The organism is Kitasatospora humi, assembly GCF_020907985.1.
GTDB lineage: Bacteria > Actinomycetota > Actinomycetes > Streptomycetales > Streptomycetaceae > Kitasatospora > Kitasatospora humi.
The window spans coordinates 1-55713 of the sequence record NZ_JAJJPA010000013.1 but is presented as its reverse complement, the minus strand read 5'-3'; the positions used below and the strand labels follow the sequence as shown (position 1 = coordinate 55713).

The 55713-nt window shown below is 72.0% G+C and carries 53 protein-coding genes and 3 pseudogenes (1 of these 56 only partly in view); 29 read left to right on the top strand and 27 right to left on the bottom strand.

Annotated features, from left to right (window positions below; translation table 11 throughout):
* Window positions 1-562 carry the 3' portion of a YceI family protein gene (locus tag LN042_RS15130; RefSeq protein WP_230051724.1) on the top strand. Its footprint begins 2 nt before the window's first position, so the window shows 562 of its 564 coding nt (coding positions 3-564); the start codon is cut by the window's left edge — 1 of its three bases falls inside, at window position 1; it ends in the stop codon at window positions 560-562.
* A 39-nt stretch (window positions 563-601) separates the two neighbouring features.
* On the opposite strand, the gene LN042_RS15125 is transcribed toward LN042_RS15130, so the two are convergent.
* Together LN042_RS15125 and LN042_RS15120 are read right to left on the bottom strand one after the other, a co-directional pair.
* Window positions 602-1894: a DUF4190 domain-containing protein gene (locus tag LN042_RS15125; RefSeq protein WP_230051723.1), complete on the bottom strand. Its 1293-nt coding sequence runs from the start codon at window positions 1892-1894 to the stop codon at window positions 602-604.
* 162 nt (window positions 1895-2056) lie between these two features.
* Window positions 2057-2557, bottom strand: a complete 501-nt coding sequence (locus LN042_RS15120; protein WP_230051827.1) for a P-loop nucleotide/nucleoside kinase family protein — start codon at window positions 2555-2557, stop codon at window positions 2057-2059.
* Between the two features lie 229 nt (window positions 2558-2786).
* Here LN042_RS15120 and LN042_RS15115 point away from each other — a divergent pair, with 229 nt between their 5' ends.
* Window positions 2787-3134, top strand: a complete 348-nt coding sequence (locus tag LN042_RS15115) for a PadR family transcriptional regulator (protein ID WP_230051722.1) — start codon at window positions 2787-2789, stop codon at window positions 3132-3134.
* On the top strand, window positions 3131-4147 hold the full coding sequence (locus tag LN042_RS15110) for a hypothetical protein (protein WP_230051721.1): 1017 nt from the start codon (window positions 3131-3133) through the stop codon (window positions 4145-4147). The genes LN042_RS15115 and LN042_RS15110 overlap by 4 nt, the downstream gene beginning before the upstream one ends.
* Before the next feature lie 99 nt (window positions 4148-4246).
* On the opposite strand, the gene LN042_RS15105 is transcribed toward LN042_RS15110, so the two are convergent.
* The 5 genes from LN042_RS15105 to LN042_RS15085 all read right to left on the bottom strand — a co-directional run bounded on the left by LN042_RS15105 (window position 4247) and on the right by LN042_RS15085 (window position 7015).
* The gene (locus LN042_RS15105; RefSeq protein WP_230051720.1) at window positions 4247-4681 is read right to left on the bottom strand and encodes an NUDIX domain-containing protein; all 435 of its coding nucleotides are present in this window, start codon (window positions 4679-4681) and stop codon (window positions 4247-4249) included.
* Complete coding sequence (locus LN042_RS15100; protein WP_230051719.1) at window positions 4678-4836, bottom strand: hypothetical protein; 159 nt, start codon at window positions 4834-4836, stop codon at window positions 4678-4680. The genes LN042_RS15105 and LN042_RS15100 overlap by 4 nt, the downstream gene beginning before the upstream one ends.
* A gap of 144 nt (window positions 4837-4980) precedes the next feature.
* Window positions 4981-5202: a DUF397 domain-containing protein gene (locus LN042_RS15095; protein ID WP_230051718.1), complete on the bottom strand. Its 222-nt coding sequence runs from the start codon at window positions 5200-5202 to the stop codon at window positions 4981-4983.
* On the bottom strand, window positions 5199-6011 hold the full coding sequence (locus LN042_RS15090) for a helix-turn-helix domain-containing protein (RefSeq protein WP_230051717.1): 813 nt from the start codon (window positions 6009-6011) through the stop codon (window positions 5199-5201). Before LN042_RS15090 ends, LN042_RS15095 begins: the two co-directional genes overlap by 4 nt.
* A gap of 101 nt (window positions 6012-6112) precedes the next feature.
* Window positions 6113-7015, bottom strand: coding sequence for a helix-turn-helix domain-containing protein (locus LN042_RS15085; protein WP_230051716.1), 903 nt, complete (start codon window positions 7013-7015; stop codon window positions 6113-6115).
* 217 nt (window positions 7016-7232) lie between these two features.
* Here LN042_RS15085 and LN042_RS15080 point away from each other — a divergent pair, with 217 nt between their 5' ends.
* Window positions 7233-7670 (top strand): ATP-binding protein, encoded by a 438-nt coding sequence (locus LN042_RS15080; protein ID WP_230051715.1) that lies wholly within the window; start codon window positions 7233-7235, stop codon window positions 7668-7670.
* Window positions 7671-7780: 110 nt separating this feature from the next.
* Here the strand turns inward: LN042_RS15080 and LN042_RS15075 are convergent, their stop codons facing one another.
* Entirely contained in the window at window positions 7781-10060 is a 2280-nt protein-coding gene (locus LN042_RS15075) for a M9 family metallopeptidase (protein ID WP_283843744.1), read from the bottom strand.
* 349 nt (window positions 10061-10409) lie between these two features.
* On the opposite strand from LN042_RS15075, the gene LN042_RS15070 reads away from it, so the two are divergent.
* The gene (locus tag LN042_RS15070) at window positions 10410-11477 is read left to right on the top strand and encodes a terpene synthase family protein (protein WP_230051714.1); all 1068 of its coding nucleotides are present in this window, start codon (window positions 10410-10412) and stop codon (window positions 11475-11477) included.
* Window positions 11478-11535: 58 nt separating this feature from the next.
* On the opposite strand, the gene LN042_RS15065 is transcribed toward LN042_RS15070, so the two are convergent.
* A complete protein-coding gene (locus LN042_RS15065) occupies window positions 11536-12216 on the bottom strand; it encodes a GNAT family N-acetyltransferase (protein WP_230051713.1) in 681 nt (226 codons plus the stop codon).
* Between the two features lie 91 nt (window positions 12217-12307).
* Window positions 12308-12664, bottom strand: coding sequence for an ArsR/SmtB family transcription factor (locus tag LN042_RS15060; RefSeq protein ID WP_230051712.1), 357 nt, complete (start codon window positions 12662-12664; stop codon window positions 12308-12310).
* A 300-nt stretch (window positions 12665-12964) separates the two neighbouring features.
* Between LN042_RS15060 and LN042_RS15055 the strand changes: the two genes are divergently transcribed.
* Window positions 12965-14392 carry an MFS transporter gene (locus LN042_RS15055; protein ID WP_230051711.1) on the top strand — a complete coding sequence of 476 codons (1428 nt, stop codon included), beginning with the start codon at window positions 12965-12967 and terminating at the stop codon, window positions 14390-14392.
* Window positions 14393-14596: 204 nt separating this feature from the next.
* Here the strand turns inward: LN042_RS15055 and LN042_RS37295 are convergent, their stop codons facing one another.
* The 3 genes and pseudogenes from LN042_RS37295 to LN042_RS15045 form a co-directional block, all read right to left on the bottom strand.
* Window positions 14597-14731, bottom strand: coding sequence for a hypothetical protein (locus LN042_RS37295; RefSeq protein WP_283843743.1), 135 nt, complete (start codon window positions 14729-14731; stop codon window positions 14597-14599).
* A 500-nt stretch (window positions 14732-15231) separates the two neighbouring features.
* Entirely contained in the window at window positions 15232-15831 is a 600-nt protein-coding gene (locus tag LN042_RS15050) for a hypothetical protein (RefSeq protein WP_230051710.1), read from the bottom strand.
* Window positions 15832-16003: 172 nt separating this feature from the next.
* Window positions 16004-16126, bottom strand: a pseudogene (locus LN042_RS15045) (TetR/AcrR family transcriptional regulator); the annotation flags it as partial.
* 353 nt (window positions 16127-16479) lie between these two features.
* Between LN042_RS15045 and mdlC the strand changes: the two are divergent.
* A complete protein-coding gene (gene mdlC, locus LN042_RS15040) occupies window positions 16480-18090 on the top strand; it encodes a benzoylformate decarboxylase (protein WP_230051709.1) in 1611 nt (536 codons plus the stop codon).
* A gap of 186 nt (window positions 18091-18276) precedes the next feature.
* On the opposite strand, the gene LN042_RS15035 is transcribed toward mdlC, so the two are convergent.
* Window positions 18277-19173, bottom strand: coding sequence for a phytanoyl-CoA dioxygenase family protein (locus LN042_RS15035; protein WP_230051708.1), 897 nt, complete (start codon window positions 19171-19173; stop codon window positions 18277-18279).
* Window positions 19174-19465: 292 nt separating this feature from the next.
* Between LN042_RS15035 and LN042_RS15030 the strand changes: the two genes are divergently transcribed.
* Complete coding sequence (locus LN042_RS15030; protein WP_230051707.1) at window positions 19466-19789, top strand: putative quinol monooxygenase; 324 nt, start codon at window positions 19466-19468, stop codon at window positions 19787-19789.
* Window positions 19790-19826: 37 nt separating this feature from the next.
* On the opposite strand, the gene LN042_RS15025 is transcribed toward LN042_RS15030, so the two are convergent.
* The gene (locus LN042_RS15025; RefSeq protein ID WP_230051706.1) at window positions 19827-20096 is read right to left on the bottom strand and encodes a hypothetical protein; all 270 of its coding nucleotides are present in this window, start codon (window positions 20094-20096) and stop codon (window positions 19827-19829) included.
* Window positions 20097-20329: 233 nt separating this feature from the next.
* On the opposite strand from LN042_RS15025, the gene LN042_RS15020 reads away from it, so the two are divergent.
* Window positions 20330-21418 (top strand): phosphatidylinositol-specific phospholipase C domain-containing protein, encoded by a 1089-nt coding sequence (locus LN042_RS15020; protein ID WP_230051705.1) that lies wholly within the window; start codon window positions 20330-20332, stop codon window positions 21416-21418.
* 240 nt (window positions 21419-21658) lie between these two features.
* The gene (locus LN042_RS15015) at window positions 21659-21955 is read left to right on the top strand and encodes a hypothetical protein (protein ID WP_230051704.1); all 297 of its coding nucleotides are present in this window, start codon (window positions 21659-21661) and stop codon (window positions 21953-21955) included.
* Here LN042_RS15015 and LN042_RS15010 read toward each other — a convergent pair.
* The 5 genes from LN042_RS15010 to LN042_RS14990 all read right to left on the bottom strand — a co-directional run bounded on the left by LN042_RS15010 (window position 21931) and on the right by LN042_RS14990 (window position 27349).
* Window positions 21931-22683, bottom strand: a complete 753-nt coding sequence (locus LN042_RS15010) for a class I SAM-dependent methyltransferase (protein ID WP_230051703.1) — start codon at window positions 22681-22683, stop codon at window positions 21931-21933. The two genes, LN042_RS15015 and LN042_RS15010, sit on opposite strands and share 25 nt — an antisense overlap.
* A gap of 11 nt (window positions 22684-22694) precedes the next feature.
* Window positions 22695-23918, bottom strand: a complete 1224-nt coding sequence (locus tag LN042_RS15005) for a beta-ketoacyl-[acyl-carrier-protein] synthase family protein (protein WP_230051702.1) — start codon at window positions 23916-23918, stop codon at window positions 22695-22697.
* 39 nt (window positions 23919-23957) lie between these two features.
* Window positions 23958-24536, bottom strand: coding sequence for a TetR/AcrR family transcriptional regulator (locus tag LN042_RS15000; protein ID WP_230051701.1), 579 nt, complete (start codon window positions 24534-24536; stop codon window positions 23958-23960).
* A 333-nt stretch (window positions 24537-24869) separates the two neighbouring features.
* The gene (locus tag LN042_RS14995) at window positions 24870-25739 is read right to left on the bottom strand and encodes a diacylglycerol/lipid kinase family protein (protein WP_230051700.1); all 870 of its coding nucleotides are present in this window, start codon (window positions 25737-25739) and stop codon (window positions 24870-24872) included.
* Between the two features lie 5 nt (window positions 25740-25744).
* Complete coding sequence (locus tag LN042_RS14990) at window positions 25745-27349, bottom strand: FAD-binding oxidoreductase (protein ID WP_230051699.1); 1605 nt, start codon at window positions 27347-27349, stop codon at window positions 25745-25747.
* 41 nt (window positions 27350-27390) lie between these two features.
* On the opposite strand from LN042_RS14990, the gene LN042_RS14985 reads away from it, so the two are divergent.
* The 3 genes from LN042_RS14985 to LN042_RS14975 all read left to right on the top strand — a co-directional run bounded on the left by LN042_RS14985 (window position 27391) and on the right by LN042_RS14975 (window position 31394).
* Window positions 27391-27996 (top strand): TetR/AcrR family transcriptional regulator, encoded by a 606-nt coding sequence (locus LN042_RS14985; protein WP_230051698.1) that lies wholly within the window; start codon window positions 27391-27393, stop codon window positions 27994-27996.
* Window positions 27993-29510: a glycerol-3-phosphate dehydrogenase/oxidase gene (locus LN042_RS14980; RefSeq protein WP_230051697.1), complete on the top strand. Its 1518-nt coding sequence runs from the start codon at window positions 27993-27995 to the stop codon at window positions 29508-29510. Before LN042_RS14985 ends, LN042_RS14980 begins: the two co-directional genes overlap by 4 nt.
* Before the next feature lie 228 nt (window positions 29511-29738).
* Entirely contained in the window at window positions 29739-31394 is a 1656-nt protein-coding gene (locus LN042_RS14975) for a phospholipase D-like domain-containing protein (protein ID WP_230051696.1), read from the top strand.
* A gap of 307 nt (window positions 31395-31701) precedes the next feature.
* On the opposite strand, the gene LN042_RS14970 is transcribed toward LN042_RS14975, so the two are convergent.
* A complete protein-coding gene (locus LN042_RS14970; RefSeq protein WP_230051695.1) occupies window positions 31702-32208 on the bottom strand; it encodes a carboxymuconolactone decarboxylase family protein in 507 nt (168 codons plus the stop codon).
* Window positions 32209-32304: 96 nt separating this feature from the next.
* Between LN042_RS14970 and LN042_RS14965 the strand changes: the two genes are divergently transcribed.
* Entirely contained in the window at window positions 32305-33273 is a 969-nt protein-coding gene (locus LN042_RS14965) for a pirin family protein (protein WP_372495743.1), read from the top strand.
* Between the two features lie 284 nt (window positions 33274-33557).
* Here the strand turns inward: LN042_RS14965 and LN042_RS14960 are convergent, their stop codons facing one another.
* Together LN042_RS14960 and LN042_RS14955 are read right to left on the bottom strand one after the other, a co-directional pair.
* Window positions 33558-34316, bottom strand: coding sequence for an SDR family NAD(P)-dependent oxidoreductase (locus LN042_RS14960; protein ID WP_230051694.1), 759 nt, complete (start codon window positions 34314-34316; stop codon window positions 33558-33560).
* Window positions 34317-34460: 144 nt separating this feature from the next.
* Window positions 34461-34787: an ATP-binding cassette domain-containing protein gene (locus LN042_RS14955; protein WP_230051693.1), complete on the bottom strand. Its 327-nt coding sequence runs from the start codon at window positions 34785-34787 to the stop codon at window positions 34461-34463.
* A gap of 93 nt (window positions 34788-34880) precedes the next feature.
* Here LN042_RS14955 and LN042_RS14950 point away from each other — a divergent pair, with 93 nt between their 5' ends.
* Entirely contained in the window at window positions 34881-35351 is a 471-nt protein-coding gene (locus tag LN042_RS14950) for a MarR family winged helix-turn-helix transcriptional regulator (RefSeq protein ID WP_230051692.1), read from the top strand.
* A gap of 401 nt (window positions 35352-35752) precedes the next feature.
* Here the strand turns inward: LN042_RS14950 and LN042_RS14945 are convergent, their stop codons facing one another.
* Window positions 35753-36346, bottom strand: a complete 594-nt coding sequence (locus LN042_RS14945; RefSeq protein ID WP_230051691.1) for a TetR/AcrR family transcriptional regulator — start codon at window positions 36344-36346, stop codon at window positions 35753-35755.
* A 123-nt stretch (window positions 36347-36469) separates the two neighbouring features.
* Here LN042_RS14945 and LN042_RS14940 point away from each other — a divergent pair, with 123 nt between their 5' ends.
* A complete protein-coding gene (locus LN042_RS14940; protein WP_230051690.1) occupies window positions 36470-37579 on the top strand; it encodes an FAD-dependent oxidoreductase in 1110 nt (369 codons plus the stop codon).
* A 75-nt stretch (window positions 37580-37654) separates the two neighbouring features.
* On the top strand, window positions 37655-37897 hold the full coding sequence (locus tag LN042_RS14935) for a transposase (RefSeq protein WP_372495742.1): 243 nt from the start codon (window positions 37655-37657) through the stop codon (window positions 37895-37897).
* 205 nt (window positions 37898-38102) lie between these two features.
* Here LN042_RS14935 and LN042_RS14930 read toward each other — a convergent pair whose 3' ends face one another.
* Window positions 38103-39191, bottom strand: a complete 1089-nt coding sequence (locus LN042_RS14930) for an MGDG synthase family glycosyltransferase (RefSeq protein ID WP_249801070.1) — start codon at window positions 39189-39191, stop codon at window positions 38103-38105.
* A 145-nt stretch (window positions 39192-39336) separates the two neighbouring features.
* Here LN042_RS14930 and LN042_RS14925 point away from each other — a divergent pair, with 145 nt between their 5' ends.
* The 9 genes and pseudogenes from LN042_RS14925 to LN042_RS14890 form a co-directional block, all read left to right on the top strand.
* Window positions 39337-40143 carry an SDR family NAD(P)-dependent oxidoreductase gene (locus LN042_RS14925; protein ID WP_372495741.1) on the top strand — a complete coding sequence of 269 codons (807 nt, stop codon included), beginning with the start codon at window positions 39337-39339 and terminating at the stop codon, window positions 40141-40143.
* Between the two features lie 105 nt (window positions 40144-40248).
* Window positions 40249-41238 carry a DMT family transporter gene (locus tag LN042_RS14920; protein WP_230051687.1) on the top strand — a complete coding sequence of 330 codons (990 nt, stop codon included), beginning with the start codon at window positions 40249-40251 and terminating at the stop codon, window positions 41236-41238.
* Between the two features lie 241 nt (window positions 41239-41479).
* Window positions 41480-43285, top strand: coding sequence for a thiamine pyrophosphate-requiring protein (locus LN042_RS14915; RefSeq protein WP_230051686.1), 1806 nt, complete (start codon window positions 41480-41482; stop codon window positions 43283-43285).
* A 184-nt stretch (window positions 43286-43469) separates the two neighbouring features.
* Window positions 43470-44255 (top strand): annotated as a pseudogene (locus LN042_RS38010) (sigma-70 family RNA polymerase sigma factor); the annotation flags it as partial.
* 692 nt (window positions 44256-44947) lie between these two features.
* On the top strand, window positions 44948-45103 hold the full coding sequence (locus LN042_RS14910; protein ID WP_230051685.1) for a hypothetical protein: 156 nt from the start codon (window positions 44948-44950) through the stop codon (window positions 45101-45103).
* Window positions 45100-46248 (top strand): enolase C-terminal domain-like protein, encoded by a 1149-nt coding sequence (locus LN042_RS14905; protein WP_230051684.1) that lies wholly within the window; start codon window positions 45100-45102, stop codon window positions 46246-46248. The genes LN042_RS14910 and LN042_RS14905 overlap by 4 nt, the downstream gene beginning before the upstream one ends.
* 28 nt (window positions 46249-46276) lie before the next feature.
* On the top strand, window positions 46277-49429 hold the full coding sequence (locus LN042_RS14900; RefSeq protein WP_230051683.1) for an FAD-binding and (Fe-S)-binding domain-containing protein: 3153 nt from the start codon (window positions 46277-46279) through the stop codon (window positions 49427-49429).
* Window positions 49430-49605: 176 nt separating this feature from the next.
* Window positions 49606-50148: a hypothetical protein gene (locus LN042_RS14895; protein ID WP_230051682.1), complete on the top strand. Its 543-nt coding sequence runs from the start codon at window positions 49606-49608 to the stop codon at window positions 50146-50148.
* Window positions 50149-50150: 2 nt separating this feature from the next.
* A pseudogene (locus tag LN042_RS14890) lies at window positions 50151-50531 on the top strand (formate dehydrogenase); the annotation flags it as partial.
* A 53-nt stretch (window positions 50532-50584) separates the two neighbouring features.
* Here the strand turns inward: LN042_RS14890 and LN042_RS14885 are convergent.
* A complete protein-coding gene (locus LN042_RS14885; RefSeq protein ID WP_372495740.1) occupies window positions 50585-51298 on the bottom strand; it encodes a YoaK family protein in 714 nt (237 codons plus the stop codon).
* Window positions 51299-51326: 28 nt separating this feature from the next.
* The gene (locus LN042_RS14880) at window positions 51327-53204 is read right to left on the bottom strand and encodes an amidohydrolase (protein WP_230051823.1); all 1878 of its coding nucleotides are present in this window, start codon (window positions 53202-53204) and stop codon (window positions 51327-51329) included.
* Between the two features lie 331 nt (window positions 53205-53535).
* Between LN042_RS14880 and LN042_RS14875 the strand changes: the two genes are divergently transcribed.
* The 3 genes from LN042_RS14875 to LN042_RS14865 all read left to right on the top strand — a co-directional run.
* The gene (locus LN042_RS14875) at window positions 53536-54198 is read left to right on the top strand and encodes a hydrolase (protein WP_230051681.1); all 663 of its coding nucleotides are present in this window, start codon (window positions 53536-53538) and stop codon (window positions 54196-54198) included.
* A gap of 32 nt (window positions 54199-54230) precedes the next feature.
* Entirely contained in the window at window positions 54231-54713 is a 483-nt protein-coding gene (locus LN042_RS14870) for a DoxX family protein (RefSeq protein WP_230051680.1), read from the top strand.
* 208 nt (window positions 54714-54921) lie between these two features.
* The coding region (locus tag LN042_RS14865) for an alpha/beta fold hydrolase (RefSeq protein WP_230051679.1) at window positions 54922-55713 on the top strand (792 nt) is incomplete at its 3' end.

The following is a 55713-nucleotide window of genomic DNA, read 5'->3' as shown; positions in this document are numbered from 1 at the left end:
GACCCCGGTTCCCACGACCGTCGAGATCCCCGGCTACCTGGTCGGCACGTGGAAGGCCGACCCGGTGCACTCCGAGATCGCCTTCTCCGTCCGGCACCTCATGCTCACCAAGACGCGCGGCCGGTTCACCGGCTACGACGTCACGATCGTCACCGGCGAGGACCCACTGGCCTCGTCGGTCGCCGTGACGATCGACCTCGCGTCCATCGACACCGGCAACGAGGTGCGTGACAACCACCTTCGCGCCGCCGACTACCTGAAGACCGAGAACTACCCGACGATGGGCTACCGCTCGACCGGCATCCGCCCTCGAGGCGACGGCTGGGTCGTCGACGGTGAGCTGACCTTGCACGGCGTCACCCGGCGGGTTCCGCTGGCCCTCGAGGTGAACGGGTTCGGCTCGGACCCGTGGGGCGGACAGCGGGCCGGCTTCTCGGCGAGCGCCGAGATCAACCGGCGCGACTTCGGCATCGACATCAGCCTCCCGCTGGACGCCGGTGGCGTCGCGGTCGGCGACAAGGTGGCGATCAGCCTCGAGATCCAGGCCGTCCTCCAGGAGTGACCCGGACGGACTGCCCGCTCCGCCACCGGCCTTGACGGATCAGACCGAGTCCGTCCCACCGCTGCCGCCCGACTGCGGGCTGTCCGACGGCGCACCACCGCTCGGGCCGCCGTCGTCCGGCTGGATCCGGGAGTCATGGTCGATGAGGGAGAAGGCGCGTCGAGCGGTGACTTCGGCGACCAGGGGATTGTCGTCCCGCAGGGCCCGCTGGTAGGCGCCGAGCGGATCGGAGGTGTCCGCGCCGGCCGCCTGCCACGCGGCCTGGTCGGTCCGCAGGCTGTTCACCAGGGCGGCCACCGGGCCCTTCGCCGCGTCCGACCACTGGCTGGTGTCGATCAACTGCAGGGCTTGCTGGATGGCCTGCCCGGTCTTCGCTGCCGCGGAGGTGGCCGCTGCCGGGTCGGTCACCGGCGCTGCCAGTGCGTCCTCCCGGGCATCCAACAAGGTGAGGGCCTGGAGGAGGTACCGCTGGTCCTGCGTGAGGTTGGTGGTGTCCAGCCGCAGCGAACCGGTGCTGTTGCCGGCGGTGTCGTGCAGGAAGCAGATCGCCGTGTGGCCGCTGCGTGCCCACTGGGTGGCGTTCTGCGGGTAGAGGTAGCGGACGGTGGACGTGCTGGGCACCGCCCACGGGTCGTACAGGTACACCTCCAGGCCGCTCCGGCAGAGCCTGCCGGCCTGCTGCTTGATCGCATCGACCCCGGGGTAGCTGCTGCCGGCCAGTGACGTGCGGAAGAAGACCTCACCGTAGTGCGGCTTGGAGCAATCCGTCAGCTCCCGTTCGGCTCGGCTTCCCGCCTGCAGCTCGGTGAAGCAGTCGCCGGCCTTCCAGGCGAACTCACCACTCGGGCCCGGACGCTCGGCCGGGCCGCCGGGCTGCGTCGAGACCGGCCCGGCGCCGGACATGGATACGTGCGCGTGGATCGCGCCGGCCAGCACCCCGCCCACCGCGGCGGTCAACCCGAGCAGACCGAGCACCGTACCCGCGACGGCCAGCCCGCGGCCGCGCTGCCGCCGCCGCCTGAGCTGGACCAGCGCGCCGATCCCGAGGCCGAGCGCGACCGGCCAGAGGCAGAAGGTGACGCCGGTGACCAGCGAGGCGATGGCCAAGCCGTTGCTGCCCGGCACCACCGGGCGGTTGTCGAACGGAGGGGGCGCCGGAAAGGACGGGTACGGACGGGGAGTGCCGGTTGGTGCCCCGCCCGCGGGAACGGTGTCGGCCGGCGGCGCCCAGGGATCGGTCGGCCTGGCGGCCGCCTCCCCATGGGTGGGCTCCGCCTCCGGCTGCTGCTCCGCCCCGGCGCCGTCCCGTCCCGCCGTGTCGGCGTCCGTCATGCCCACTCCCCCAAGCCCGAAACCTCCGCAGCCGATCGTGCGTGGCCTGACTCTAACGGACCGCCGAAGGCAGCAGGACGCCGGACCTGCCCGCTGGCCGGGCCCGGCCGCCCGGCGCCGGCCCTCCCCGTCCCACGGCTTCAGGTGCTCAACTCCACGTCCTCAACTCGAGGACTGCACGAAGACCTGCTCGCCCTCCCCGACCGGCTCTTCGAAGTCGGCCAGGTAGCGAGCGAGCAGTTCCCCGCCCACCGTGACGGAGTTGGCGCCCACTTCGCCGTTCCGAACCGCGAGGCGGCGCTCCAGCGTCGTCCGGTCGGCCTTGAGGTGGACCAGTTCCCAACGGCAACCGTGGCTCTCGACCAGTGCCTTGTAGTCGTCGCGGGCGGCGCGACTCCAGAAGCTGTAGTCCACCACGACGTCCCGCCCGGCCAACATCAGCTCGACCAGTTCCTGCCGCTGCTCGCGGCGGACCTCCTCCTTCAGCTGGTCGTACGCCTCCGCCGCCAGCACCAGGCCGGCGTCGCGCTGCCCGAGCCGTTGCCAGACCGTCTCGTCGATCGAGAGCCGAACGTGACCGCGTCGCACCAACTCCATCGCGTAGGTGGTCTTTCCCGCTCCTGGAAGCCCACACATCAGCACCACCGTGCTCATCCGCTCCATCACGGTGCCAGGTTAGCGCCGCGGGCGCACCAACTCCCTTGGTGGCAAGAGCACCTGTGGCGCGAGAGCCGCGCTCCGCACTCTGCACTACGGACGACGAGCCGACGGGCGGAAGAGCCGGTCCGGGCCATCCGGAGGGTGCCCGAGGGGGCGATCGCCGAACGACTTGACGGGCAATCATGAAGCTACCCCTGGACGGTATATACCGATGAGCGATATATATCGTCACATGACAGGACGCTCCCTGCAGGAGCCGACGCTGCTTCTGCTCACCGCACTGGCCGACGCCCCTCGGCACGGCTACGCCCTGATCCAGGAAATCGCCGTGATCTCGGACGGCCGGGTCAGGATGCGGGCCGGCACGCTCTACAGCGCACTGGACCGCCTCCTCCAGCAAGGACTGATCCAGGTCGACCGGGACGAGGTGATCGACGGCCGCGCCCGCCGGACGTACGCCCTCGCTGACGCCGGGCGGGCCGTCCTCGCCGCCGAAGCCGACCGGCTCCGCGCGATAGCGGCCGAGGCGACCCGCCGGCTGAACACCATCCGCCCGACGGCCAGGGGGGTCCTCGCATGAACACCCGCCCCACCGGCAGCACTTCGCTGGGACTGCGACTGGCCCTGCGGATCTACCCCGCCGGCTACCGCGCCGAGCGCGGCGAGGAGATCGCCACCGTCCATGCGGACGTCACCGCGGGCGCCGGCCGGCTGGCCACCGCCCGTGAGACCGCCGGCGTCGCCGCGTACGGCCTGCGGGTGCGCACCGGCCTCACGGCGAGCGGCACCGCCGGGCGCCTGCTCGCCACCACCGCGCCGCCGGCCGCCGCCATGGCGCTCGGCCAGCAGCTGCCCGTGCTGTGGCAGCTCCCCCACTACTGGCGACAGACCGCGGCCGACTCCTCCCCCGACTGGCACCCCGTACTGATCGCCTCGGCCTTCCCGGGTGCGCTCTGGCTGCTGGTCGTGGCGGCCGCCCTGCTCCGCACCTGGACCGCTGCCCGGATCCTGGCCGCCCTGGCCGGAGTTGCCGCCATCGTCCGCTGCCTGGTCTTCACCCAGACGCTGCAGACGTTCGTGCCGGGTGCGGCGCCGGACTACGTCGCCCTGATCCAGACGGCCGGAGCGGGCGTGCTGTGGTCCCTGCTGGTCTTCGCAGCCCCCGGCGACCTGCTCGGCAGCACGGTCGTCCGCCAGCCGCTCGCCGCCGTCCCGCCCGCCCTGCTGCTGGCCGCGGGCACCTTCCTGGGCAGCCTCAACCCGTTCACCGGGCCGGGCCGGACGGAAGCGATGCTGAGCGGGGTCTGCCTCCCGCTGGGCCTGCTCCCGCTCGCCTTCCTGGCCCGGGGCCGACTGCTGCCCGCCGCAATCGGCCTGGCCGTCCTCCCGCTGGCCCTCACCCTCACCGTCACCAACTACCGGCTCTTCACCTGGCAGGCCGGCGAGTTCGGCAACCTCGGCGTCGTCGCCTGCTATCTGCTCGGAGTCTCCCTGCTGACCCTGGCAACAGCAGCAGCCGTACGCGTCTCCCGTGCGGCCCCGGCGAACCCGAAGTCCCTCGGCAAACCCGGCACCCGTCCTTCGGCACCGTGAGCGTCCCTGGCGGGTCGACCTGTTTGAAGCGATGAGCGCCGTACGGCCCCGTTGTCGATGGCTGCGACATGGCGAGGCCGTACCGGTTGGATCAGGCGGTCAGTGTCCGATCAGGTCGCGGACCGCGTCGCTGACCGGGGGCAGGTCGGTGGGATGCGCCCACTGGTGGGCGTCGTGTTCGGTGAGGACGACCGGTTCGGTCTTCTCGACCGCGACGGTGAAGTTGAACTGCCGGGTGGTACCGCCGCGGCTGTTGGGGTAGTCGAAATGGCCGACGTAGCCGTTCACCTTCTCGATGATCAGGCCGGTCTCCTCGGCGGTCTCGCGGTGGAGGGCCTCCAGGATGCTCTCCCCGTCCTCGACCTTGCCGGAGGGGATCTCCCACATCCCGCCCATGAAGTCGTCCGGCTTGCGCCGCACCAGCAGGATGCGATCGGCATCGGTGACGACGGCGGCGGCCACGAAGCCGGTGACACCGTCGGCTTCGGCGTCACTGACCAGGCTGGCCAGGAAGTCAGGAGAGGTAACGGTCATGCCAGGAGCTCCTTGTGGTGGTCACTCACCTTGGTCGCCGCGCGGATGTACTGCTCGGCCAGCGCGAGATCCTGTTCACGATGCCAGACCGGGAGCTTGATCGTGTGCTGGTAGGCGTGCTCCGCGACCGCCGGCCTCGTACCCGGCTCCGGCAAACCGATGTCCCTCGGCGCGGAGTAACCAACGCCTCAGCTCCTCGAGTCTCCTGGCTCTCTCGGCGATCGCCGCGCACGACCTCCCCGGTCGGCGCGGCCTTCGGCGCTGTCAAGCCTTCGCCTCCAGGTGCGCCGAACACCGGGTCACGCCAAGGGGGAGGCCTGATTGGCGGCAAGGCGGACGAACGATGCCCAGGCGGCGGGGTCGACCGTCAGGCGAGGGCCGACGGGGTCCTTGGAGTCGCGGATGTGGACGGTCGCATTGCTGGTCGCCACCTCAACGCACTCGCCGCCTGCGCCACTGCTGTAGCTGCTCTTGGACCAAGTCATCTCAGGCGAGGCCCACCCGAACTCGTCGATGCTCATGTCTCCCCCAGCAGCTTCTCAACGAAGGCCAACGATTCACGCGGAGACAGTGCCTGCGCCCGGAGAATCCCGTATTGCTCTTCGAGATCCCGGACTGCCTTCCGCTCCGTGTGCAGGCGACTGTCCTGCTGCACCTCCACGTAGGCCATCCTGCGCCCTTCTCTTGTCTCGATCAAGGTGAAAGGTCCGCCGAGGCCCGGATGTTCCTGACGGTCCGTCGGCATTACCTGGATCTCAACGTTGCGCCGCTGGCCGTACAGCAGCGTTTGCTCCAACTCCCCGCGCAGAACGGCATAACCACCGAGGGGACGGCGTAGTGCCGCCTCCTCGACGACGAAGCTGATGGTGGGGAGCGGCGTGCGCGAGAAGATGTCCTGACGCGCCAGCCGGGCGGCTACTCGGCGAGCGATGGTGTCTTCGTTCAAGAGCGGTCGCCACATCCCGAACACCGCCCGCGCGTAGTCCTCAGACTGCAGCAAGCCGGGCATGGCCTGGGTCGCATATACGTGCAGCTCAACTGCTTCCGCCTCCAGGCGCGCCGCGTCGCGGAAGAATGCGGGGTACCTTGCCCGGGCGACCTCCTCCTTCATCGCGATCAGCAGCCCGCCCGCGTTGAGCACCTCGTCCGCCTTGTCGATCAGCTCGGGCTTCGGGATGCGGCGGCCCTGCTCCACGGACGCGATCAGATCCTCGCTGTACCCCACCTTGGCCCCCAGCTCGGCCCGGCTCAACCCGGCGCGCTCGCGCAGGAGTTTCAGCTGGCGGCCGAAGGCCCGCAGGAGGCCCGCGCCCTCGTCCTGGTCTGCCATGTCGGCCACCCTTCGCCACGCATGCACACGATCGGCTACCAGAACGATACGGACAGCCATGGCAGCGCATGGCCGAAAACCGGCGAAATCCCTCGAACGGACTACGCCGCTACCGCGCCCCGAAGCAGGCTGCGCGCCAACGCCGCACCGCGACGGTTGCGTTCGACGGCGGCCGGATCCAGGACAGCGGGCACCGCCGCCTCAACTCCCGCGCAGCGGCGGCAGATCGTGCCTGCCTCCGGCACCGGATCGGCGCACTGGGCGCACTCCCCCATCGCCACCGCAGGCGCCGCAGGCACCGCCGTCCCGCACTCCGCCGTCTCGCGCTCCGCCGGCATCTTGCGCCGCAACCGCGAGCGCAGCAGGCCCAGCGGCGACGCGATCCCCGGCGGCAGGTCCGAGAGCAGCGCCACGCGCAGGCGCCGCTCGTCGGGATCCCGGGCGAGCCACTCGGCCACCAGAGGGGCCAGCTCCAGGGCTTCCACCACGCCGAGGTGCAGCTGTCTTTGCGTTGACGTCAACCGCGTCAGGAGCTTGGCTGCGGCGGCCCTGCGCTCGTCGTCGGGAGGGTCCGTCGCCTCGATGGGTGGGGAGGTCTTCTCCTCGCTCTTCAAAACCAGGGGGGAAGTACCGACGTCCCGACTCACCCGTTCACCGAGTGCCGGGTTCTGGCCGACGCTGCGCCAAGCGGCTTCGACTTCCTGATGGTCCCTCAACGGCACGCTGCTGACGAGGACTCGGGTGCTCCAGGTGCCCTCAAGGGGATCCTGTACGCGCCGGACGTGGAGGTAGCCCTCCTCGATCAGCTGGGCGCGGGCCCGGGACACGGCCGTGCGCCCCTCGGGCATGCGCTTGCCGATGGTGAGGATGGTGTCGCGGCTGCCGGGCGGGAGCGAGAGGGCCCACAGCAGCAGGGTCTTCGCGGTGGCCCGCAGGCGCGGGTGGCGGATGATGTCGTGTGACGCCCGGACATAGCGGTCGGGCGCGATAAAGTGAACGTGCATGAGGAGGTCGTTCTCCCGTGCCGGACCCCGGGGTGTTGGTAGCACCGCCGGGGTCAACTCTGATACGTAGCCGCACGGTAGCACGGGGTGACGGGCCGGTGCCTTCGAACGGGCGGACAGGGCACTCGCGTACGCCAGCCCCGCGGTGACGTACAGCCCCCCGAGGTACGGGCGTCGCTGCTGGTCAGAGCCTCACCGGGACGCCAAGCTGCTCCGCATGGAATCCCTCGGAACCTCCCTCCACGCCGCTCCCGAACGGGAGTTCGCCATGCAGTTCAGCTCCACGCCGCGCGGTGCCCGACTGGCCCGGCGGCTGGTCTCGCACTACCTGGAGAGCTGGGGCCACGGCTGTGACTCGCCGCTCAACGAGAAGTTGACCCTGATCACCGCCGAGCTCGCCGCCAACGCCGTGCGCCACGGGCACGTGCCGGAGCGGGAGTTCAAGGTGCGCCTGACGCTGACCCGGGCGACGGGCCGGGTGGAGGTGAGCGACACCCGCACCGAGCGCCGGCCTCCGTCGACCGCGCAGGAGCCGCATCCCGACGCCGAGTCGGGTCGCGGTCTCCTCCTCGTGGCCGCGCTGGCCGAGCGCTGGGGCACGGTGCCGCGCCGCGCAGCGCCCGGCAAGACGGTCTGGGCCGAGTGCACCTGCTGAGCCGGCCGGAGCGGTGTCCGCCCGGCGCGACCCGAGGTGGCCGAACGCATGAGCCGGGCGGTGCGGGCCACCCGGCTCGTGCCACCCGGCTCGTGCGACGAGCGAACGGGTCAGTACTGCGTGGTGATGGTGACCCCGCTGAAGTCGGTCTGGGCGTAGAGGCTGATGTAGCGGTAGCCCGCCGTGGCGTTGGTGACGGTCAGGCTCTGGCTGGTGCCGCTGTTGAACGACCCGTTGGTGTAAGCGCTGGGCGTGGCCCAGGTGTTGGGGTTGTAGAGCAGGTACGCGGTGCCGTTGCCGCCGCCCGCGGTGATTTTGAGCGTGGTGGTCCCGGCCGGCAGGTAGATGTAGTAGTAGTCCAGGTTGCCGGCGGTGGCCGACTGGCCGGTGCGGTAGCAGTTCTGGTCCAGCACCCGGGTGTCGGCCGCCGTGCAGGCCGTGGTGCCGGGAATGGTGCCGGTGCCGGCCGTACAGGCGCCGGCGGCGCAGGCGTCCAGCCAGGAGTTGAAGTCGGCGTCGTACGCGGTGCCGATGGAGTTGTAGACCGCGTAGCCGCCGGTGTAGTCGCCGGTGCGGAAGTGGCTCAGCATGTTGGCGATGACGTCCGGGTGCCGCTCGACCATGTAGCGCACGGCCAGGTAGCCCCACGGGTAGGTGCGGGTCTGGTCGCTGTTGCTGTAGGTGTTCTGGAACAGCGTGCTGAGCGCGTAGGTGTGCTTGGGGGCCTCGGCCACCGCACCGGTGTCGGTCACGTTCCGGTAGGTGTACGAGACGTACTCGGCCACGCCTTCGATCCACCAGACGTCCGGCACGACGGTCTGCTGGGTGAAGTTGCCCTTCATGTCGTAGCGGCCGTCCAGGGCGTGGGTGTACTCGTGGTTGAGGTTCCAGACGCCCGCGGTGAAGCCGTCGTCGCCGTTCTGGTAGGTGAGGGAGATCGGCTGGTTGCCGGGGTTGGTCGGGTCACCGACCAGGGTGATGCCGCCGTTGTTGGTGCTCACCCCGTAGATCCCGCCGGCGTAGGTCTGGTAGTCCTGCGGGCTGGCGAAGACCACCATCTGCAGCGAGTTCTCGTACTGGCCGGGGATCGGGCCGTTGTCCTTGACCAGGTTGTGGAAGAACGAGTCCTGGTTCTCCAGGCTGCTGCAGACGGCGGACAGGTCGGCGGCGGTGAGGCTCTGCGCCAGGATGCTGTGGGTGGCGTCGCAGGTGTGACTGATGGGCAGGGCCGCGGCCTTCAGCTGCTGCGGCAGGTTGCAGACGCCGTAGTACGAGCAGTTGGACGAGTCGTAGTAGCTCGCCATGCCGGCCACGCCGACCCAGAGCGGGGCGGTCGGACCGGTGATCGACGAGCCGTCGAGCAGTCCCTTGATCAGCGGCCGCACGGTGGCTTGCAGGGCCGGGTGCTCGATGAAGCGGGCGGTCTCCAGGCCGGCGTTGGAGTCGAGGAACGAGTTGCCGGTGCCCAGCAGGTCCTTGTGGTTGAGGGCGAAGCCGTCGAGCGTGCTGATGATGCTCGGGTCGCTGGTGACGGCGGTGACGAAGTCCGGGTTCTGGTGGCCGCGGTAGAGCGGGGTGAAGACCTCGTTGACGAAGTTCACCATGTACCAGGACGAGTTGTAGGTCGCGGGGTTGTAGGCGTTCAGCACCTGCTTGTAGGTGCTGAGGTAGCGGCCCTGCAGGTTGGCGCTGTCGATGAGGACCATGGCCTCGCCCGCGACCTGGCCGTTGGCGTCGCTGACGTCGCCCAGGTGGGGGCTGGCGACGAAGGCGTCGAGGCCGCTCTGCACCGCGCTGGTGAGGGTGGCGTCGTAGCTGCCGACGTCGGCGGAGTCGTAGTACTGCACGTAGTAGCCGGCCTGGAGGAAGTATCCCAGCTGCCAGATGCCGGTGGAGTCGTCACCGGTGTACGCGGCGGCCTGGGCCTGGAAGGCACTGGCGACGGACAGCATCTGGCTCTCGCGGAACACTCCGGAGGCGTTCGAACCGGTGAGCTGGAACAGCGAGCTGATGCAGTCGGAGGTGGCCGCCTGGACGTATGCCGCCAGTGCGGAGCCGGTGCGGCTGCTGAAGTCGGCGGGCGTGCAGGAGGCTGCCGCCGTGCTGGTGCGGGCCCTCGGTTGCAAGGCGGTCTTGGGGCCCGACTGGGGGCTGCGCGGCGGGAGTTGGGCCGGGGCGAGCCGCTGGTGCTGGACGGCGTCCTGGTCGGAGGTGCCGAGCTTGGTGACGCCGGTGGGCGGGAGCAGACCGGCGTGACTCGTTTGCGGGGCGGCCTGCGGAGCCTGCTGCGTGGGGGCAGCGGAGCTCGGCACGGCCAGTGCGCCCACGAGGGCCGTGCTCGCCGCGGCGAGCACGGCCAACCCTCGGGGCAGCCTGAAGAGCGGACGCATCGTCACTCCTTGGTGGGGGACCTGGTGGATGCGCGCCTCGGAACGGAGCTCGAAGGTGAGCACAGAGGCGTGAAACGCACCGTCTCACGCAGCCCTCACCGCATCAATAGCACGTGACATATCAGATGGCAGTCTCGAGGCATACCATCAGCCCACCCCACCCGGAGGGCGCCTCAGCTGATCACGGGGGCGCACTCCGGAAGCGCGCGCCGCATTGCGCACCAACGGCCGCACCCGGGTCCCCGGGCCCGCACCCACCGCTCCCCGCACCGTGATGTCCTGGCTGGGCCGGTGAACGCACACGCACGGCCGACTGACGAACCAACTGTGATCGAGGTGGACGGAGCACATGAACGTGACCTTCTCGCCCGGCCCGACCGGACTGGGCACCAGCTCGCTGCGGGCCCGTCGCCAGCCGGGCGAACAACCCGTCCGCCCGATCCCGGGACTGTACTGGCACCCCGTGAAGGAACCGGAGCCCGCGGTGGTCGCCGAGGTCGACCGCCGGATCAAGCGCTGGGCCGTGGAGGAGATCGACCTCTTCCCGCCGGAGTGGGAGGAGCAGTTCGACGCCTTCGGCACCGGCCGCTACGTCTGCCTCACCTACCCCGAGGCGGCCGGCCTGGACCACCTGGAGGCGGCGGCCCAGCTGCTGGTGGCCGAGAACGCCGTCGACGACTGCTACTGCGAGGACCACGGCGGCTCGCCGCACGGCCTCGGCGCCCGGCTGCTGATGGCGCACTCCTCGCTGGAGCGGCCCCACTCCGTCGCCCCCTACGAGCAGCAGTGGCAGCAGAAGTTGGACAGCGAGGCGCCGTGCCGCGCCTACCGGGCGTCGATGGAGTTCTTCAACCGCCTGACCAGCGACCAGGTCCGGGACCGGGAGGTCCACGACCTGGCCCGGCTGCACCTCGGCTACCTCGCCGAGGCCGCCTGGTCGATCGACGGCGTGGTGCCGGGGATCCCCGAGTACCTGATGGCCCGTCAGTACAACAGCTTCCGCCCCTGCCTGAGCATCGTGGACGCCATCGACGGCTACCTCTTCCCGGCCGACCTCCACGACCACCCCAAGGTCCAACAGGTCATCGCACTTGCCTCGTTGGCGACCACCCTGATCAACGACCTGTACTCGTACACCAAGGAGCTGCGCTCGCCGCGTCCGCACGTCAACCTGCCCACCGTGGTCCAGGTCCAGGAGGGCCTGCCACCGGACGAGGCGTACGGCAAGGCCGTCACCATCCACAACGACGTGATGCACCGCTTCGAGGAGGAGGCCGCGGCCTGCACCGCCGAGCTGCCCGGTCCGCTGACGGCCCGCTACCTCAGGGGCATCGCCGACTGGCTCGACGGCAACCACTGGTGGCACGCCACCAACACCCGCCGCTACACCCTCCCGGGGTTCCTGCCCGCACAGTGATGCGTCCGGGACTGACCGCCGGGGCCCTCGGTCGCGCCGGGGGCCCCGGCCGGCCCGGTCAGCCCGCCGCCTGGGAGCCGGCCTCCGGCTCGTACCAGAGGCTCGCCATCGGCGACCGGGTGGTCCAGCCCAGCGAGGTGTAGAGCGCACGCCCCTCCGGCGTGCCGACGAGCAGGCCGGTTCGGGCGCCGGCCTCGTAGGCCGCGTTCTGCAGCGTTCGCATCACCAGACTGCCCAGGCCCCTGCGCCGGTACTCGGGCGCGGTCTCGATCTGGTCCGCGATCGCGCCGGCCCCGATCCCGGTGCCCGAGCCCCGGGCGATCTGTCCGCGGGCCGCGAACCGCCCGTCGGCCGTGCGGACCAGTACCCGGATGACGTCGCCGCGGGTCCACGTGGTCACCGTGAACCCGGTCGGCACCGCAGGTCGCTCGGCCGCCAGCGAGCAGGTCATCAGGAATCCGGGCCGGTCGAACCGCCACCCCGGCCCGACCCACGGCCGGACCTCCTCGTCCTCGGCGAACAGTTTCAGCCAGGTCCAGGGCACGCTCGTGCCGGCGGCGACCTTGCGGACCGCGGCCTCGGTCGGCTCGGGCATCACGTGCCGCCAGACGTGCCGGGCCTGTCCGACGTCGATCGTCCAGCCCCACGGCTCATCGACCGGGTCCGCGGCGCCGCGCGAGACGATCCAGCCGTCGATCCAGCCCCGCACGAGCTCGCCGGTACTCGTGTCGGCCGACATGGCCCACCCCCAGATGTAATAGATCTAATCGCAGATTGGACATTACACCTCGAAGGACGCGACGACTACCGCCGCCGCAGCGCCAGGACCGCTAGGCGGCTCGCCCGTGACGGAGCACCAGGTCGATGAGCCCCGGGAACCGCTCGTCGAACTCGGCCCTGCGCAGCCGATTGAGGCGCTTGGCGCCGGCATCGCGCTGTTCGAGGAGGCCGGCCTCGCGCAGCACCGCGAAGTGGCGGCTGAGGGTCGCCTTGGTGACCGGCACGTCGAAGCTGCCGCAGCTGCGCTCCCAGTCGGCGGCGCCCGCCAACTCCCGCACCAGGCTCTGGCGCACCGGGTCCGCGAGGGCGATCAGCGCGGCCTCCAGGGTCACGTCGGCCGGGTGGGTGTGGACCGGCGGGGTGCGGTGGCTCGCGGCCACCGGATCTTCTCTGGTCTGCGCCGTCATGGCCGACTGCTCCATCCCTGTTCGCGCGGTCCGTAGCGGATCCGCCGCCGACGGATTGCGGAGTGTTCGATGATCTGCGTACACTCCTGGGGTGTTCGCTGCTTGGCGAACACCTTACCGGAGTCGGCGGCACCTTGCCCGGCTCCCTCCACCGCCCGCTCCTCCGGCTCCACCACCCGCCTTTCCACGGCACCTCCCGCACGCGGCTCGCCCGCTTCCCGTGCCCGCCTCCGGCGGGACTGTCCAGCACGTATCCGGCACCCATCCGGCACCTATCCGGCACGCATGGAAGGAAGACCCGTGCCACAGACCCAAGCCCACAAGAACCGGCCGGGACTGACCCTGTTCGCAGCCTGCCTCGGCTTCGTCGTCGTCATCCTGGACGTCAGCGTCGTGAACGTCGCGACCAAGGCGCTCGGCGCCGACTTCGGTGGCAGCCTGTCCGGCCTGGAGTGGGTGATCAACGGATACACCCTCACCTTCGCCGCCTTCCTGCTGACCGCCGGAGCCATGGGCGACCGCTACGCCCCCAAGCAGATCTTCATGGCGGGCTTCGCGCTCTTCGCGGCCACCTCGCTGGCCTGCGGCGCCGCCCCCTCGATGGTCGCCCTGATCGCCGCCCGAGTGCTCCAAGGCATCGGCGCCGCCATGATCGTCCCGTCCTCGCTGTCCATCGTGAACGGCAACTTCCCCGAGCCCGCCGCCCGTTCCCGCGCGGTCAGCCTGTGGGCCGCGGCCGGCGGTCTCGCCCTCGCCCTCGGCCCGGTCGTCGGCGGCCTCCTGGTCGACGCGCTCGGCTGGCGCTCGATCTTCTACGTCAACGTGCCGATCGCCGTCGCCGGCATCGTGCTGATCCGCGCCTACGCCCGCACCGCACCGCGCGACGGCTCCCGGCGGCGCTCGCTCGACCTGCCCGGCCAGCTGCTCGCCGTGACCGGCCTGGGCGCCCTCACCGGCGCAGTCGTCGAGGCGAACACCCAGGGCTGGACCTCGGCCACCGTGCTCACCTGCCTGATCGTCACCGTCGTCGCCGTCGCCGCCTTCACCACCGTCGAGCGCCGCAGCGGCGACCCGATGCTGCCGCTGCAGCTCTTCAGCCGTACGACCTTCACCGCCACTTCGCTGATCGGCGTGCTGCTCAACTTCGCCTTCTACGGGCTGATCTTCATCTTCAGCCTGTTCTTCCAGGAGACCTGGCACTACTCCCCGATCACGGCCGGCCTGGCGTTCCTGCCGATGACCGCCGCCGTGATGGCCGCCAACCTCTGCTGCGCCCGGCTGGTCAAGCGGTTCGGCGCCCGCGCCGTGCTGATCACCGGCAGCAGCCTGGCCACCATCGGCTACCTGGGCATCGTGCCGGTCGTCGGCTCCCAGTCGTACGCCGAGCTGATCGGCCAGTTCCTGGTTGCCGGATTCGGCATCGGCCTGGTGGTGCCGTCCATGACCAACGCCATGCTCGGCTCGGTCGATCCGGCCAACGCCGGCATCGGCTCCGGCGTCCTCAACGCCTCGCGCCAACTGGGCGGCCTGATCGGGGTCGCGGTGATGGGCCTCCTCGTCGGTTCGGCCGCCTCCGCCCAGTTCCTGACCGGGCTGCGCGCCGCCCTGATCGCCGCCGGCGTCGCGCTGGCCCTCTGCGGACTGCTGAGCGCCTACGGCATCCGCACGGCGAAGGCCGCGCCGGCGCCCGCCGCCAGGCCGGAGGCCGCCACCGCCAACGCCCGCTGACCCGGCACCGCTTGACCCTCGGCGGGTCGGCAGGGCGCCACACATCACGCAGGCACCGCTGCTCCTGGCGGGCAGCGCGTTCGGCGCCAGGACCACGCTGGTGGTGGACGGCGGTGGGCACATCGCCAGGGCACCCTGGGCGACCACGCCTGTGCGCGGCCCGGAGCAGCCGCTCTGCTCCGGGCCGCGCACAGGCGTGGTCCACTAGTTCAACCCGAACGTCTGCTGCTGCTCGGACTCCTCATTGACCTCGAGGCCGTCCGCGGTGGCCGACAAGTGCGAGCCGTCGTCGAACAGCAGGTCCACGAAGAGGTTGAACCGCCACGTGTCGTCGCCCACCGGGTCGACGCGGAGCAGGACGTTGCCGCCCTGGAGGTCCTCCCTGCTCGCGTGGTTGAGGATGGTGAGGTTGTCAGGGCCGTTGTTGGTGTGGTCGTTTTGAACGCGCCGAAGGTGTCGGAGACGTGCGCGGCCATCTGGCCGTTGCGGTCGCGGACTTCGAGCGTGACGTTGGTGTCGTGGTCCTTGTTCTCGTCGTTGGTGTGGAACGACACGGTGGCTTCGGTCAGGTTCGCCATGCCCGGCTCCTCAGGGTGTGTCAGCTCCTCGGTGGCTGTGTCGGTTCCTGTCCGAACCATCACCTGGAGAACCACGAACCGCGAAGCGGCCGGAGCGCGGCGAACAGAGCGGTGCGGGCGTAGCGCCTCGCGCCCCTCGGCCATGCGGACTTCCTAAGGACTCCTACACACTGAGCAAGGATGTCGACAAACTGACAGGCCGGCAGGTACCCCCAGACCTGCTCCGGATACCAGGCCAGCCGTTGCGGAACCTTCGTCCTGCTAGAGGTCCTGACGCCGGAGCGCTGCCTCGATGGCCTGCTCGATGAGGTGCACCCGCTGAGCCGGTGGGCTGTTCTTGATCAGGGCGCTCATCCGCTGCGCCTCCTCGGTGGTCGGCAGCCGGCCAACCAGGACGAGCGGCAGCAGCAGCCGGCGGGCCAGGAGTTCGTTCGCCGAGGTCACGTGCGGCCGACGCACGACCGACACATTGACCCGGATGCCGTGCTCGTTGCCGCGCGGCACACCCGGCCGGTCCGTCTCGATCGCGGCATAGCGGAACCCGTGCGCGAGGTCGCAGGCGGAGCAGCCGACCGGCCCCCGACTGAGCCGGCTCCCGCACTCGGCGCAGACCAGCCTGTCGAGTGCCGCGTCCACCAGCCGCCAGTCGTGCCGGTCGGGTTCAGCCGCCACCATCTCGGCGAGCGCGACGGCGTCCTGGCTGGTCACGACTCCCCACTGTTGGACGAAGACGGCCCATTCGTCCTCGATGATGCCGTCCACCAGCTCACGGCAGGCGCCACAGTCGGGCGCCCCGCCGTACTCGTAGCCACCGCATTCGGCGCAGCGGCGCAGGGCCGCTCCAACTGCGGGTCGTGCCATGGTGATTCTCCCGTCGACGGTGAGCGAGCCCCAGGTTCGGCTCATTCGGCTCGGTGGTCGGCCTCCAAACCGCCCGGAGCCGGCCAGTGCGATCAGGCGGCCGCCACCATCGCCGCCGAACAGCAGGGCAGGTTCCCCGCCACGCGGCCAAGTCCGATGGTGTCGGCGCCAGTCAGGCGATCCCTGTGAGCAGGGTTCGGGCGATCCGGGCGGCGAAGGCGTCTACCGGCTGCGGGGGTTCGGCCCCGGGGGACATGTCGTAGGCGAAGGCCCGCTGGGCGCAGGCGCCCAGGACTCACTCACTATAAGGGCGCCACTAGGTGAGTGAGCACTCACCCACCAGCTGATGGTGGTCAACGGCCTGCTGCTGCTGCGCGAGACCCGCAAGGTCGCGGCCACTTCGGCAACACCCGCCCCGCAGCCGGCCCGTTGACGGGCCCCGAACGCGGCCTCGACCGGTGAACCGGCGTACTCGGGCGGGTCTCCTTCGCCCGCCGTCAGGGCAGGCGGCACCGCCTTGCAGCACCACGGGCTCACCCGAACGACTCAACCGCCCCGAACACGACCGCCGCGCTCCCCGCGACCACTCCGCCGCGCCCCATACTGACCGGACGACCTCCCCGAGCCGGCCGAGAACTGGTGGTGTCCGTGACCGTGCGAGCGACCGTCCGCAGCGTGACCTACGACCTGCTGCGCACCCTCGGGCTGACCACGGTCTTCGGCAACCCCGGTTCCACCGAAGAGCCGTTCCTGCAGGACTTCCCCGACGATTTCCACTACGTGCTGGCGCTCCAGGAGGCCTCCGTCATCGCCATGGCCGACGCCTTCGCCCAGGTCACCAGGCGCCCGGCGCTGGTGAACGTGCACTCCTCGGCGGGACTGGGCAACGCCATGGGCAACCTGGTGACCGCTTACCACGGCAACACCCCACTCATCGTCACCTCCGGGCAGCAGCACCGCGAGATGCTCATCGGCGAGCCCTACCTGGCCAATCGCGAGGCGACCCTGCTGCCCAAGCCGTGGGTGAAGTGGTCCTATGAGCCGGCCCGCGCGCAGGACGTGCCGGAGGCCTTCATGCGGGCCCATGCGATGGCGCTGCAGCCGCCGGCGGGACCGGTCCACCTGTCGATCCCGCTCGACGACTGGCAGCGCCAGCCGGTCGGCCCCGTCCGGCTGCGCAGCGTCAGCGACCGCGTGGTGCCGGACGAGCAGCGGTTGCGGCTGTTCGCCGACCGCATCTCGGCCAGCAGCCGACCCGCCCTGGTCTTCGGACCGGAGGTGGACCGCAGCGGCGGCTGGGACGCGGCGGTCGCCCTGGCCGAGAAGCTGCGCGCGGCCGTGTACGGGGCGCCGCTGCTGGACCGCGCCTCCTTCCCCGAGGACCATCCGCTGTTCTGCGGTCCACTCGGGATCTCCATCAAGGAGATCGGGGACCGGATGGCCGGGCATGACCTGGTCGCGGTGATCGGTGGCGAGGTGTTCCGGTACTACCCCTACGTACCCGGCGACTACCTACCGGCGGGGACGAGCCTGCTGCAGATCACCGGCGACCCCGCCGTGGCCGCGGCCGCACGGATGGGCGACAGTCTGCTCGGCGACCCCGGGATCGCCATCGACCTGCTGCTCGAACGGGTCACCGACGGGTCCGCGCGCAGTGCTCCCGTGCCGATGGCAAGGCCACGCCGGCTCCCGTCGACGCCGAACAACCCGCTCACCCCGCCCGAGGTGTATGCCGCGCTCAGCCGGGTCAGGCCGCCGGACGCCGTGATCGTCAACGAGTCGACCTCCACCATGGCGCAGCAGTTGGAGTGGCTTCCGACCGTCAGGTCCGGCTCGTTCTTCGCCACGGCCAGCGGCGGCATCGGCTGGGCCACCCCCGCGGCCGTCGGGGTGGCCCTGGCCGACCGCACCAGGGGCGTGTCCCGTCCCGTCATCGGTCTGATCGGCGACGGCTCGTTCCAGTACTCCGTGCAGGCCATCTGGACGGCCGCCCGGCACCGGCTGCCGATCGTCTACGTGGTGATGCGCAACGGGGAGTACTCGATCCTCAAGTCCTTCGCGAAGCTCGAGCACACGCCGGGCGTGCCGGGGCTCGACCTGCCGGGGCTCGACATCGCCTCGCTGGCCCGGGGCTTCGGCTGCCACGCCGTGAACGTCGACACCACCAAGGGCTTGGAGGACGAGTTCTCCCAGGCCCTCACCGCTGACGGCCCCACGGTCATCGTGGTCGCCACCCAGCCGCAGGACGCCGGGCTCTGAGCCGGCCCCCGGGGCTCGGCACTGCCTGCCGGAGCGCGCGAGCTCGGCGGTGTCTGCCGCGAGCGCGCCGAGCTCGACGCGGACCTGCCCCCATGGCAGCCCGGGGAGCCGCTCAGCAGCTGGGAGCCGGCCTGCCGGTGAGCCGTCGGCGGCCCCGGTCCTCCCGACCGGGGCCGCGCCGGTTCGTCAGGGCATCAGCGGCGGGTACCCCGGGTCCAGCAGGCCGTGCTCCTGGAGGAAGCCGTAGAGCGGGGTGGTCTCCGGGTAGTGGCCCCACTGGTGGTCGCCGGGCACCTGACCCTCGGTGGCGAGCTTGGCGCCGAGCAGCTGGCGCTGGACCGGGGAGAAGTCGGCGAAGGCCTCGTGCGCGAACAGTGCGTCGTTCTCGTCGCGGCCGTGCGACCAGCGGTGGGAGTAGGCGAAGAATATGCCCTTGCGGGTGATGTCCGAGTAGTTGTCGGTGCGGGTGTGCCAGAGCCGCCGGTCGAAGAAGACCGCGTCGCCCGGGTTCGCGGTGACCTCGATTCCGCCCTCCGGCTCCGGCCAGCGGATGTCGCGGCGCGGCGGGCCGTCGATCCGGTCGCGCAGGTGGCTGCCGGGGACCACCTTGAAGTTGCCCCGGCCGGGCTCGGAGACGTCCGACAGCCAGTAGGCGATCTTCACGGAGAGGCGCGGGCGCGGGGTGGTCTCGATCTCGCGGTTCTGCCGGCCGCCGTCCTGGTGCCATTCGAACCGGTAGGGCTTGGGCACCCGGATCGGCGGGTGCACGTCCAGGTGCGAGTGGTAGATGTGCACGTTCCAGCCGAGCATCGACCAGACCAGCGGGAAGGTGTTCGGGTGGTCGATCAGGCCGACCACCTCGGGCAGGCCGGCCACCGCGCTCAACTTGTGCATCGCACCCGCGGGCGAGACCCGCCCGGCGGCGCGCTCCTGCTCGTAGAGCCGGTCCAGGAGGTCGGAGTAGTACCCGACCTCGGCGCTGCTGAGCGCACCCGGCACCACCAGGTAGCCGTCGCGCTCGAACTGCTCGCGCTGCTCCATGGTCATCGGCGCAACGGGAACGGTCTTGTCGATCAGAGTCATGTTTCCCCCGGTTGTGAGCGGCCGCCGGATGAACAGGCGGGCGCCATCGAAGAAGTGACGTTCGGTAATGGAGCGTGTGCGGGAAATGTGATTCATCCGGATGCACGAGATCCACCCCCGCCACGAATCCCGCACCACTACTCCTTTGACCGCCGACCCACCTGTCGCGTTGCATCACAGGCGTGTGATCAGCGCCACAGGCCACACCGGACCTGGCCGCCGGCTTCACCCGCATGCCGCATCCAGTGGCTCGACCCCGGCGCCCTCCGCGCTGACGCACTAGGATCGGCGAGTGATCTTCATCGTGGTGAAATTCCCGGTCAAGCCCGAGCACGCCGACTCCTGGCTGTCCCACGTCGACGCCTTCACCCGGGCCACCCGGGCCGAACCGGGCAACCTCTGGTTCGAGTGGTCGCGCAGCACCGAGGACCCGAACAGCTACGTGCTGGTCGAGGCCTTCCAGGACGGCGCCGGCGAAGCCCATGTGAACTCGGATCACTTCCGCGCGGCGATGGACACCCTGCGTCCGCTGGTCCAGCGGGCACCGCAGATCGTCAGCACCACCATCGAGGGCGCCACCGGCTGGAGCAGGATGGGCGAGCTCGGTATCGACTGACGAGACCGCCGCCCCGGCACGGCTCGGCAGCCGGCGCTCAAGGGGCCGACGGGTCGGCTCCGGGACGTTTCGGGCACCCCGTCCACTCTTCGGAGCCCAACTGCAGGAAGCCCGTTCCACCGCAGTCGGAGCAGGTCTGCGGAACGTAGCTGCTGCCGGCCGCGATGGAGTGCCGGCCGTCGTGGCGAACGCGGCCACGGGCTCGCATGAGGACCCGGTAGCGGGTTCCCTGGTCGTTGCAGTTGGGGCACTTCATCCGGAACTTCACGAACTCGGGCCCGGTGGGCTGCTGCTCGTCGCCGTTCATGGTGTCAGTATTGCCGCTCCGGGCGGCGCCGTGCGGGGCGCCCGCGCCGTGGACCGCGCTCCCCGCCGGCGGCGCCTCGGACCCCTCGGGCCTTCCCGGCTCAGCAGGTGACTCTTTGACGAAACGTCACCTCCAGGCAATCTCATCGGACTAGCATCACGCGTGCGCATGTCAAGGCTCGCTTCCCCGGCCGACCGAATGACGTCGGCCTGTTCCGTCGCCCCGGAGGACCGATGGTCGCCCCGCGTCACCCCGCCCCGCGTCGTCTCGTGTCGTGCCTGCTGACCGCCGCCACCGCCTGGCTGCTCCCGCTCGCGCTGTCCGGCGGTCCCACCGCGGCGGCCGCCGTGCCGACCGCCGTCCAGGACACCGGTGACGTCTCCCTGGCCCAGGGCACCTCGGTCGGGCTGCACAACACCTACAACGACACCACCGCCTTCCCCTATCTCGCACAGGCGCTGGACACGGGCACCTCACTGGTCGAACTCGACACCTGGGTCGACCCGATCACGCGCGAGTGGAAGGTGAGCCACGCCAACCCGCTGGGGAACGGCAACAACTGCGTCGACGCGAGCACGGCCGCCGACCTCTACCGCGGCGGCGCCAACAAGGACCTGGGCAGCTGCCTGGACGACATCCGCATCTGGCTGGCCGCGCACCCCAGCCACGCCCCCATCATGGTCAAGCTGGAGATGAAGGCCGGCTTCGACGCCACCATCGGATTCGGTCCCACCGAGCTCGACTCCCTGGTCCAGGCCCACCTCGGCTCCGACGTCTACCGTCCGGCCGACCTGATGGCCGGCTACCCGACCCTCGACGCCGCGGCCCGCGCGAACAACTGGCCCAAGCGTTCCGCGGTCGCGGGCAAGGTGATCCTGGAGGCGATCCCGGGGACGTTCGAGATGAACAACCCCTTCGACACCTTGTGGACCGACACCGAGTACGCCCAGCACCTGGCCGCCCTGCAGGCCGCGGGCCACCTCGGCGACGCCCAGATCTTCCCGTCCGTCCTCGGCGCGGCCTCCGGCGACCCGCGCACCCGCTACCCCGACGCGAGCCTGCGCCAGTGGTTCGTCGTCTTCGACGGGGACGCCCACGCCTACGTCGACGGCGGCATCGACACCTCGTGGTACGACACCAACCACTACCTGCTGGTGATGACGGACGCCCAGAACGTCGACCCGGCGCTCTCCGACACCGCCCCGTCCGTGCCGGACGCCACCGCCCGGGTGGCTCAACTGGCCGCCGCACACGCCTCCTTCGTGTCCTGCGACTGGACGGGCCTGCCGTCCGTCCTGGCGGAGCAGCTGCCGCGCGGCTAGGGCTCCCCAGCACCGCCGACGCCAGTGCGTGACCGCAGGACCCACCGGGCCGGCGTTGGCGGTGCCCGGCCCGCGGCAAGGGCCGGCCCGCGCAGCCACCCGGCAGCCACCCGGCAGGCACCTTGGGCTTGTTGGACGCGCCGCACGACGGCTGCCCGTTGGTGCATGAAGGCGGGCGGCGCGAGGAATGATCACTCAGGCGAGTCCACCGTGAGCATGACGATCACTTGGAGGGGCGGCATGACGACGGTGGCGGAGTTCCTGGCCCTGTCCTCCGCGTTGACCGGCCTCGGCCCGGCACAGCTGCGCGGGACGGGCATGGTCGGCGCCTACCGGTCGCTGGTGGTCCAGCAGGCGGGCGCGGAGGCCCTTGACCGGCTCGTGGCCACCGTGGCCCGCGGCGGCACCGATCCCTCGGCGTTCGCAGACCGGCCGGAGCGGGAACTGGCGGAAGCGATCGCCCAGTTGTGGCGCCTCGGCAGCTGGCCGGGGCTCGGCACCGCCGACCGCCCCTACCTCCTGCCCGGCAAGGCCTGACAAGTCCCCTCGGCCGGCACGCCGCGCATGACCAGCGCGAACCCCAGGGCGGGCCAGCGGCGGGCCGGCCAGCGCAGCAGCAACCTGCGCCGCCGGACGCGCAGCACCCAGTGGTTCGACCTGAGCGCGACGCTGCGCAGACCGGCCGCCTCGAAGGCGCGGGCCAGGCCGCGGGCGGTGAACGGACGGATGTGGAGCTTCAGCACGTCGTTGAACGGGTCGATCTGGTACGGCGGTTGGCCGACCAGGAAGCGCAGCCGGTCCTGGGCACCGGCCAGGTTCAGGGTGGTCACCACCAGGATGCCGCCCGGCCGCAGCACTCGCCGGCACTCGCGGAGGAACGCCACCGGGTCGAAGAGCATGTGGATGACGTCACCGGCCACGATCCCGTCCAGTGCGCCGTCGGCGATCGGGAACGGCCTGGAGGCGTCGAACTGGAGCAACGCGGCGCGCGGATCGGCGGTTTGCAGGCCCCCGGTGACGATGTCTCCCGCGATGACGTCGATGCCGCGGTCGAGCAGCGCCCGGGCGGTGATGCCGCCACCGCTTCCGACGTCCAGCACCAGCGGCCGCTCGCGGCGGCCGGGGCCTGCGGGCAGGTGCCGCAACAGCACGTCAACGGTCTCCCGGATCCGCACCAAGTGCCGTACGTCGCCTCGCTGGTAGCCGCTGACGTAGCCGCTGCGGTCGAACTGCCGGGCGTTGGCGGCGCGCAGCGAGTCGTCCATCGGCACCGCTGTCACACCCGCCCGAAGACCAGCGAGACGTTGTGGCCGCCGAACCCGAACGAGTTCGCCAGCGCGGTGTCCCAGCGACCGGTGCGCGCGGTGCCGGCGACGACGTCCAACTCGACGGCGGGATCCGGGTCTTCCAGGTTGCGGGTGGGCGGCGTCGAACCGTCCCGGAGCGCCAGGACGGCGGCGGCGGCGCCGAGCGCCCCGGAAGCGCCCAGCAGGTGACCGGTCATGGACTTGGTCGCGGTGACCACCGGATGCCTGCCGATGACGGTGGCGATGGCCTCGGCCTCCGCCAGGTCGCCCTGCGGGGTCGAGGTGGCGTGCGCGTGCACGACGCCGATGTCGGCGCCGCCAAGGTCCGCGTCGCGGAGCGACTGCCGCATCGCCCGCTGCTGGCCCGGCACGTCGGAGGCGCTGATGTGCGCGGCGCTGGAGGTGGTCCCGGCGCCGAGCACCGCCCCGTGGGCCCGGGCGCCGCGGGCGCGCGCGTGGTCGGCCCGTTCCAGCACGAGGACCGCACCTCCCTCGCCCAGCACGAATCCGCTGCGCCGGGCGTCGAACGGCCGCGAGGCGTGCTCGGGGTCGTCGTTGGCCGTGGACAGCGCCATCATCTGGGCGAACGCGGCCAGCGGCAGCGGCTGGACGCACGCCTCGACCCCGCCGGCGACGACCACATCGGCCCGGCCGGCCCGGATGAGGTCGAGGCCCAGCGCGATGGCCTCCGCACCCGAGGCGCAGGCGCTCACCGGGGCGTGGGCGCCGGCCAGCGCGCCCAGGTCCATGCTGACCCAGGCGGCCGGCCCGTTGGCCATCAGCATCGGCACGGTGTGCGGTGACACCTTGCGCGGGCCGGCCGTCTCCAGGATGCGGTTCTGGTCCAGCAGGGAGGTCAGGCCGCCGATTCCGGTGCCGATCACCACGGCGAGCCGCTCCGGGTCGACCTCCGGGGCGCCGGCGTCCGCCCAGGCGGCGCGAGCGGTCACCAGGGCGATCTGCTCGCTGCGGTCGAGCCTGCGGGCCTCGGTGCGGCTCAGCGCGGCGGCCGGGTCGGCGGTCAGCCGGGCGGCGATCCGCACCGGCAGCGACTCGGCCCAGCCCAGGTCGTCCAACGAGGCGATGCCGTTCGCCCCGGCCAGCATCGCCGACCAGGTGCCGGCCAGGTCCGCACCCAGCAGGGTCATGGCGCCGAGACCGGTTGCCCACACGTCCATCGCGTTGGTTCGCATGGGCGTGACGCTAGCCAACCAACCAGTTGGTTGGCAACCTCAGCAGCCCCCCGCGGCCGGGAGCGCGCCGGCCATCCGCACCACGTGCGCCCGCATCTCTTCCGGCCGCTCCTGGACGTCGCCGGCGATCAGCCGGGCCAGCTGCGGAACGGCCAGCGGCCAGATGGCCAGGCCGATCACCGAGAGCAGGGTCGCGGCGGTCCGCTCGTCCGCCCGGCCGCCCGTCGCCTCGGCCAGCGCCGACACCATCCCGGCGTAGTTGGCGGAGCGCGGCCCCTCGTCCGGCAGCGCCGAGGTGCCGTAGTGCAGCGCCTCCCAGAGCATCAGCCGGGTCAGCTCCGGGTTGTCCCGGTGGAAGTCGAAGATCCGTCCGGCGTACTCCCCCAGGTCACCGGTCGGAAGCCCGACCCGCGCCGCGTGATCGCCGAACGCCTCCGCGACCACCGCGCTGAACAGCTTCTCCTTGCTGCCGAAGATGCCGTAGATGCGTTCCTTGTTGACGCCCGCACCCAGCGCGATGCGATCGACGCGGGCCCCGCCCATGCCGTGCTCGGCGAACTCGGTCCGGGCCGCCGCCAACAGGCGGAGCCGGGTGCGGTCCACGTCTCTGCTCGTCATGAGGGCGATGGTACTTCCCGGTCCGCACCCGCCCGGCATCGGCGAGGCCGCCTCCGCACACCGCCCGGGGGGAGCCCGTCACCCGTCACCGCCGAAGCCCAACTCGGTTGCCGCCGACGGGACTGCGGGTGTTCCGGAGCCGTGGCGCGGCCCCGGCTGGACCCGCCATGGCCGAGTCGGGGCGTCCGGTCCCCCCTTGCCCGCCATCGGGTTCCCGCCATCGGGTTCCCGCCATCGGGTTCCCGCCATCGGGCGAGGAGGGACCGGACGCGCGTGCGGTTCCGCGGCCGTTCCGCGGCAACCGCCCGCGCGGTCCGTCCGGCCGGGCCGCCGCTACGGCACCACGAGGTCGAGCGCGGCCGGCTTGACCGTGATGGTCACCGGCAGTTCGCACAGGTAGTCGCCGTCCGCGTGCACGGGGACCGGGCGGTCGGCGTCGAGGGTGATCTCGGTGGTCCGGGCGATCGCGACCTCCTCCGCCGCCACGTGCGCCCCCGTCTTCGCCTTGGAGATGAAGCGCACCACCTTGCCGCGCGGGGCGTCGGCGACCGTCAGCACGTCCAGCACGCCGCTGCCGAGGTCGGCCGACGGCACGATGTCCAAACCGTGCCCGTAGCGGCCGGAGTTGGCCACGACGACCATGTGCATCCGGCCCTGCTTGGACCACTCGGCCGTGGTCAGCGTGAACTCCGGCGCCGTCCAGCGCAGGATCGCGCCGATCGGCGCCAGCCGGTACGCGACGAGGCCGGGCAGCCAGCGGGCGTTGTTGATCGCCTCGGTGGCGACCGAGTCGATGCCCACGTAGACGTTGCCGAGCACGACGTGGCCGGCGGCCTCGATGACGTCGACCTTGCGGGTGACCGCGCGCGCCAGCATCGCGGCGAGCCCGGCCGGGTCGTGCGGCAGTCGCAGCTTGCGGGCGAGGTCGTTGCCCCGGCCGCCGGGGACGACCGCCATCGCCGCGCCGGTGCCGTAAACGCCGGCCGCGACGTCGCGGGTGAGGCCGTCGCCACCGACGGCTATGACGATGTCGCCGCGCCGCGCGGCGGCGGCCGCGGTCTCGACCGCGTGCTGCTGACTGCGGGTCAGCTCCGTGGCCACCGGCACGCCCTGCGCGGCCAGCGCCCTGGCGATCGGCTCCCACACCCTGGGCGCCCGTCCGCCGCCCGAGATGGGGTTGATCAGCGCGGTGTAGGAAGGCACGCCCGTCAGCCGATCAGGATGCCGGGGTTGAGGACGCCCGCCGGGTCGACGCTCGCCTTGACCGCGCGCAGCATGTCGACCGCGATCGGGCCGAGCTCCAGCGCGAGCGTCTCGCGGTGGTCGGTGCCGACGCCGTGGTGGTGCGAGATCGCGGCGCCGCACGCCCGGATCGCGGCGTTCGCCGCCTCCTTGGCCTTGGCCCACTGCGCCAGCGGATCGTCGAGCTGCTTGGCGACCACGGTGAAGTAGAGCGAGGCGCCGGTCTCGTACACGTGGCTGATGTGGCACATCACCAGGCCCGGGGTGCCCTGCTCGGCCAGCGAGCCCGAGATCGCCTCGGTGACGGCGGTCTTCAGCTGCTCCAGGTTCGACCAGAAGGTCACGGTCTCCAGGGTCTCCACGAGCGCCCCGGCGTCGAGCAGCGGGTCGCGCAGGTAGGGGCCGCGGAACCGGCCGGTGCGCCACTTCTCGCCGGCCTCGGTGCCCTGGCTCCGCGCGCCGAGGGCGAGGAACCGCTCGGTCACGGCGGCGCGCGTGGCGGCGACGGCCGCCTCGCCGCCTTCGTAGCCGGTGATCACCTGGCAGCCGCCGGAGCCCGGCGCGGCGAGCGCGGCGCTCGGGTCGCTGAGGTTGACCGCGGTCTCCATCTCGTCCGACAGGCGCAGCACCGTCGGCAGCGGGCCGTCCTGGGCGAGCGCGCGCAGCGCCGCCACGCCCTCGGTGAAGGACGGGAAGTTCCAGGCCTCGAACACCCGGACGGCCGGCACCGGACGGACCCGGACGGTGACCGAGGTGATCACGCCGAACGCGCCCTCCGAGCCGAGCACGAGCTGGCGCAGGTCGGGGCCGGCCGCGGACTTCGGCGCGGTGCCCAGGGTGACGGTGCCGCGCGGCGTGGCGACGGTCAGGCCGACCACCATGTCGTCGAAGCGGCCGTAGCCCGCCGAGGCCTGCCCGGCCGAGCGGGCGGCGGCGAATCCGCCGATCGAGGCCATCTCGAAGGACTGCGGGAAGTGCCCGAGGGTGAGGCCGTGCTCGGCCAGCAGCCGCTCCGCGTCGACCGCGCGCAGGCCGGCCTGCAGCACGGCCGTGCGGGAGACCTCGTCGACGCTCACCAGGCGGTCCAGTCGGCGCAGGTCGAGCGCGATCACACCGGCGAACCCGGCGCGCACCGGGGCCAGTCCGCCGACGACCGAAGTGCCGCCGGCGAAGGGGACCACCGCGACGCGGTGCCGCGTGCAGATCTCCAGGACGGCGAGGACGTCCTCGTGGGAGCCGGGGAACACGACCGCGTCGGGCGCGTCGGAGGCGTCGCCGGCACGCAGCTTCAGCAGGTCGGGCGTGGAGAAGCCCCGGGTGTGCTCGACGCGGGCGTCGTGCGCGGAGGTGACGTGCTCGGCGCCGAGCGCCTTGGCCAGTTCGTCCGCGGCCTCGACCGGGAGGGTGCTGTCCGGGACGCGGGCGTCGGCCACCGCGACGCTGGCCGGCGGCGGGACGGCGCCGAGGGCGGCCATCGCGCCGGCCGCGGCCTCGGGCAGGTGCCCGGGCGTGTCGAGGTTGCCCCAGGTGTAGGGGTGCCGCGCGGCGGAAGGCAGATCGTACTCGGTCACCAGGTTCCTCCATCGATCGGTGAGGTGATACACATATACATATGGTGTTGCAGCAACGCAAGGTTGATGAGCCGATGACCGCGGCCAACGCGATCCCCGAGGAGCGCATCCTCGACGCCGCCTACGAGCTGCTGCTCGCGATCGGCATGAAGCGGTTGACCATGGCCGACATCGCCCGGCGTGCCGAGGTCTCCCGGGCGACGCTCTACCGCCGCTGGCCGAACGTCCGCGCGGTGATCGCCGCCCTGGTCACCCGGGAGTTCGCCGCGGTCGTCGACCGGGCGCGGCTGCCCGAGGGCCCGAGCCGGACGCGGGTCACGTCGACCGTCGTGCACCTCGTCGGGGAGCTGCGCACCCACCCCTTGCTGCGCAAGATCATCGAGGTCGACCCGGACTTCCTGGTCCCCTACGTGTTCGAGCGCCGCGGCACCAGCACGGAGATGCAGCTCGCGCTGGTCCGGGCCGGCATCGAACAGGGGCAGGACGACGGCTCGATCCGCGGCGGGGATGCGGCCATGCTCGCCCGCTCCGTACTGCTCAGCGCCTGGTCGTTCACCCTGACCGGGCCCGTCCTCGTCGCACCGTCCGAATACGCCGCTCTGGACGCCGAGTTGTCCGAGCTGATCGACAGGTACCTGGCACCGTGAAGAACACCTCGCTCAACGCCGACCGCCGCACCCGGGAGCTCGACGAGCTGGACGCGGACCCCCGCGTCGACGTGCTCGTCATCGGCGCGGGGGTGACCGGCGCCGGAGTGGCGCTGGACGCGGCCTCGCGCGGCCTGTCGGTCGTGCTGGCCGAGAAGCGCGACCTCGCCTTCGGCACCAGCCGGTGGAGTTCGAAGCTGGTGCACGGCGGGCTGCGCTACCTGGCGTCCGGTCAGGTCGGCATCGCACACGAGAGCGCGGTCGAGCGCGGCATCCTGATCAACCGGACGGCCCCGCACCTGGTCCGCGCCTTCCCGCAGGTCATCCCGCTGCACCCGTCGGTCTCCGCCAAGGACGCGGCGCTGACCCGGGTGGGCCTGCTCGCCGGCGACCTGCTGCGGATGGCCGCGCACACCTCCAGCGCCACCCTGCCCCGCTCCCGCCGGATCTCGCCCGCCGAGGTCGTGCGGCACGCCCCCACCGTGCGCGCGGCGGGTCTGCGCGGCGGCCTGATGGGCTGGGACGGCCAGCTGAACGACGACGCCCGGCTGGTCGTCGCCCTGGCCCGCACCGCCGCGGGCTTCGGCGCCAAGGTGCTGACCCGCACCGAGGTCAAGCAGGCCACCGGCGCCGGCGCCGTGCTGACGGACACGCTGACCGGCCGCTCGATCGACGTCGGCGCCCGCGTCGTCATCAACGCCACGGGGGTGTGGGCCGGCGAGCTCGCCACCGGGCTCACCCTGCGACCGTCCCGCGGCACCCACCTGGTCGTCTCGCAGGAGGCCTTCGGCGGTCTGTCCTGCGGGCTCACCGTGCCGGTCCCCGGCCACTTCGGACGGTACGTCTTCGCCCTCCCGGCCCCGGACGACCGCGTGTACGTGGGCCTGACCGACGAGGACGCACCCGGCCCGGTGCCGGACGAGCCGCGCGCCGCCGAGTCCGAGATCGACTTCCTGCTGGAGACCATCAACCTCGCGCTCGCGTCCGGCCTGACCCGGCACGACGTCCTCGGCACCTTCTCCGGCCTGCGCCCGCTGCTGGACACCGGCAGCGGCACCACCGCGGACATCTCGCGCAAGCACCAGGTCATCACGGGCGCCGACGGCCTGATCACCGTCGTCGGCGGCAAACTGACGACCTACCGGCGGATGGCGCAGGACGCCCTCGACGCGGGCATCGCCCGCAGCGGCGTCGCCTGCGGCCCCTGCCGCACCACGACGCTGCCGCTGGTCGGCGCGGCGAGCCGAGCCCAGCTCGGCGCCGTCCGCGCACCCGGGCGCCTCGTCCACCGCTACGGCACCGAGGCGAGCAACGTGCTGGCCGTGGGCGGGCCGGAGCTCAACCGGCCGATCTGCGGGGCGACCGAGGTGACGACGGCCGAGCTGCTGTTCGCCGTACGGCACGAGGGCGCCCTGGACGTCGCCGACCTGCTCGACCGCCGGACCCGGATCGGCCTCAGCCCCGAGGCCCGGGCCACCGCCGTCGCCGCGGCGGAGGCCGCACTCGCCGGCTGACGGCGGCGGCGGTGCGGCAGCGGGGAAGGCTTGAGCACTCGGTGACGGGAGGTCAGGTTGTCCCATCCGGAGTGACGCTGCGTCAGCACATCCATCCACCCATCCACGCCCGAGGGAGTCGGGGGCTGACGCGATTTCGACGGAGCCCGATGGAGTCTCAGGTTACTTTCAGGTAGCTTTCAGGGTCTGATCATCTGAACATCCGTCGAATCCTCTGAAGGACCCCCTGTGCTCCGTCAGCAGCCGCACCGCCTCGCCCGCGCTGCGTCCGTCGCCCTGGCCACCGCCGTCCTCACCGCCGTCCCGGCCGCCCCCGCCTTCGCCGGCTCCCCTACCGCGGCCGGCCCGCAGGGCAGCGTCCAGGCCGGCTCGCCGACCCCGCACCTGGACGCCGTCGAGCAGACCCTGCGTCAGCTCTCCCCGGGCCTGGAAGGCACCACCTGGCAGCGCACCACCGGCAACTCCCTCGACGCACCCGCGGGCGACCCGGCCGGCTGGCTGCTCCAGACACCCGCCTGCTGGGGCGACCCGGCCTGCACGGACCGCCCCGGCACCCAGCAGCTGCTGGCCAAGATGACCAGCACCATCGCCACCGCCACCCGCACCGTCGACATATCCTCGCTCGCGCCGTTCCCCAACGGCGGATTCGAGGACGCGATCGTGGCCGGCCTCAAGTCGGCGGTGGCGAAGGGCAACAAGCTCCAGGTGCGGATCCTGGTCGGCGCGGCCCCGGTCTACAACATCACCGCACTGCCCACCCGGTACCGCGACGAACTGGTGGGCAAGCTCGGCGACGCGGCCGGCAGCGTCACCCTGACCGTCGCCTCGATGACCACCGCCAAGACGGCGTTCTCCTGGAACCACTCCAAGCTCCTCGTGGTGGACGGGCAGCGGGTGATCACCGGCGGCATCAACGGCTGGAAGGACGACTACCTCGACACCGCCCACCCGGTCTCCGACGTCGACCTCGCGCTGACCGGCCCGGCCGCCGGCACCGCCGGCCGCTACCTGGACACCCTGTGGGGCTGGACCTGCCGCAACACCGGGCTGCTCTCCGCCGCCTGGTTCGCCGCCTCCAACGGCGCCTCCTGCGACCCGACGCTGGAGCAGGACGCCAACCCGGCGCCCGCCGCCGCGACCGGCAGCACCCCGGTCATCGCGATCGGCGGCCTCGGCGTCGGCGTCCAGGACGCGGACCCGGCCTCGCGGGACCGGTTCTCCCCCGCCACCGCCCCGGACGTCAGCTGCGGTCCGATCGGCGTGCACGACTACACCAACACCGACCGCGACTACGCGACCGTCAACCCGGAGGAGAGCGCGCTGCGCACCCTGGTCGCGAGCGCCACCAACCACATCGAGATCTCCCAGCAGGACCTGAACGGCACCTGCCCCCCGATGCCGCGCTATGACGTCAAGCTGTACGACACGCTGGCGGCCAAGCTCGCCGCCGGCGTCAAGGTGCGGATCGTGGTCAGCGACCCCGCCAACCGCGGCCTGGTCGGCAGCGGCGGCTACTCGCAGATCAAGTCGCTCGACGAGGTCAGCGACACGCTGCTGAACCACCTGACCACCCTGACCGGCAGCAGCCAGGCCGCGCACACCGCGATGTGCCAGAACCTGCAGCTCGCCTCTTTCCGCGCCGCCGCCACCCCGACCTGGGCCGACGGTCACCCGTACGCCCTGCACCACAAGCTGGTCTCGGTCGACGACTCGGCCTTCTACATCGGCTCCAAGAACCTCTACCCGGCCTTCCTCCAGGACTTCGGCTACATCGTCGAAGACCCCACCGCGGCCCGGCAGTTGGACGCCGACCTGATCACCCCGGAGTGGCAGTACTCGCAGGCCGCGGCGACCTTCGACTACGCCAGGGGCGTGTGCGGCTGAGGCTGCGACGCGGCGGCACCGCAGCCGGGTGCGTGGCGGGCCCCTCCTCCGCGGCACTCTGCGCCGGGTCGGCCGCCCGGGACCCAGTCGGCGGCCTCGGGCGGGTCAGTGGTGCCATGGTCGCAGTCGGGGTACCGGCTGCGCTGGTCAGCCGTCAGCCGTCAGCCGTCTGACGGCGGACGGCGGACGGCGGCGGACGGCGGACGGTGGCGGCGGACGGCGGCGGCGGACGGCGGCGGCGCGCACGGCGGGGCCGGGCACCCGGGCGATCACACCACATGACCACTCGGCATCGGACCTGCCCCGGTCACCGCTGCCCGGGGACCGGGCGCACCGGGTGCTTGCTCAGGATGGAGACCCGGTTGAAGGCGTTGATGGCGATGGCCACCCAGATCACGGCCGAGACCTGGTCGTCCGTCAGCACCTCGCGGGCGGCGCGGTAGGCGTCCTCCTGCAGCGCGGCGTCCGCCGGGTGGGTGGCCGCCTCCGCGAGGGCGAGGGCGGCGCGCTCCTCGGGAGTGAACAGTTCGGTGTCGCGCCAGGCCGGGAGGGTACCCAGCCGCTGTGCGGTGTCGCCCGCCTGCAGGGCGGCCTTGGTGTGCACGTTGAGGCAGTAGGCGCAGCCGTTGATCTGGGAGACGCGCAGGTTGACCAGTTCCACCAGCTTGCGGTCGAGCCCGGCGTCCGCCGCGCCCGTGCGGACCGTTTCGGCCGTGGCGCGCAGCGCGCGGTAGGCCTCGGGGCTCTGCTTGTCGATGAAGACCCGCCGGCGCACCGGGGTCGCGGTCACATCCGTCGCCATCGCGTCACTCATGGAAACTCCTCTGGCAGATCACTGTCGGGCGGCAGTACGCCATGGCATAATAGTTGAAACTGAAACATTCTTGAAGAGCCGACGAGGGGACCCATCGTGACCACCACCGAGACCGACCCCATCGAGCCGCGCGGCGAAGCCCGGGGGCGGACGGCCGGCCCCCGGGTGGAGGTGCTGCCCGCCCGGGACGTGCCGCTGGGCGGGCCGCGGGCGATGACGGTCCGGCGCACCCTGCCGCAACGGGCCCGGACGCTGATCGGCGCCTGGTGCTTCGTGGACCACTACGGGCCCGACCACGTCGCCGAGAGCGGCGGCATGGACGTCGCCCCGCACCCCCACACCGGACTGCAGACGGTCAGCTGGCTGTTCAGCGGCGAGATCGAGCACCGCGACAGCCTCGGCATCCACGCCTTCGTCCGGCCCGGCGAGCTGAACCTGATGACGGGCGGCCACGGCATCAGCCACTCCGAGGTGTCCACTCCCGCCACCACCACCCTGCACGGCGTCCAGCTGTGGGTGGCCCTGCCGGAGCAGCACCGCCACACCGCGCGCGACTTCCAGCACCACGTGCCGCGGCCCGTCCCGCTGGACGGCGGCGAGGCACGCGTCTTCCTCGGCACCCTGGCCGGCGACACCTCCCCCGTCCCGACCTTCACCCCGCTGCTCGGCGCCGAGCTCACCCTCCACCCGCACACCACCGTCACCCTCGCCGTCGACCCCGCCTTCGAGCACGGCCTGCTCGTCGACCACGGGGACGTCACGATGGCGGGCACCCCCCTGCGCCCGGCCGAACTCGGCTACCTCGCCCCCGGAACCACCACGCTCACCCTCACCAACACCGGCGACGAAACCGCCCGGACCATCCTGATCGGCGGCACGCCCTTCGAGGAGCAGATCGTCATGTGGTGGAACTTCATCGCCCGGTCCCAGGAGGAGATCGCACAGGCACGGGAGGACTGGGAGAACGGGGTCAGGTTCGGCGAGGTCCAGGGTTACCCGGGCGAGCGCCTGCCCGCCCCGGCGCTGCCGAAGGTGGCCCTGAGGCCCCGTGGAAACCCGCGCTGACCTGACCCTATGAGGGCCGGACCCTTCAACGGTGAGGCTTCGCCATCTTCGAACGGGCTGGTCAGGTGGCCTTCCCGCAGGCGGAGTCCCGAGCGGGGCGGCGCCGGGGGTCTGTGCTGGACACACCCGGCGCCGGGTCAGCCGGAGCGCTGGGAGCGTGCGTACCGCGGACGTTGGTCGGCATGGTGTCCGGGGGACGGTACGAGCCGTCCGGCGTGGGTCCGGTCGGCGGCTCTACCTGGGAACGTAGCCCTCCGGGGTGAGGGTGACGAGTCATGACGCCTTTAGACAAGGACAGATCCGCCGGCGACGTCGAGGACCACGCCAGTGATCCAGGAGGCCGAGTCCGTAGCGAGGAAGAGCGCGGCCTCGGCGATGTCCTCGGGGGTGCCGAGGCGACGGATGGGGTGAGATTCGACGAGGGCACGCTGGATCTCGGCGGGGATCTGGCGCTCGTTGCGCTCCGTCATGATGGTCTCGGGGGCGATGCAGTTGACCCGGATGCCGTGCGGTCCGGCTTGGGTGGCGAGGCCCTTGGTGAGGAGCTCGATTCCGGCCTTGGCCGCGGCGTAGGCGAAGGGGGACTGCGAGGTGGGTCGGCGGGCGGCGGCGGAGGAGAGGGTGATGATGCTGCCGTGCCCGCGCTCCTTCATGCCGGGCAGGAAGCTCTTGACCGTGAGGAAGGTGCTGGTCAGATTGGCGTCGATGCTGGCGCGCCAGCCCTCCTCGGTGATCTCTTCGATGGGTCCGGGCCGCACGGGGTTCCCGCCGGCGTTCGCCACGAGGACGTCGACGCTTCCGAATTCGGCCTCGATGCGGGAGCGCAGGGCCTCGATCTCGTCGAAGCGGGTGAGGTCGGCGGTCAGCGCCAGGACTTCGCCGCCAGCGGCGGCGATCTTGGCGCGGACGGTTTCGAGTGCGGCGGCATCGCGGCCGTGGAGCACCGTCTTTGCTCCCTTGGCGGCGAAGAGTTCGGCGATGGAGGCCCCGATGCCCCGGGAGCTGCCGGTGACGAGGGCGACGCGGTTGCGGAGAGCGTTCATGAGGATGGTCCTCTTGGCTTGTTGTTGTGGCAGAGAATGTCGAGTGGCGTAGCTGGGCAGGCTCTGCAGTCGCTGCTCGCGGTCACGCGCATGGCCAGCAGCTGCCCCGGTGTGCGCCCGGGCCGCCGGTCGCTTCGGAGCTGATCATCCGCGGGGCGCGGGCGAGCTCCCTTCGAGCAGCTGGACGGCGCGTTCGGCCAGGTGGCGCCTGGGCAGCCGGGACAGGCGTGCGAGCGGGGGCAGGTTCTCCCTCCCGGTGAGCCGGGGCTCCACGGCGGCGAAGCGGCCGGCGAAGCCGATCACCTCGCGGACGGCCGGGGCTTGTCGGACCACGCCCAGGCCGCAGACTGCGGCTCGCCCGGAGTCCGCCTGCAACGCCGTGGACAGGACCGAGAGCGCCGTGGTCCTGCCGGATCCGTTCGGGCCCAGTGTCCTGACGAGTGCGTCGGCTTCGATGGTTGGCGTAGCCATGGCCCGGTTCCCCTTCCGTTGCTTCCCTCGCCCCAGGTCTAATGGTTAGATCTCTAATCGTTAGATGTCAAGTGGCCCTGTTAGGATGTGCCCGTGTGGAACTCCCAGGCCCCGATCGGCCTTCAGCTCAGTCAGACGGCCCGCATTGTCAGCCGCGGCTTCGACGATGCGCTCGACCAGGCCGGCGGATCGCTGCCGGTCTGGCTGATCCTGCTGAACCTCACAATCAGGCCGGTGCCTCACCAGCGCGCGCTGGCCGAGGCGGTCGGGATCACTGGCGCCACGCTCACCCACCACCTCAACGCGATGGAGAAGCGCGGCCTGATCACCAGGCAGCGCGATCCGGAGAACCGCAGGGTGCACGTGGTCGAGCTGACCGAGGAAGGCCGCCAGTCGTTCGTGCGACTGCGCCAGGCCGCCATGGAGTTCACCTCCCGGCTGAACGCCGGCTTCAGCACCGAGGAGGTCGACACGCTGTCCCAGCTCCTCGGCCGCCTTGCCGCGAACGCCGGCGGTCCGGGAGAGGGCACCCCGCCGTGGGAGGGCCTCGCGGAAGGGAAATGAAGGTGACGAACACCCAGCAACCGCCCCATTTCAGGCAGCGTCGCCTGCAGCCGAAGATCCACGAGCACCCTTGCCCACCTCAGTGACCTGCTGCGCTCGCATCCGAAGGCGATCCGCTCCCCGTTCCGGTCGCAGCCGCCGGGCCGGATGGCGGTGCTCGTGCCGGCGGTACTGCGGTTCGCGGCGTGGGAGAACGCGACGTCCTGGTCTGGCAGTTCCTGGGTGAGCTGCCCCGGGTCCGGCAGACGGGGTCCGAGCGGGCGGCGTTCGAGGAGTCCCTCGTCGCCGACCTGCGCGCGACGACGAGCCGTTACCCCGACGAGCCCGACCTCGCGGCGTTGGCACCGCGTCCCGAGCGCGCGCACCGCCTCCGCGCACGGCGGGGAGCCTCGGCAGCCCGGTCAGCTGGTCGGATGGGAGGCTGCCCAGCCGTGCTCGAGCAGCGCGAAGGCCTCGTCGGCGGCCCGGCGCGGTTCGGCGTGTCGCAGGATGATGCCGCGGGCCTCCAGGGCGAAACGGGCCAGGGCGGCGCAGCTGACGTCGTCCTCGGGGGCGCCCACGGCCTGGGCGATGGCTCCGGCCAGGGCCGCTTCGTGGCGTGTCCACATGCGGTGGGCGTACTCGCGCAGCGCGGGGGTCTCCTGCACCAGGCGCGTGAAGTCGGCGAACCGCGGGTCCTCCGCATGGACGGCGAGCTGGGTCTGCTTCAGCAGGATGTGCTCGCGCAGCGCCTGCGGGATCGTCTGGCCCGGGGGGCGTTCGCGCACCGCGGCCACGAGTTCCGCTTCCAGTTCGTCGTCCTGGTCGAAGACCAGGGCTTCCTTGCCGGAGAAGTGTTTGAAGAGGGTGGTCACCGAGACGTCGGCGCGGTCGGCGACGTCTTTGACGCCGACGTGGTCGTAGCCGCGTTCGAGGAAGAGCTCAAGTGCGGCATCGGCCAGGGACTGGCGGGTCTGGGCCTTCTTGCGCTCGCGGCGCCCGGTCGGTTCGGTCACCCGCACACCGTACCGCGAGGTGCACTCGCTATAAAAGTTTAGTCATTGCACTTGTTTGTCGAGTGTGGTTTCTTGGTGGCGCCGGGTCGTCCGGCGGCTGACCACCTCCCGAGGGGCACTCCCATGCACTCTGCCCGTGATGCCCGTATTGCGATCGTCGGCGCCGGCCTCGGTGGCCTGATCTGCGCGCGAGTCCTCCAGCAGCACGGCCGCTCCGTGACCGTCTTCGAACGCGAGGCCTCCACCGGTGCCCGCCCGCAGGGCGGCTCCCTCGACATGCATCCCGACACCGGCCAGGCCGCCCTCGGTGCGGCGGGGCTCCTCGACCGGTTCCACGCCCTCGCCCGCCCCGAAGGAGACGAGTGGCGCGTGCTCGACTTCGCCACCGGCGCCCTCCTGGCAAAGCGCGGGCCGTCCGCCGATGGCGGACGGCCCGAGATCGACCGGGGCCAGCTGCGGGGTCTGCTCCTGCACTCGCTCGCAGAGGGCACGGTGCGGTGGGGCCGCGCCGTCACCGGCGTCGCCCCACCGGCGGACGGCAGCTGCCGGGTGCTCTTCGGTGACGGCGCCTTCGAGGACTTCGATCTGGTGGTCGGTGCGGACGGCGCCTGGTCACGCGTGCGCCCGGCTCTGTCGCCCGCCGTACCCGGCTACACCGGTGTGGCCTTCGTCGAGACCGGATTCGACGACTGCGAGACCCGCCATCGGAACCTCGCGCGGCTGGTCGGCAACGGCTCGATGCTGGCGAAGGGCGCCGGCAAGACCTTGGTCGCCCAGCGCAACAGCAACAGCCACATCCGCGCCTACATCGCGCTCCGCGCGCCCGAGGACTGGCACGAGGCCGCCGGTATCGACCTCGCCGACCAGCAGGCCGTGCGGACGCACCTGTTGAGCATGTTCGACGACTGGGACGAGAGCCTGCGCTACGTCCTGCGCAACGGCGACCACGGCTTCGTCCACCGGTCGCTGTTCGTCCTGCCCGTCCCGCACACCTGGGAACACGTTCCCGGAGTCACGCTGCTCGGCGATGCCGCGCACCTGATGCCCCCGGTGGGGCTGGGCGCCAACCTCGCCATGCTCGACGGCGCCGACCTCGCTCACGCACTGGTCGCCGAGTCGAGCGTCGACGACGCCGTCCGCGCCTACGAGAGCATCATGTTGCCGCGCTCGATCGAAGCCGCGACGGGCAGTGCGAGGGGACTCGACAACCTCGTTCCCGTGCCTACCTCCTGAACCCGCAGCGTGCCCGACCGCCGACCGAGCAGGATCGATCGACGGCGGAGGTGAGGCGGCCGGACGGCGGCGGCGGTGCATGCGCACTTGGTTTTCGTGACGAAGTACCGGCACAACGTCTTCGCCGACCGACACCTGGACCGGCTCGAAGAGATCACGCACAGCGTCTACGTGAACAACATTCCGGTGACCAGTAACTCTGTGAGCGATGCCATCGACCTCGCGCTCAAGGCCAACAAGCAACTGGGAGCGATGGCCGTCACCATCTACAAGTCGCCCAGCACCACCGATGCACCACCGGTGGTGCATCGGTGGTGAGGCGTGATGGGCAGCCCAACGAGGTGATCGATCCAGCAGCCGGAGACGACGACATGAACCAGTCAGGGGAGATGACGGAACGTTTTCCACCGTCTCATGAGGGAGGAGCCACCTGATCCCCCTCAGCAGGTCGGCGAGCAGGCCCAGCACCGGCACCGACGCCGTGCGACGCCGACGGGACCCCACGTCCTGGGCACTGCTCGCCTCAGCGGGCCGCCAGCTCGATCAAGTGGGACGCGGCGCTGCCGGGGAAGAGCCGCGCGGTGGGCGTGGGCGGGGCGGGCTGTTGTTCCACGCGCCCGTCATGCCCTTGCCGCAGCACGTCCTCGAGTGCCGCGAGCAGGTCCGCCGGGCTCTCGGCCAGCCGGCTGAGGCCGAGGTCGGCCATCGCCCGGACGCCGTCGCGGCCGTGTCCGGGCAGGGGCCGGTAGCCAACCACCGGCACCCCCAGGGCGAGGGCCTGGAGCGCCGTCTGCCCGGCGGCATTGTCGATCAGGGCCGCGCTCTGCGCGAGCAACGCGGGCAGGTCCCGCCGCCAGCCGAGGGCGGTGACGCCGGGCAGCCCGTCGAGGCGGCGGCGCAGGCGGTCGTTGCGTCCGCAGAGCACCACCGGTGCGAAGCCCGCTGCGGTCAGGGCCCGGGCGGTCCGGTCGAACTGCGTCCCCGCGCCCCAGGCGCCGGCCGAAAGCAGCACTCGGGGCGGCCCGGGCACCGGACGCCGTGCGGGCGCCTGCGGGGGAAGGAACCGGTCGGCGAGCACCGCGCCGACGGCCCGGGCCGGGCGGCCGGTCCCGGCCCGGGTCTGGTCGGCGGCAGGCTCGGTCATGCACAGGTAGTGGTCGTTGCCGGGGTGCAGCCATTGCCGGTGGATCGCGAAGTCCGTCACCAGCACGGCTGTCGGTACCTTCAGGCGGCCACGGGCCCGTTCGCGTCCCGTCACCTGCGCGGCCAGGTGGAACACCGGGATGACCAGGTCCGGCTGCAGCCGCCGGGTGAGGGCGAGCAGACGCGGCCCGGCCGCTGCGGCGAGCGGGCTGGTGCCCGGTCCCGTCCCGGGGCGGAAGAAGGCGGCGTACAGGGCCGCGTACACCCACGGGGCGTGCCGGATGCAGCCCTGGTAGAAGCCGCGCAGCGCGGCACCCGCCGCGCGTCCGGGCAGCAGCCGCAGCACGTCCACGATGACGGCGTCGTGGTCCCGTCGCTCGAGGCGGGCCGCCAGCGCGCGGGCGACCGCGTCGTGGCCGTCCCCCATGCTCGCGCTGAGGATCAGGAACCTGCCCACGAGCCCCACCATAGGCGGGTGCGGCCGGGCGGGCGCGGTTCGGCGCGCTGGACCAGCACGCACCGGGTACGGTGCACGGGAGACGAACGTGCGGTGCGGCACCAGGGTCCCGCGCCGCCGACGCCACGGGCAGTTCCGCCTCCGGACAGGAGTCTCCGTGTTGTCCTTCCGCCGCAGTAGCGGTCCGCCGGGCCACCGGCAGCCGGCGGACCGAGCCGTGCGCGTCGGCCTGATCACGGGCGCGTCCTCCGGGATCGGGGCGGCCATCGCGCAGCGGCTCGCCGACCAAGGTGGTTGGCGCCTGGCCCTGTGCGGGCGGGACCGGGACCGTCTCGACAAGATCGCCGCCCGCACCGGCGGCCTCGCCCTGCGAGCCGACCTGACCGAGCCGGGGGCGCCCGCGGCGCTGGTGGCGGCGGCCGCTCCCGCGCCGGACCGGATCGGGCTGCTGGTGGCCGCGGCGGGCGTCGGCTGGGCCGGGCCGCTGTGCACCATGCCGGCCGAGGCGGTGGACCGGCTGCTCACCGTCGACCTGGCCGCCACCATCCACATCGTGCGCCTGGTGCTGCCCTCCATGCTCGCCCTCGGCGAGGGGCACATCGTCCTCATCGGGTCGATCGCCGGAACCCTGGGCGTGCGCAACGAGGCGGTGTACTCGGCCGCCAAGGGGGCCCTCGGCGTCTTCGCCGACGCCCTGCGGCAGGAGGTCCACGGCTCGGGTGTGCGGATCAGCCACGTGCTGCCGGGCGTCATCGACACCCCCTTCTTCCGGCGGCGCGGCGCCCCGTACACCCGTTCCTGGCCCCGCCCGCTGCCGCCGGACCGGGTCGCCGAGGCGGTCTGCCGTGCCGTGGCCCTGGACCGTGAACAGGTCGTCTACGTGCCCGGCTGGCTGCGGTTGCCGGGGCTGGTGCGCAGCGCGGCCCCCGGGCTGTACCAGCGGCTGGCCGTCCGCTTCGGCTGAGGCCGGCCGGACCGGGCGCCCGCCACCGCACCAGCCGTTCGGCCCGGGACCCCGCCACCGCACCAGCCGTCCGTCCGTTCAGCCGCGAGGGGAGGACCCACGACAGTGAGTGCCCTGTCGGTCCTGTGCGCCCTGGTCTGTGCGGCCGCCAACGGCGCGGTGTCCGTGCTGCAACGGCTGGCCGCGCTCGGCGCGCCCGGGGCCGGAGCGGGCCCGGGGCGGCGGTGGGCCCGGCTGCTGCGGAGCAGGGCGTGGTGGGCGGGGTCCGCGGCGCTGGCCGTGGCGTCCGTCGCCCAGGCCGCGGCCCTCGGGCTCGGCAGCCTCTCCCTCGTCCAGCCGCTGCTCACCTCGGAACTGCTGTTCGCCCTGCTGTTCGGCCGCCTGGTGTTCCGACGCGGGCCCGGTTGCCGCACCTGGGCCGCGTTCACCGCGCTGGCGGTGGGCCTGTCGCTCTTCCTTGCGGCGACCGATCCGGCTCCCGGAGCCGCGGCCGTGCCACGTGACCGCTGGGCCCTGGTGGTCCCCGCGGTGGCGGCCGTGGTCGTCGCGCTCGTGGGCGCTGCTCCGAAGTCCCCAGGGGCCTCCCGGGCGGTCCTGCTCGGCTGCGCGACCGCCATCGGCTTCGCCCTGACGGCGGCCCTGGTCAAGGAGGCCCTCAGGCGGGCCGGCGCGTCCGGCGTCGCGCACCTGTGGGCGGACTGGCCCGTCTATGCGCTCGCGGTCGCGGGCGGCAGCAGTTTCGCCCTGCTCCAGGTCACCCTGCGGGCCGGGACACTGCGTGCCTCGCAGCCGGCGTTGACCCTCGTCGACGCGCTGGTGAGCCTGGTACTCGGGCGGGTGCTGTTCGCCGAGCACCTGTCGCTCCGGCTCGGCGCCGTCCCCGCTGTCGCAGGCGGCGCGCTGATGGTGGTCGGCGTGGTCGGTCTGATCCGCTCCGAGTCCTTCACGGCCGCTTGGGACGCCCGGGACGCCCAAGACGCGCGGGACGCCCGGGACGCCCAAGACGCGCAGGACGCACAGGACGCACAGGACGCGCGCACAGCGGCTCACACCCGCAGCCGTCCCGGCCGCACCACCGCCCCGCGCCGCAGGTGACCCGATCGGACCCCGAGCGCTCAACCACTCGGCGCCCGCCACCGCGAGAGCCCTGCCGCGCTTGGTGCGCCGCTGCGGCCGAGGGCCTCGGACGGCTCCAGGGTCCTGCAGGTTCCTGCAGGTTCCTGCACCCCGATGCGGTGCGCCCGAGTCACCCGGGCGGTGGTGCGTCGGGTTTACGTCCGATCCACCGAGGCAACCCCGTGGCCTGACCCTCTCCCCCGCGGTTCAGGAGAATCCCATGACCCAAGTCGCCGACTACGTGCTGCAACGCCTGACCGAATGGGGTGTCGGGCGGGTGTACGGCTATCCCGGAGACGGCATCAACGGTCTGCTCGGCGCCTTCGACCGCGCCCAGGGCAAGCCGGAGTTCATCCAGACGCGGCATGAGGAGATGGCCGCGTTCATGGCCTGCGCGCACGCCAAGTTCACCGGCGAGGTGGGCTGCTGCACGGCCACCTCGGGGCCGGGTGCGGTGCACCTGCTGAACGGGCTGTACGACGCGAAGCTGGACCACCAGCCGGTGGTCGCCGTGGTCGGCCAGCAGAAGCGGCTCTCCCTGGGCGCCCACTACCAGCAGGAGATCGACCTGCAACGGCTCTTCGGGGACGTCTCGGAGTACTGCCAGATGGTCGTCCACCCGGGTCAGGCCCGGCATGTGATCGACCGCGCTTTCAAGACCGCCCTGACCACCCGCGGTGTCGCGACGATCATCATTCCGAACGACATCCAGGAAGCGGACGCCCAGCCGTCACCGCCGAAGGCGCACGGGTCGGTGTTCTCCAGCGTCGGCTGGAGCCGGCCGCGGGTACTGCCCGACCCCGACGAACTGCGCAAGGCCGCTGACATCCTCAACGAGGGTTCCAAGGTGGCGATGCTGGTGGGTCAGGGCGCTGCCGAGGCGCAGGACGAGGTCGTCGAGGCTGCCGAGCTGCTGGGCGCGGGTGTCGCCAAGGCGCTGCTCGGCAGGGAGGTCCTCCCGGACGACCTGCCGTTCGTCACCGGCCCCATCGGCCTGCTCGGCAGCAAGGCGAGCGACGACATGATGCAGAAGTGCGACACCCTGTTCATGATCGGCAGCAGCTTCCCGTATTCGGAGTGGCTGCCCGACGAGGGCCAGGCGAAGGGCGTCGAGATCGACATCGACGGGCGGATGATCGGCATCCGCTATCCGATGGACGCCCATCTGGTCGGTGACTCCAAGGAGACCCTGCGGGCGCTGATCCCCCTCCTGCGGCGCAAGGAGGACCGCAGCTGGCGCGAGCAGATCGAGAAGGACGTCCGGGAGTGGAACGACCTGTGCGAGCGGTGGGCGGGCCAGCACTTCCAGGGCAAGATCAATCCGCAGGCGGTCGCGTCCGAGCTGTCACCCCGGCTGCCGGACGGCTGCATCCTCACGGCCGATTCGGGCTCGGGCACCAACTGGTGGGCCCGCCACCTCAAGCTTCGCCACGGGATGCGGGCGTCGCTGTCCGGGACGCTGGCCACGATGGGCCCGGGTACGCCGTACGCCATCGCGGCCCGCTTCGCCTACCCCGACCGGCCGGTGATCGCCTTCATCGGTGACGGCGCGTTCCAGATGAACGGCATGAACGAGATGATCACGGTCAACCGGTACCTGGGCCGCCTGGCCAACCCGGCAGCCCCGTTCATCTTCTGCGTGTTCAACAACCAGGACCTCAACCAGGTCACCTGGGAGCAGCGCGCCATGGCCGGGGACCCGAAGTACCCGGGCTCGCAGCACATTCCCGACGTGCCGTACGCGGCCTACGCCCGGCTGCTCGGCCTGACCGGCATCGTCTGCGACGACCCGCAGAGGGTCGGGGCGGCCTGGGACGAGGCGCTGGCGTCCGACAAGCCGGTGGTGCTGGAGTTCAAGGTCGACAACGAGATCGCGCCGATCCCGCCGCACATCACCAAGGCGCAGGCCAAGAAGGCCGTCAAGGCGGGGCTGCACGACCCGGAGAAGTTCGGCATCGCCGCCAAGGGCGTGCGGCAGAAGCTCAGCGAGTACGCCGAACACCTCCCGGGTCGGGGGGAGAAGTGAGCGCCACCGGACCCAGAGCGGTGGGCCTCGGCCCCCGGATCCCCGGATCGCGTACCCGGACGAGCCGTCCCGGTGCGCCGACCGGTTGGAGATTTGCGGCTGACCGGTGCTTCTTGCATAGGTCCGACGGACCCGGGGGACACGTGGCAATGCCCCGGGAACCCAGTCCACCGCAGAGGCTCCGATGCCCCCTACCGACATCCTTCGTCCGCCGTCGAAGTCGGCAGCCGACGGCGCGCTGACGTCCCCGGAGATCGATGAGCTCGTGGGCCGCATCCGCCGGCAGCCGACGGCTCATGAGCGGGCGGACGCTCGTGAGGAGGCGATCCGCAGGCTGGTCCCCCTGGCACGCCGGATCGCCGGCAAGTACCGCAACGTCGGCGGGGTGGAGCAGGATGACCTGGTTCAGGTGGCCTGTCTGTGTCTGGTCAAGGCTGTCGACGGCTACGACCCCGACCGTGGCCACGCCTTCCTGTCCTATGCGGTCCCGACGATCACCGGGGAGCTGAAGCGGCACCTGCGGGACCGGACGACCGCCGTGCGGTTGCCACGTCCCGTGCAGGAGGCCAGGCAGCAGGTGCGCCGGGTGCAGCAGGAACTCGAACAGGTCTACGGGGGGCGCCCGCCCACGCCGGCGGAGATCGCGCGGGCCTGCGGGCTGTCCGAGTCCGCGGTGGCGGAGGCGATCCGTTCCCAGGGTGCCGTACGGCCCCGGTCCCTCGACGCTTGCGCGGAAGGAGCGAAGCCGCTCCTGACGGCGCACGCGAGCGTGATCGACCGGGATCCCGGGATCGAGGCCGTCGCCGACCGCGTGGAGCTCTTCCAGGCGATGCGGCGGTTCCCGGAGCGTGAGCGCCGCATTCTCGTCCTCCGCTTCTTCCACGACCAGACCCAGCAGCAGATCGCGGCGGCCGTGGGGATCTCGCAGATGCAGGTGTCCCGGCTGCTCACCCGCTGCCTTGCGCAGCTGCGCGAGACGCTGGGCCACCTGGACGGGTCCGGCACCGCGGGACGTCCTGCCGGCTCGCAGCCCGCGCCGGCCCGTGCCGAACGGGAGCCCGCGGGCGACGGTGCGGTCAGGAACGGGCCCGAGGCCGATGAGCGTGCCACCGCCGGCACGCCCCGCGTGCCGCCGGCGCGGCTGCGGCCCCGGCCCGGTGGCACGATCGGCGCGGCCGCCTCGCCGTCGGCCGACGCCCGTGGCGTGCCCGGCCGACGGCAAGGCCAGGGGGCGCAACCAACGTTCCCAAGCCGGATGCGACCGCGGGTCACCCCGGGGCGCCGGCACGGCCGCGCATCGAACCATGACGCCGGCGGCCGGCGGCCGCACCCGTCCCGGCGATGTGATCAATGGCCTCCTGGGCACTTCCCCCACCCCTGCCGACCCGTCACCGTCAAGCGGTACCCGGGCCGCTTGTCCGGTCCCGCGTCCTCGGTCCGCGCCTTCGACGACCAGGACCCTAACCGCCTGCCCGGGGCCGACACGCCGCGGCCGGCTGCCCGAAGTCCCGCGGCTCCCAGCACACGTGCGACACGTCCTCAGCGAAGCGGGCCGAGCGGCCCGGTCCGGACGGCGGCATCTCCTGCGACAAGCCGAAGAGCGTCAGGAGGCGCGGGACACCGCGCACGCCTCGGACGTACCAATGAGCCCTGGAGTTCAAGGTGGTCCACGACAGCGCGGCGATCCCGCCGCACACCATGCCGGCGCGGCCCGGCGAGCAGTGCGCCGGGCGCGATCAGGAGCGGGCGGGCATCGCGCCGAAGGCGCCCCGCAGACCCACCGGGGTGGCCGAGCAGCCACCGGGACGGCACTCATGAGCGGCGACGGGAGCGGCATGGACCTGAGCAGCTGCCGGATCGGCTCGATCGACGTGCACGCCTTCGAGGTGCCGACGGACGGCCCGGACGGCAAGGAGGAGGACGGCACCCTGGAGTGGGACTCCACGACCATGGTGCTGGTCCGGGTGCACGCCGGCGGCCGCACCGGGCTCGGCTACACCTACGGGGACGTGTCGGTCGCCTCGTTCATCGAGTCCAAGCTCGCCCCGCTGCTCCAGGGACGCGACGTCACCTCGCCACCGGCGCTGTGGCACCTGATGGAACGCCAGATCCGCAACGCCGGCCGCCCCGGTGTCGGCGCGATGGCGGTCTCCGCGGTCGACGTGGCGCTGTGGGACCTGAAGGCACGGCTGCTGGAGCTACCGCTGATCCGTCTCCTGCCGGCCTGGCACGACCGGGTACCGGTGTACGGCAGCGGCGGCTTCACCAACTACCCCCTCAGCCGTCTGACCGAGCAGCTCACCGGCTGGGTGGAGCAGGGGATCCCGCGGGTCAAGCTCAAGACGTCCCGCGACCCGGAACGCGATCCGCAGCGCCTGACGGCCGTCCGCAAGGCCGTCGGCGACGGCACGGAGGTCTTCACCGACGCCAACGGGGCGCTCGGCCGCAAGCAGGCGCTGTACTGGGCCCGCCGCTTCCACGACGAGTGGGACGTGCGGTGGTTCGAGGAGCCCGTCAGCTCAGCGGACTTGGACGGCCTGCGGATGCTGCGGCAGCGGGGCCCGGAGCGGCTGGAGATCGCGGCGGGCGAGTACGCCTACACCACGCGCGACTTCGTCGGCCTCGTCGAGGGCCCTGCCGTGGACTGCCTGCAGGCCGACGTGACCCGCTGCGGCGGCATCACCGGCGTCCTCGAGGCGGCCGGGCTGTCCGCGGCCCACCACCTGGACCTGTCGGCGCACTGCGCGCCGGCCGTCTCGGCCCACGCCTTCTGCGCGGTGCGCCGGTTGCGGCACCTGGAGTACTTCCACGACCACGTGCGGTTGGAGCGCCTGCTGTTCGACGGCGCCCCCTCACCCGAGCGCGGAGCCCTGCGCCCCGACCCCGGCCGGCCCGGCCTCGGTCTGGACGTCAAGTGGTCGGACGCCGAGCGGTACCGCACCTATGGCACCCGAGCCACCTGACCAGGCCCGCGAAGGAGAAAGCAGACCCATGGCGAAGCCGACCCGCCGAACGACACGCGAGATCCCGGCCAAGACGCACCCGCAGATCGCCGGCGCTCCCCGAGCCCGCCAGACGCTCGACGTCGGCGAGCTGGAACGGGCGCTGCGCGAGGCCGTCGACGGCGAGGTGCGCTTCGACACCGCCTCGCTGGGGCTGTACGCCCAGGACGCGTCCAACTTCCGCCAGGTACCGATCGGCGTGGTGGTCCCGCGCACCCTCGACGACGTGGTCACCACGCACCGGGTCTGCCACGAGTTCGGCGCCCCGATCCTCAACCGGGGCGGCGGGACGAGCCTGTCCGGTGAGACCGTCAACGAGGCCGTGGTCATCGACCACTCCAAGTACCTCACCGGCATCGGCGAGATCGACCCGGAGCGCCGCCTGGTCACCTGTGAACCCGGCGTCATCAACGAGGAGTTGAACCGGCACACCGGCCAGTACGACCTGGTGTTCGGCCCCGATCCGTCCTCCCACTCCCGGTGCGTCATCGGCGGGAACATCGGCAACAACTCGTGCGGCATCCACTCGGTGCAGTCGCAGCTGTACGGGCCCGGTCCGCGCACCAGCGACAACACCCACGCCCTGGAGATCGTCACCTACGACGGCGAGCGCTTCTGGGTGGGCGTCGACGAGGAGGGGCAGCTGGACGACATCATCGCCGAGGGGGGCCGCAAGGGCGAGGTCTACGCGGCGCTGCGGGACCTGCGCGACAGGTACGCCGACGCCATCCGCGCCCGTTTCCGCTCGGTGGAGGAGGTGCCCCGCCGGGTCTCGGGCTACAACCTGGACGAACTCCTGCCCGAACGCGGATTCAACGTCGCCCGCGCCCTGGTCGGCACCGAGAGCACCTGCGCCACCGCCCTGCGGGCCGTCCTCATGCTCACCCCCGCCCTGCTGCAGCGCACCCTCGTCGTCGTGGAGTACGACGACCTGGCCGACGCCGCCGAACACTGCATGGAGATCATCGAGCGGTTCAAGCCGATCGGCCTGGAAGGGCTCGACGCCGAACTCATCCGCGACCAGCAACTGCAGCACATGAACGTGGCGGACCTCAAGGAGCTGCCGCGCCTGGGCGGCGGAGCCTGGCTGCTGGTGCAGTTCGGCGCGGACACCGCCGAGGAGTCCACCGGACAGGCCGAGCGCTTCATCCGATGGCTCACCGACGACAAGGGGTACGAGCGGGACCGCATCCGCACCGCCAGGAGCAAGCAGGAGGGCGGGACCAGCGAGGACCTCTGGGCGATCCGGGAGAGCGGCCTCGGCTCGACCGCGTTCCCACCCGACGGCAAGGACCACTGGCCCGGCTGGGAGGACTCCGCCGTCCCGCCGAACCGGATCGGCGAGTACGTCCGCGAGTTGCGCAAGGTCATGGAGAGGCACGGCATCACCGGCGCCATGTACGGCCACTTCGGTCAGGGCTGCATCCACTGCCGCCTCAGCTTCGACCTGCGCACCGCGGAGGGCATCGCCACCTACCGGGCGTTCCTGGAGGAGGCCGCCGACCTGTGCGTTTCCATGGGCGGGTCGGTCTCCGGCGAGCACGGCGACGGGCAGCAGCGCGCGGAACTGCTGGAGAAGCAGTACGGGCCCGAACTGGTCCAGGCCATGAGGGAGTTCAAGTCGATCTGGGACCCGCAGTGGAAGATGAACCCCGGCAAGGTGGTGGACCCCTACCGCCTCGACGAGAACCTCAAGCTCGGCACCGACTACAACCCCCCGCGCCCACCGGTGAAGTTCGCCTACGAGGAGGACGGCGGGGACTTCGCCCACGCGACCGTGCGCTGCGTCGGTGTCGGCAAGTGCCGGGTCCCGCGGGCCGAGACGACGATGTGTCCCAGCTACCAGGTCACCCGCGAGGAGAAGCACTCCACCCGCGGCCGGGCCCGCCTGCTGTACGAGATGCTCAGGGGCGAGGTCATCACCGACGGCTGGCAGTCCAAGGAGGTGTACGAGGCCCTCGACCTGTGCCTGGCCTGCAAGGGCTGCACCAACGACTGCCCCGTCAACGTCGACATGCCGACGTACAAGGCCGAGTTCCTGCACCACCACTTCAAATCACCGAAGCGCCGGCGTCCCCGCCACGCCTACGCCTTCGGCTTCATCGACCAGCTGGCCAGGATCGCCTCCCGCATGCCCGAAGTCGTCAACCTGGTCACCCGCACCCCGGGCCCGGCCCGCCTGGCGAAGCTGGTGGCGGGCATCGACCGGCACCGCCCGCTGCCGCGCTTCGCACCCATGACCCTCCAGGCGTGGTTCGCCCACCGGGGCGGCACCGCCAACCCCGGCGGCCGCCCGGTCGTGCTGTTCCCGGACACGTTCAACAACCACTTCCACACCGAGGTCGGCGTGGCCTGCGTGGAGGCGATCGAGGCCGCGGGCTGGCAGGTCGTCATGCCCGAGCAGCACCTGTGCTGCGGCCGTCCGCTGTACGACTACGGCTTCCTCGACGCGGCCGAGCGCTACCTCCACCGCGTCCTTGACGTGCTGCGCCCGCACCTGCGGGCCGACACGCCCGTCGTCGGCATGGAGCCGAGCTGCCTGGCGGTCTTCAAGGACGAGCTGCCCAAACTACTCCCGCACGACGACGACGCCAAACGGCTCACCAAGAACGCCTACCACTTCGCGGAGTTCTTCCAGCACTTCGGCATCGAACCGCCGAAGCTCGAGGGAACGGCCCTGCTGTGGGGCCACTGCCACCACCGCGCCACCGGCGGCATGGCCCCGGAGCAGGAACTCCTGGAGAAGATGGGCCTCGAGGTCAAGAACTTGCAGGGCGGCTGCTGCGGTCTCGCCGGCTCCTGGGGCTTCGAGTCCGGCAAGTACGAGATCTCCATGGAATGCGGGGAGCAGGCCCTGCTGCCCGCCGTCCGGGACGCCGCCGCCGACTGCCTGGTGGTGGCCGACGGCTTCTCGTGCAAGACCCAGATCGAGGACGCCGGCACCGGACGGCACGCCCTGCACGTCGCCGAGGTGATGAAGCTCGCCCGGGACAAGGGCAGTCACGCGGTGCGCCGGCTCCCGGAACGCGCCGCCGACTCCGCACCGCGACCTCCCGTCCGCACCCGGGTGGTCCGGATCTCGGCCGCCGCCGCGATCGGGGCGGCGGCAGCCGTGGCCGGCCTGCGGATCGCGCGCCGCTGAAACCGCCGCCCCGCCGGTCGGCGAGCGAGCCGGCGGGGCGGCGGTGCGCCGGGCCGGTGTCGCCGGGGCCGCACAGGTGACTCACCAGGCGGGCGCGGTTGGTCGCTCGCGCTCCCGGGTACCCGGTGGCAGTGCCCGAACCGACCGGCTCGCGGCAGAGCCATGAGGAGCAGTCGATGCCGCGTCGTGAGGTCCTGCGGGCGATGGTGGCTTCCGGCCTGAGCTACGAAGCGATCGGCCGTGAGGTGGGGATTCCGGCCGGACAGGTGTACATGATCGTCACCGGGTTGCCGGCCGACGGCAGCGACGTGCTCCCGCCGGAGGAATCGCAGGGCCGGGTCGGCCTGCTCCCGTCCAGCAGCCAGCACCTGGCGAATCCCCCGACCGAGGTGCCGACCCGCCAGCCGGCGGTGGCGCAGTGGCTGCGGGAGCGGGCCGGCGCCGATCCGGCGATGCGGCAGGCGGCGGCATCCCGCAGCGCCGCGCCCCCTCAGGTGCGGGGCAAGGACCTGTCCCTGGCCCTGCGCAGACACGTCGCCTTCGAGGACACCGTGCTGCTGCGGCTGGAGCAGGAGCTGGACCCCGCAGAGCGCGAACGCCTCGGCCGCCGGTTCTCCGAGGCCGAGGACCGGGCGCGGGAGGCACCCGGCTCCCGCCCTGCCGAGCGGGAGGGGCGGCCGGAGGCTGCCGGAGCCGACGACGAGCAGGAGGGCGAGTGACCATGGGCAACCCCCTTCGGCAGTGGCCGCTGCTGCGCCAGGTCCGTGAGGGCGACCCGTTCGGGCGCGGCGCGGCAGCCAAGTCGAGGACCTCGGCCGAACTGCGACCGCGCACGGTGACGGCCGACCAGGTCGTCAAGTCGATCTGCCCCTACTGCGGGGTGGGGTGCGCGCAGAACATCTACGTCAAGGACGAGGAGATCGTCCACATCGAGGGCGACCCCGACTCACCGATCAGCCGGGGGCGGCTGTGCCCCAAGGGCGCGGCCACGCTGGAGCTGGCCACCGGTCCGGCCCGTCGCTACCAGGTGCTGTACCGGCGTCCGCACGGCACCGACTGGGAGCCGATGGCCCTGGACACGGCGCTCGACCTGGTCGCGGACGTCACGGCTGCGGCGACCAGGCCGCGGCTGGGTGTGCGAGGGAGGGCGTCTCCTCACTCCCGGTAGAGCAGCAGGGTGGCGCCGGCCAGTACCGCGCCGGCGACCAGGGCCCAGGCCAGCTGGCCGTGCAGCACCAGGACCGCGCCGGGCAGTGCGCCGGCCAGCATGGTGGCGACGGCGAGGATCCTGCGCCGCTGACGCGGTGCGGTGCCGCCGGCCAGGCGGGAGTCGGCGGCCAGTCCGGTCAGGGTGAGGGTGAGCACGGTGGTGGTGAGGTCCGGCACCCCGAGGCCGCGCACGGTGCCGTTGCGGATGCCCATCGCCACGGCGACCACGGCGATCAGGGCATGGCGCACGGATCCGTTGGCGTCCCAGGCGAAGGCGACGGCGGCGGCCACCCCGAGCAGTGCGATCTCCAGGAGCAGGGCCGTGCGCAGCCGGCGGTCGCGCCGCGTGTCGGCGTGGCGTGCCGCGAGGCGGCCGGCCAGGGCGGCGCCGGCGAGGAACGCGGCAAGCGAGGTCAGCGAGCCCGTGACGGAGAATCCGGGCGCTCCGGCCAGGGCGAAGGCGATGACGACGACGTTGCCGGTCATGTTGGCCGTGAAGACGTGGCCGAGGCCGAGGTAGCTCACGGCGTCGATCAGGCCGCTGACCGCGGTGAGGGAGAACAGGGCCAGTGCCAGTGGGTGGCGGTCGTGGACCTGGGCGCCGGGAAGCGGCGGTCGCGGTCGGACGGCGGCGTCGGGCTCTGGGGCGGGTGTGGTCACTTCTGCTTCCAGGTGAGTTGACGGGGCATCAGAAGAAGCACGGGTCCAGGGTGGCGTCGCCCTGACCGGGGAGGGCGAGGCCGCGGGCTTCGCGCCAGGCGCGCTGCTCGTGGGAGGCCGCCACCGCCTCCGCCACCCGCTCGGCCTGCCGCACGCCGGCCAGGCTGGGCGCGGGGGTGGCCTGGTAGCCGCCGAACCGGGTGACCGGGCTCCAGGAGGGCGTCACCGCGGGCAGGTCGGGCGCCAGCCCCTGGTGCTCCTGGGCGCCGTGGACGATCCGTCCGCCGACCACGGTGAGCACGGACTCGATGTGTGGGATGTCCGCTTCGGGCACGCTGAAGTAGTCGGCACTGAGCACCGCGAGGTCGGCGTAACTGCCCACGGAAAGCCGTCCCTTGACGTCGTCCTCGCCGGTGAGGCGGGCGCCGCCCAGGGTGTAGAGCTCCAGGGCCTGCTCACGGCTGAGCCGGTTGTGCTCGGCTGCCAGCCGCCGCCCGCTGACCGCGCGGCCGGAGACCAGCCAGTGCAGGGCCACCCACGGGTTGTAGGAGGAGACCCGGGTGGCGTCGGTGCCGCCGGCGACGGTCAGGCCGCGGTCCAGCATGGCGCGCAGCGGCGGTGCCTCGGCGGCGGCCGGTGCGCCGTAGCGGGCGAGGAACGCCTCGCCCTGGAAGGAGAGTCGGTTCTGCACGGAGACGGCGCCGCCCAGGGCCGCGATCCGGTCCAGGCTGTCCGGGCTCACCGTCTCCGCGTGGTCGAAGAGCCAGCGGTTGCCGTGCGGGAAGAGGCCTTCGGCGGCGAGCTTCTCGAAGACGGCGAGGTCGCGGCGGATGGTCTCGTCATAGCTGGCGTGCAGCCTGAATCCCCAGCCGTGCTCCATCAGCAGCCGGACGGCCTTCTCGAACTCGCTCTCATACGGGCCCAGTTGCGGTCGCGGTTCGGTGAAGTTCTCGAAGTCGGCCGCCGCCCAGGTGAGGTTCTCGCCCGCCCCGTTGAGGCGCAGCCAGGCGTCGCCGTCGCCGGGGCGCACGGTGTTGACCCAGCGGGTGAGGTCGTCCAGTTCCTGTCCGGCGGTCTGCGGGAAGAGGTGGTAAGCGATCCGCAGCGTCAACTGGCCCTGGCGGGCGAGTTCCATGACGGTGCCGTAGTTCTCCGGGAAGCTCTGGAAGCCGCCGGCGGCGTCGATCGCGGAGGTGAGGCCGAAACGGTTGAGCTCGCGCAGGAAGTGCCGGGTGGAGCCGGCCCGGTCGGCCTCGTCCAGGATGGGGGCCTTGGCCAGGGTGGAGTAGAGCAGCAGCGCGCCCGGGGCGGCGATCAGCAGGCCGGTCGGTTCGCCGTCGTGGCCGCGGACGATCTGGCCGCCGACCGGGTCCGGGATGTCGCGGGTGAAGCCGGCCGCGCGCAGGGCCGCCCGGTTGAGCAGCGCCGACTGGTAGAGGTGCAGCACGAAGACGGGGGTGTCGGGTGCGGCGGCGTTGAGTTCGTCCAGGGTGGGCAGCCGGCGCTCGGCGAACTGGTCGGCGGACCAGCCGCCGACCACGCGTACCCACTGGCCGGGCGGGGTGGCCTCGGCCTGGACGCGGAGCATGGCGAGGGCCTGGCGCAGCGTCGGGACGCCGTCCCAGCGCAGCTCCAGCACGTAGTTGAGGCCGCCGCGGATGACGTGCAGGTGGGCGTCGTTGAGTCCGGGGACGGCACGGCGGCCGAGCGCGTCGACGACCCGGGTGGCGGGGCCGACGAGCGGGACGATGTCCGCGTCGTCGCCGACCGCGCTGATCAGTCCGTCCCGGATGGCCAGGGCGCTCGCCCGGGGGCGGCGCGGGTCGTTGGTGTGCACCTTGGCGTTGCGGATGACCAGGTCGGCGGGCTGGTCGGGGGCGCCGGGGCGGATGCCGGCAACGGGCATGGTGGGCAAGGGAGTTCCCTTTCGGGCGATGGATGCGGAGGGGTCGGCGTGCGCGCGGGGGGTGCGTCGGCCAGTGGGGCTGCTCGGCAAGGCTAGGCGCGGGACGGATGCCGAATGCCGCCGCAGTGCATCACCAGTTGCCTGGCAGTGCACGGCCGTTGCGGCCGGGTCCGGGTGCGCCGGCCGTGCAGTGTCGGAACAGTCCCGGGCACGCTGCGAGCAGCTTCACCGGACGGGTGCGCACTAGCGTCGTCCAGCGTGGCGCCCCGATGACCCGGATGAGCGCCTGACTTCCGCCAACTCACCGACCCCCTCAGGAAAGAGGAGAACCATGGTCGACTTCGCCAACGTCCAGGCCGCCCCCAGCCCCGACCTGCTCACGCCCGACAACGCGATGATGCTGTTCGTCGACCACCAGCCGCAGATGTTCTTCGGCACCGGCAGCGGCGACCGCACCTCCATCATCAACTCGACCGTCGGCCTGGCGAAGGCCGCGAAGATCTTCGACGTGCCGGTGGTGCTCTCCACCGTGGCGGCGGAGTCCTTCTCCGGTCCGATCCTGCCGCAGCTGAAGGCGGTCTTCCCCGACCACGAGGTCATCGACCGGACCAGCATGAACGCCTGGGAGGACGAGCCGCTGGTCGAGGCGGTCAAGGCCACCGGCCGCAGCAAGATCATCCTGTCGGGCCTGTGGACCGAGGTCTGCCTGGTCCTGCCGGCCCTCTCCGCCCTCCAGCAGGGCTACGAGGTGTACGTGGTCGCCGACGCCTCCGGCGGCGTCAGCCCGCGGGCCCATGAGCACGCCCTGCAGCGGATGACCGCCGCCGGCGCCGTGCCGGTCACCTGGGTGCAGGTGCTGCTGGAGCTCCAGCGCGACTGGGCCCGCACCGAGACCTACGTGCCGGTGACCGACCTGGTCAAGGAGCACGGCGGCGCCTACGGCATGGGCATCGTCTACGCCCAGTCCATGATCGACCCGCACGCAGCCGGCTGACCCGCCGGACCCGAACCCGACCGGAGTCCAACATGAACACGGGTCTACTCCTGCTGCGGGTGGTCGCCGGCCTGCTGATCGCCGGCCACGGCGTCCAGAAGGTCAGCTTCCGCCTCGGCGGCAGCGGACTGGCCGGCGGCACCGCGGAGTTCCGCGGCGACGGTTTCCGCGGCGGCAAGCTCACCGCGCTCGCCGCGGGCGGCACCCAGATCGGCGCCGGCCTGATGCTGGCGCTCGGCCTGCTCACTCCGCTGGCCGCCGCCGGGACGATGGGCGTGATGACCGTCGCCCTCACCGTCAAGTGGCCGCACGGACTGTGGGTGCAGCACGACGGGTACGAGTACCCGCTCGTCCTGATCGTCATCGGTGCGGTGCTGGCCGCCACCGGCCCCGGTCAGTGGTCGGTCGACGGCGCCCTCGGCATGGCGCACTGGCCGCTGTGGTGGCTGCCGGTGGCCGTGGCCATGGGCGCCGGCGGCGGCCTGGCCACGCGGCTCGCCCTGCACCGGACCTGACCCGGTGCACCTCTGACGGGCTCGGACCCCGGCACCTCCCGGCCGGGGCCCGAGCCACCGTTCGCCACGCCCCTCGACGCACGCCGAGTTCACGGGACCACGCCGACCGTCGGCACTCCCTACGGCACCCGGTGCTCTCGGCGGCAACCCGCCGCGAGTGGCCGACCCCGGCGTGCGCCTCACACAACTCTCAAGAAAGCGAAGAACCATGCCCTTCATCACCGTCGGCCAGGAGAACTCCACCTCGATCGACCTCTACTACGAGGACCACGGCTCCGGGCAGCCGGTCGTCCTCATCCACGGGTTCCCGCTGGACGGGCACTCCTGGGAGCGGCAGAGCGCCGCGCTGCTCGATGCCGGCTACCGGGTGATCACCTACGACCGCCGCGGCTTCGGCCAGTCCTCGCAGCCGACCACCGGCTACGACTACGACACCTTCGCCGCCGACCTCAACACCGTGCTGGAGACCCTGGACGTCCAGGACGCCGTGCTGGTGGGCTTCTCCATGGGCACCGGCGAGGTCGCCCGGTACGTGTCGGCCCACGGCTCCGCCCGGGTCGCCAAGGTCGCCTTCCTGGCCTCCCTGGAGCCCTGCCTGCTCAAGACCGACGACAACCCGGACGGCGTCGCCCCGAAGGAGTTCTTCGACGGCATCATCGCGGCGGTGAAGGCCGACCGCTTCGCCTACTACCGCGACTTCTTCCAGGACTTCTACAACCTCGACGAGAACCTGGGGACCAGGATCAGCGAGGAGGCCGTCCGCAACAGCTGGAACGTGGCGGCCGGCGGAGGCGCCTACGCCGCCTCGGCCGCGCCGTCCAGCTGGTACACCGACTTCCGGGAGGACATCATGCGCATCGACGTGCCGGCGCTGATCCTGCACGGCACGGGCGACCGCATCCTGCCCGTCGACAACACCGGCCGGCCGTTCCACCGGGCGCTGCCCTCCGCCGAGTACGTGGAGATCGAGGGCGCCCCGCACGGCCTGCTGTGGACCCAC

Coding starts and splice junctions, on each gene's coding strand:
- LN042_RS15120 (WP_230051827.1), bottom strand. CDS start 2,557: ATGGAGCGGATGAGCACGGTGGTGCTGATGTGTGGGCTTCCAGGAGCG.
- LN042_RS15060 (WP_230051712.1), bottom strand. CDS start 12,664: ATGACGGCGCAGACCAGAGAAGATCCGGTGGCCGCGAGCCACCGCACC.
- LN042_RS14960 (WP_230051694.1), bottom strand. CDS start 34,316: ATGAACGCTCTCCGCAACCGCGTCGCCCTCGTCACCGGCAGCTCCCGG.
- LN042_RS15095 (WP_230051718.1), bottom strand. CDS start 5,202: ATGAGCATCGACGAGTTCGGGTGGGCCTCGCCTGAGATGACTTGGTCC.
- LN042_RS15125 (WP_230051723.1), bottom strand. CDS start 1,894: ATGACGGACGCCGACACGGCGGGACGGGACGGCGCCGGGGCGGAGCAG.
- LN042_RS14895 (WP_230051682.1), top strand. CDS start 49,606: ATGCCGCGTCGTGAGGTCCTGCGGGCGATGGTGGCTTCCGGCCTGAGC.
- LN042_RS15035 (WP_230051708.1), bottom strand. CDS start 19,173: ATGACTCTGATCGACAAGACCGTTCCCGTTGCGCCGATGACCATGGAG.
- LN042_RS14955 (WP_230051693.1), bottom strand. CDS start 34,787: ATGGCTACGCCAACCATCGAAGCCGACGCACTCGTCAGGACACTGGGC.
- LN042_RS15070 (WP_230051714.1), top strand. CDS start 10,410: ATGAACGTGACCTTCTCGCCCGGCCCGACCGGACTGGGCACCAGCTCG.
- LN042_RS15010 (WP_230051703.1), bottom strand. CDS start 22,683: ATGGACGACTCGCTGCGCGCCGCCAACGCCCGGCAGTTCGACCGCAGC.
- LN042_RS15005 (WP_230051702.1), bottom strand. CDS start 23,918: ATGCGAACCAACGCGATGGACGTGTGGGCAACCGGTCTCGGCGCCATG.
- LN042_RS15115 (WP_230051722.1), top strand. CDS start 2,787: ATGACAGGACGCTCCCTGCAGGAGCCGACGCTGCTTCTGCTCACCGCA.
- LN042_RS15105 (WP_230051720.1), bottom strand. CDS start 4,681: ATGACCGTTACCTCTCCTGACTTCCTGGCCAGCCTGGTCAGTGACGCC.
- LN042_RS15075 (WP_283843744.1), bottom strand. CDS start 10,060: ATGCGTCCGCTCTTCAGGCTGCCCCGAGGGTTGGCCGTGCTCGCCGCG.
- LN042_RS14985 (WP_230051698.1), top strand. CDS start 27,391: ATGGTGTTGCAGCAACGCAAGGTTGATGAGCCGATGACCGCGGCCAAC.
- LN042_RS14905 (WP_230051684.1), top strand. CDS start 45,100: ATGAGCGGCGACGGGAGCGGCATGGACCTGAGCAGCTGCCGGATCGGC.
- LN042_RS14870 (WP_230051680.1), top strand. CDS start 54,231: ATGAACACGGGTCTACTCCTGCTGCGGGTGGTCGCCGGCCTGCTGATC.
- LN042_RS15020 (WP_230051705.1), top strand. CDS start 20,330: ATGGTCGCCCCGCGTCACCCCGCCCCGCGTCGTCTCGTGTCGTGCCTG.
- LN042_RS15110 (WP_230051721.1), top strand. CDS start 3,131: ATGAACACCCGCCCCACCGGCAGCACTTCGCTGGGACTGCGACTGGCC.
- LN042_RS15085 (WP_230051716.1), bottom strand. CDS start 7,015: ATGCACGTTCACTTTATCGCGCCCGACCGCTATGTCCGGGCGTCACAC.
- LN042_RS14915 (WP_230051686.1), top strand. CDS start 41,480: ATGACCCAAGTCGCCGACTACGTGCTGCAACGCCTGACCGAATGGGGT.
- LN042_RS14880 (WP_230051823.1), bottom strand. CDS start 53,204: ATGCCCGTTGCCGGCATCCGCCCCGGCGCCCCCGACCAGCCCGCCGAC.
- LN042_RS14930 (WP_249801070.1), bottom strand. CDS start 39,191: ATGGTGGGGCTCGTGGGCAGGTTCCTGATCCTCAGCGCGAGCATGGGG.
- LN042_RS15065 (WP_230051713.1), bottom strand. CDS start 12,216: ATGTCGGCCGACACGAGTACCGGCGAGCTCGTGCGGGGCTGGATCGAC.
- LN042_RS15015 (WP_230051704.1), top strand. CDS start 21,659: ATGACGACGGTGGCGGAGTTCCTGGCCCTGTCCTCCGCGTTGACCGGC.
- LN042_RS14940 (WP_230051690.1), top strand. CDS start 36,470: ATGCACTCTGCCCGTGATGCCCGTATTGCGATCGTCGGCGCCGGCCTC.
- LN042_RS15080 (WP_230051715.1), top strand. CDS start 7,233: ATGGAATCCCTCGGAACCTCCCTCCACGCCGCTCCCGAACGGGAGTTC.
- LN042_RS15050 (WP_230051710.1), bottom strand. CDS start 15,831: ATGGCACGACCCGCAGTTGGAGCGGCCCTGCGCCGCTGCGCCGAATGC.
- LN042_RS15000 (WP_230051701.1), bottom strand. CDS start 24,536: ATGACGAGCAGAGACGTGGACCGCACCCGGCTCCGCCTGTTGGCGGCG.
- LN042_RS15090 (WP_230051717.1), bottom strand. CDS start 6,011: ATGGCAGACCAGGACGAGGGCGCGGGCCTCCTGCGGGCCTTCGGCCGC.
- LN042_RS14875 (WP_230051681.1), top strand. CDS start 53,536: ATGGTCGACTTCGCCAACGTCCAGGCCGCCCCCAGCCCCGACCTGCTC.
- LN042_RS14970 (WP_230051695.1), bottom strand. CDS start 32,208: ATGAGTGACGCGATGGCGACGGATGTGACCGCGACCCCGGTGCGCCGG.
- LN042_RS15025 (WP_230051706.1), bottom strand. CDS start 20,096: ATGAACGGCGACGAGCAGCAGCCCACCGGGCCCGAGTTCGTGAAGTTC.
- LN042_RS14900 (WP_230051683.1), top strand. CDS start 46,277: ATGGCGAAGCCGACCCGCCGAACGACACGCGAGATCCCGGCCAAGACG.